At 57.8% G+C, this 57671-nt stretch carries 56 protein-coding genes and 6 pseudogenes (2 of these 62 running past the window's edge); 15 read left to right on the top strand and 47 right to left on the bottom strand.

Translation table 11 applies throughout. From position 1 onward, the window contains the following. From V1289_RS27695 to V1289_RS27680, 4 genes are all read right to left on the bottom strand, one after another. Positions 1–143, bottom strand: partial view of a quinone oxidoreductase family protein gene (locus tag V1289_RS27695; protein WP_334400530.1) — the start only. It extends 856 nt beyond the left edge of the window; the window shows 143 of its 999 coding nt (coding positions 1–143); it begins with the start codon at positions 141–143; its stop codon lies off the left edge, out of view. 14 nt (positions 144–157) lie between these two features. After that, positions 158–1024, bottom strand: coding sequence for an MBL fold metallo-hydrolase (locus tag V1289_RS27690; protein ID WP_334400528.1), 867 nt, complete (start codon positions 1022–1024; stop codon positions 158–160). Between the two features lie 128 nt (positions 1025–1152). Then, positions 1153–2160, bottom strand: a complete 1008-nt coding sequence (locus V1289_RS27685) for an MBL fold metallo-hydrolase (protein ID WP_334400526.1) — start codon at positions 2158–2160, stop codon at positions 1153–1155. 220 nt (positions 2161–2380) lie between these two features. Next, positions 2381–3406: an MBL fold metallo-hydrolase gene (locus tag V1289_RS27680; protein ID WP_334400524.1), complete on the bottom strand. Its 1026-nt coding sequence runs from the start codon at positions 3404–3406 to the stop codon at positions 2381–2383. Between the two features lie 262 nt (positions 3407–3668). Here V1289_RS27680 and V1289_RS27675 point away from each other — a divergent pair, with 262 nt between their 5' ends. Next, positions 3669–4370 (top strand): TetR/AcrR family transcriptional regulator, encoded by a 702-nt coding sequence (locus V1289_RS27675; RefSeq protein ID WP_334407714.1) that lies wholly within the window; start codon positions 3669–3671, stop codon positions 4368–4370. 71 nt (positions 4371–4441) lie between these two features. Further along, positions 4442–4906: a PaaI family thioesterase gene (locus V1289_RS27670; protein ID WP_334400522.1), complete on the top strand. Its 465-nt coding sequence runs from the start codon at positions 4442–4444 to the stop codon at positions 4904–4906. Positions 4907–5287: 381 nt separating this feature from the next. Here the strand turns inward: V1289_RS27670 and V1289_RS27665 are convergent, their stop codons facing one another. From V1289_RS27665 to V1289_RS27610, 12 genes are all read right to left on the bottom strand, one after another. Continuing rightward, positions 5288–5947: a glutathione S-transferase family protein gene (locus V1289_RS27665; RefSeq protein ID WP_334400520.1), complete on the bottom strand. Its 660-nt coding sequence runs from the start codon at positions 5945–5947 to the stop codon at positions 5288–5290. 69 nt (positions 5948–6016) lie between these two features. Beyond that, complete coding sequence (locus V1289_RS27660) at positions 6017–7837, bottom strand: AMP-binding protein (protein WP_334400518.1); 1821 nt, start codon at positions 7835–7837, stop codon at positions 6017–6019. Positions 7838–8303: 466 nt separating this feature from the next. Further along, on the bottom strand, positions 8304–9092 hold the full coding sequence (locus tag V1289_RS27655) for an enoyl-CoA hydratase/isomerase family protein (protein ID WP_334400516.1): 789 nt from the start codon (positions 9090–9092) through the stop codon (positions 8304–8306). Positions 9093–9347: 255 nt separating this feature from the next. Then, complete coding sequence (locus V1289_RS27650) at positions 9348–9794, bottom strand: hypothetical protein (RefSeq protein ID WP_334400514.1); 447 nt, start codon at positions 9792–9794, stop codon at positions 9348–9350. A gap of 103 nt (positions 9795–9897) precedes the next feature. After that, positions 9898–10236 carry a hypothetical protein gene (locus tag V1289_RS27645; RefSeq protein ID WP_334400512.1) on the bottom strand — a complete coding sequence of 113 codons (339 nt, stop codon included), beginning with the start codon at positions 10234–10236 and terminating at the stop codon, positions 9898–9900. A gap of 235 nt (positions 10237–10471) precedes the next feature. Beyond that, complete coding sequence (locus V1289_RS27640) at positions 10472–11710, bottom strand: MFS transporter (RefSeq protein ID WP_334400510.1); 1239 nt, start codon at positions 11708–11710, stop codon at positions 10472–10474. 491 nt (positions 11711–12201) lie between these two features. Continuing rightward, positions 12202–13410, bottom strand: a complete 1209-nt coding sequence (pcaF, locus tag V1289_RS27635; protein ID WP_334400509.1) for a 3-oxoadipyl-CoA thiolase — start codon at positions 13408–13410, stop codon at positions 12202–12204. A 69-nt stretch (positions 13411–13479) separates the two neighbouring features. Beyond that, the gene (locus V1289_RS27630; RefSeq protein ID WP_442896082.1) at positions 13480–13617 is read right to left on the bottom strand and encodes an aldehyde dehydrogenase family protein; all 138 of its coding nucleotides are present in this window, start codon (positions 13615–13617) and stop codon (positions 13480–13482) included. Between the two features lie 186 nt (positions 13618–13803). After that, positions 13804–14694, bottom strand: coding sequence for a haloalkane dehalogenase (locus tag V1289_RS27625; protein WP_334400508.1), 891 nt, complete (start codon positions 14692–14694; stop codon positions 13804–13806). A gap of 117 nt (positions 14695–14811) precedes the next feature. Beyond that, positions 14812–16053 carry a CaiB/BaiF CoA transferase family protein gene (locus V1289_RS27620; protein ID WP_334400506.1) on the bottom strand — a complete coding sequence of 414 codons (1242 nt, stop codon included), beginning with the start codon at positions 16051–16053 and terminating at the stop codon, positions 14812–14814. A 43-nt stretch (positions 16054–16096) separates the two neighbouring features. Then, complete coding sequence (locus V1289_RS27615) at positions 16097–17113, bottom strand: NADPH:quinone oxidoreductase family protein (protein WP_334400504.1); 1017 nt, start codon at positions 17111–17113, stop codon at positions 16097–16099. Between the two features lie 2 nt (positions 17114–17115). Then, complete coding sequence (locus V1289_RS27610) at positions 17116–18315, bottom strand: CaiB/BaiF CoA transferase family protein (protein WP_334400502.1); 1200 nt, start codon at positions 18313–18315, stop codon at positions 17116–17118. A 103-nt stretch (positions 18316–18418) separates the two neighbouring features. Here V1289_RS27610 and V1289_RS27605 point away from each other — a divergent pair, with 103 nt between their 5' ends. Beyond that, entirely contained in the window at positions 18419–19339 is a 921-nt protein-coding gene (locus V1289_RS27605) for a LysR family transcriptional regulator (protein WP_334400500.1), read from the top strand. Positions 19340–19796: 457 nt separating this feature from the next. Here V1289_RS27605 and V1289_RS27600 read toward each other — a convergent pair. From V1289_RS27600 to V1289_RS27570, 7 genes and pseudogenes are all read right to left on the bottom strand, one after another. Beyond that, positions 19797–19939, bottom strand: a pseudogene (locus V1289_RS27600) (NADH-quinone oxidoreductase subunit B); the annotation flags it as partial. Between the two features lie 137 nt (positions 19940–20076). Next, the gene (locus V1289_RS27595) at positions 20077–20394 is read right to left on the bottom strand and encodes a phasin family protein (protein WP_334400498.1); all 318 of its coding nucleotides are present in this window, start codon (positions 20392–20394) and stop codon (positions 20077–20079) included. 247 nt (positions 20395–20641) lie between these two features. Next, entirely contained in the window at positions 20642–21388 is a 747-nt protein-coding gene (locus V1289_RS27590; protein WP_334400497.1) for a cytochrome P450, read from the bottom strand. Positions 21389–22101: 713 nt separating this feature from the next. Beyond that, complete coding sequence (locus V1289_RS27585; protein WP_334408020.1) at positions 22102–22425, bottom strand: hypothetical protein; 324 nt, start codon at positions 22423–22425, stop codon at positions 22102–22104. Positions 22426–22503: 78 nt separating this feature from the next. Next, on the bottom strand, positions 22504–23136 hold the full coding sequence (gene bioD / locus V1289_RS27580; protein WP_334400494.1) for a dethiobiotin synthase: 633 nt from the start codon (positions 23134–23136) through the stop codon (positions 22504–22506). Then, the gene (locus V1289_RS27575) at positions 23133–24293 is read right to left on the bottom strand and encodes an 8-amino-7-oxononanoate synthase (RefSeq protein WP_334400492.1); all 1161 of its coding nucleotides are present in this window, start codon (positions 24291–24293) and stop codon (positions 23133–23135) included. The genes bioD and V1289_RS27575 overlap by 4 nt, the downstream gene beginning before the upstream one ends. A gap of 86 nt (positions 24294–24379) precedes the next feature. Further along, on the bottom strand, positions 24380–24520 hold the full coding sequence (locus V1289_RS27570; RefSeq protein ID WP_334400491.1) for a hypothetical protein: 141 nt from the start codon (positions 24518–24520) through the stop codon (positions 24380–24382). Between the two features lie 93 nt (positions 24521–24613). Between V1289_RS27570 and V1289_RS27565 the strand changes: the two are divergent. The 3 genes and pseudogenes from V1289_RS27565 (at position 24614) to dinB (ending at position 26894) form a co-directional block, all read left to right on the top strand. Continuing rightward, positions 24614–25062: pseudogene (locus V1289_RS27565) on the top strand (hypothetical protein). Positions 25063–25065: 3 nt separating this feature from the next. Then, entirely contained in the window at positions 25066–25791 is a 726-nt protein-coding gene (locus V1289_RS27560) for an SOS response-associated peptidase (protein WP_334400489.1), read from the top strand. Continuing rightward, positions 25788–26894, top strand: a complete 1107-nt coding sequence (gene dinB, locus V1289_RS27555) for a DNA polymerase IV (RefSeq protein ID WP_334400487.1) — start codon at positions 25788–25790, stop codon at positions 26892–26894. The genes V1289_RS27560 and dinB overlap by 4 nt, the downstream gene beginning before the upstream one ends. Positions 26895–26899: 5 nt before the next feature. Here the strand turns inward: dinB and V1289_RS27550 are convergent, their stop codons facing one another. From V1289_RS27550 to ybgC, 3 genes are all read right to left on the bottom strand, one after another. Continuing rightward, the gene (locus V1289_RS27550; RefSeq protein WP_334400486.1) at positions 26900–27103 is read right to left on the bottom strand and encodes a hypothetical protein; all 204 of its coding nucleotides are present in this window, start codon (positions 27101–27103) and stop codon (positions 26900–26902) included. A gap of 72 nt (positions 27104–27175) precedes the next feature. Beyond that, positions 27176–28798: an ATP-binding protein gene (locus V1289_RS27545; RefSeq protein WP_334400485.1), complete on the bottom strand. Its 1623-nt coding sequence runs from the start codon at positions 28796–28798 to the stop codon at positions 27176–27178. 111 nt (positions 28799–28909) lie between these two features. Beyond that, a complete protein-coding gene (gene ybgC / locus V1289_RS27540) occupies positions 28910–29353 on the bottom strand; it encodes a tol-pal system-associated acyl-CoA thioesterase (protein ID WP_334400483.1) in 444 nt (147 codons plus the stop codon). A gap of 1168 nt (positions 29354–30521) precedes the next feature. Between ybgC and V1289_RS27535 the strand changes: the two genes are divergently transcribed. Then, a complete protein-coding gene (locus tag V1289_RS27535; RefSeq protein ID WP_334400481.1) occupies positions 30522–32369 on the top strand; it encodes a recombinase family protein in 1848 nt (615 codons plus the stop codon). On the opposite strand, the gene V1289_RS27530 is transcribed toward V1289_RS27535, so the two are convergent. The 10 genes and pseudogenes from V1289_RS27530 to V1289_RS27485 form a co-directional block, all read right to left on the bottom strand. Next, positions 32267–32707, bottom strand: a complete 441-nt coding sequence (locus V1289_RS27530; RefSeq protein WP_334400479.1) for a hypothetical protein — start codon at positions 32705–32707, stop codon at positions 32267–32269. The two genes, V1289_RS27535 and V1289_RS27530, sit on opposite strands and share 103 nt — an antisense overlap. A 371-nt stretch (positions 32708–33078) precedes the next feature. Beyond that, positions 33079–33213, bottom strand: coding sequence for a helix-turn-helix domain-containing protein (locus tag V1289_RS27525; protein ID WP_334407711.1), 135 nt, complete (start codon positions 33211–33213; stop codon positions 33079–33081). 15 nt (positions 33214–33228) lie between these two features. Continuing rightward, a pseudogene (locus V1289_RS27520) lies at positions 33229–33627 on the bottom strand (recombinase family protein); the annotation flags it as partial. Between the two features lie 368 nt (positions 33628–33995). Beyond that, positions 33996–34454: a RidA family protein gene (locus V1289_RS27515; RefSeq protein WP_334400477.1), complete on the bottom strand. Its 459-nt coding sequence runs from the start codon at positions 34452–34454 to the stop codon at positions 33996–33998. A 69-nt stretch (positions 34455–34523) separates the two neighbouring features. Further along, positions 34524–35615 carry an alanine racemase gene (locus tag V1289_RS27510; RefSeq protein ID WP_334400475.1) on the bottom strand — a complete coding sequence of 364 codons (1092 nt, stop codon included), beginning with the start codon at positions 35613–35615 and terminating at the stop codon, positions 34524–34526. A gap of 53 nt (positions 35616–35668) precedes the next feature. Further along, on the bottom strand, positions 35669–36787 hold the full coding sequence (locus V1289_RS27505) for an amidohydrolase family protein (protein WP_334400473.1): 1119 nt from the start codon (positions 36785–36787) through the stop codon (positions 35669–35671). Between the two features lie 70 nt (positions 36788–36857). Further along, complete coding sequence (locus tag V1289_RS27500; protein WP_334400471.1) at positions 36858–37730, bottom strand: substrate-binding periplasmic protein; 873 nt, start codon at positions 37728–37730, stop codon at positions 36858–36860. Beyond that, entirely contained in the window at positions 37727–38464 is a 738-nt protein-coding gene (locus V1289_RS27495) for an amino acid ABC transporter permease (protein ID WP_334400469.1), read from the bottom strand. Before V1289_RS27495 ends, V1289_RS27500 begins: the two co-directional genes overlap by 4 nt. A 4-nt stretch (positions 38465–38468) precedes the next feature. Continuing rightward, on the bottom strand, positions 38469–39170 hold the full coding sequence (locus tag V1289_RS27490) for an amino acid ABC transporter permease (RefSeq protein WP_334400467.1): 702 nt from the start codon (positions 39168–39170) through the stop codon (positions 38469–38471). A gap of 4 nt (positions 39171–39174) precedes the next feature. Next, a complete protein-coding gene (locus V1289_RS27485) occupies positions 39175–39951 on the bottom strand; it encodes an amino acid ABC transporter ATP-binding protein (RefSeq protein WP_334407708.1) in 777 nt (258 codons plus the stop codon). 329 nt (positions 39952–40280) lie between these two features. On the opposite strand from V1289_RS27485, the gene V1289_RS27480 reads away from it, so the two are divergent. Continuing rightward, entirely contained in the window at positions 40281–41282 is a 1002-nt protein-coding gene (locus tag V1289_RS27480; protein ID WP_334400465.1) for a LysR family transcriptional regulator, read from the top strand. Between the two features lie 476 nt (positions 41283–41758). Here V1289_RS27480 and V1289_RS27475 read toward each other — a convergent pair whose 3' ends face one another. Further along, a complete protein-coding gene (locus V1289_RS27475) occupies positions 41759–42691 on the bottom strand; it encodes a LysR substrate-binding domain-containing protein (RefSeq protein ID WP_334400463.1) in 933 nt (310 codons plus the stop codon). 279 nt (positions 42692–42970) lie between these two features. Here V1289_RS27475 and V1289_RS27470 point away from each other — a divergent pair, with 279 nt between their 5' ends. The 4 genes from V1289_RS27470 to V1289_RS27455 all read left to right on the top strand — a co-directional run bounded on the left by V1289_RS27470 (position 42971) and on the right by V1289_RS27455 (position 46904). Next, positions 42971–44293 (top strand): dihydroorotase, encoded by a 1323-nt coding sequence (locus tag V1289_RS27470; RefSeq protein WP_334400461.1) that lies wholly within the window; start codon positions 42971–42973, stop codon positions 44291–44293. A gap of 101 nt (positions 44294–44394) precedes the next feature. Continuing rightward, the gene (locus V1289_RS27465) at positions 44395–45363 is read left to right on the top strand and encodes an N-carbamoyl-D-amino-acid hydrolase (RefSeq protein ID WP_334400459.1); all 969 of its coding nucleotides are present in this window, start codon (positions 44395–44397) and stop codon (positions 45361–45363) included. An 82-nt stretch (positions 45364–45445) separates the two neighbouring features. Beyond that, positions 45446–46315: a substrate-binding periplasmic protein gene (locus tag V1289_RS27460; RefSeq protein WP_334400457.1), complete on the top strand. Its 870-nt coding sequence runs from the start codon at positions 45446–45448 to the stop codon at positions 46313–46315. 205 nt (positions 46316–46520) lie between these two features. Next, positions 46521–46904, top strand: coding sequence for a hypothetical protein (locus V1289_RS27455; protein WP_442896081.1), 384 nt, complete (start codon positions 46521–46523; stop codon positions 46902–46904). Here V1289_RS27455 and V1289_RS27450 read toward each other — a convergent pair. The 4 genes and pseudogenes from V1289_RS27450 to V1289_RS27435 form a co-directional block, all read right to left on the bottom strand. Further along, the gene (locus tag V1289_RS27450) at positions 46870–47625 is read right to left on the bottom strand and encodes an SDR family NAD(P)-dependent oxidoreductase (protein ID WP_334400453.1); all 756 of its coding nucleotides are present in this window, start codon (positions 47623–47625) and stop codon (positions 46870–46872) included. The two genes, V1289_RS27455 and V1289_RS27450, sit on opposite strands and share 35 nt — an antisense overlap. 521 nt (positions 47626–48146) lie before the next feature. Further along, positions 48147–48591: pseudogene (locus V1289_RS27445) on the bottom strand (hypothetical protein). 607 nt (positions 48592–49198) lie between these two features. Then, positions 49199–49432 (bottom strand): hypothetical protein, encoded by a 234-nt coding sequence (locus V1289_RS27440; RefSeq protein ID WP_334400451.1) that lies wholly within the window; start codon positions 49430–49432, stop codon positions 49199–49201. 204 nt (positions 49433–49636) lie between these two features. Then, positions 49637–49868, bottom strand: a pseudogene (locus tag V1289_RS27435) (helix-turn-helix domain-containing protein). Positions 49869–50196: 328 nt separating this feature from the next. Here V1289_RS27435 and V1289_RS27430 point away from each other — a divergent pair. The 3 genes from V1289_RS27430 (at position 50197) to V1289_RS27420 (ending at position 51849) form a co-directional block, all read left to right on the top strand. After that, complete coding sequence (locus V1289_RS27430) at positions 50197–50775, top strand: hypothetical protein (protein ID WP_334400449.1); 579 nt, start codon at positions 50197–50199, stop codon at positions 50773–50775. 222 nt (positions 50776–50997) lie between these two features. Then, positions 50998–51420, top strand: coding sequence for a hypothetical protein (locus V1289_RS27425; RefSeq protein WP_334400447.1), 423 nt, complete (start codon positions 50998–51000; stop codon positions 51418–51420). A gap of 60 nt (positions 51421–51480) precedes the next feature. Further along, a complete protein-coding gene (locus V1289_RS27420; RefSeq protein ID WP_334400445.1) occupies positions 51481–51849 on the top strand; it encodes a hypothetical protein in 369 nt (122 codons plus the stop codon). 1022 nt (positions 51850–52871) lie between these two features. Here V1289_RS27420 and V1289_RS27415 read toward each other — a convergent pair. From V1289_RS27415 to V1289_RS27395, 6 genes and pseudogenes are all read right to left on the bottom strand, one after another. Beyond that, positions 52872–53237, bottom strand: a complete 366-nt coding sequence (locus V1289_RS27415) for a hypothetical protein (RefSeq protein WP_334400443.1) — start codon at positions 53235–53237, stop codon at positions 52872–52874. Between the two features lie 4 nt (positions 53238–53241). Continuing rightward, entirely contained in the window at positions 53242–54690 is a 1449-nt protein-coding gene (locus V1289_RS27410; RefSeq protein WP_442896200.1) for a YfjI family protein, read from the bottom strand. Between the two features lie 234 nt (positions 54691–54924). Further along, positions 54925–55437, bottom strand: a pseudogene (locus V1289_RS49860) (hypothetical protein); the annotation flags it as partial. Next, positions 55434–55742 carry a hypothetical protein gene (locus V1289_RS27405; RefSeq protein ID WP_334400439.1) on the bottom strand — a complete coding sequence of 103 codons (309 nt, stop codon included), beginning with the start codon at positions 55740–55742 and terminating at the stop codon, positions 55434–55436. The pseudogene V1289_RS49860 and the gene V1289_RS27405, both read right to left, overlap by 4 nt. Beyond that, a complete protein-coding gene (locus V1289_RS27400) occupies positions 55735–55974 on the bottom strand; it encodes a hypothetical protein (protein ID WP_334400437.1) in 240 nt (79 codons plus the stop codon). The genes V1289_RS27405 and V1289_RS27400 overlap by 8 nt, the downstream gene beginning before the upstream one ends. 699 nt (positions 55975–56673) lie before the next feature. Further along, positions 56674–57671: the 3' portion of a hypothetical protein gene (locus V1289_RS27395; RefSeq protein WP_334400435.1), read on the bottom strand. It continues 19 nt past the right edge of the window; the window shows 998 of its 1017 coding nt (coding positions 20–1017); its start codon lies beyond the right edge, outside the window — the gene reads right to left on this strand; its stop codon occupies positions 56674–56676.

The raw sequence follows: 57671 nt of genomic DNA, 5'->3' as shown, positions 1-57671 counted from the left end.
GAGCGAAAGGTGTTATCCAGCGGATTGATCCCGACTGTGCGCATCCGCACGAGTACCTGACCGTCGTTCGCAGCCGGCGCCGGAAGATCAACGAACTTGTTCTCCGCATAACCGCCGTAGGCACCATACTGGATCGCTTTCATGAGTGGGGCTCCTTTCAAGTCGCGCTTTTCGCGGCAATGGCGCTGCCCCAGAGCGATCCCGGGTTGATCCGGTTGGGGTAGAGGGCGAGCATCCGGTCGTAGAGGTCGCGAGCGGTCGCGGTTTCGCGGTCCACGCGATCGAAATCGCGGATATATCGGCGTGTTGCTTCGATGTGGAGAGGGCTGCAATCTGGGTCGAGGGGACCATGGCCAACGACAACCGCCTGCGGATTGATCGCGGCGAGCCGATCGATGGCTGCGAGCCAAGCCTGCCGGCCGGCTCGGTCAGACTCCACAAGGAACGGATGCGTTTCGTTGTAAATCGCGTCACCGGCGATCAGCAGGCCAAGCGACGGGATATGCAGCGCGGTCGTGTCGTCAGTGTCTGTGTGACCGGTGTCGATCACGTAGATCTCGTGTCCCTCCAGATCGAAGTGCTCCGCGTGCAATTCCGCGGCGATCGTCAGACGTTCTGGAATCTGTCCCGGCCAGCGACGGGACCAATTATTCGCGACCACGTCGGGGGCAGCCGCCGTGCGCATCGCCCGCACCACGTTGGGTCGAGCGACGGCGCGCGCCTGCGGAAAGCGCTGCAACAGTGAGGTTAGACCGAAGAAGTGGTCCGGATGGCCGTGCGTCAGATAGATCGTGCGCAGCGTTCGGCCCTTGGCCTCTATCCAGTCGGCCAGCTCTGCTGTTTGCGCCTCGCCGAGAAAGGTGTCGACCAGCAGCGCATCACGCTCACCCCAAATGAGGGTGACGGTGTTCGCAACCCAAGTCAGCGCCTCCTTGCCGGGCGGGACGCCCTGGGTGGCGCTGCTGCGCTGCCGGATGAAGAGTTCCCAGTGAAGCGTCGGGTCTCGCGAATCCGTGGTTTTCATTGGCGCTTCACCCTGCCCAGAACATTCAGAGATAGGCCTCGAACCAACACGTGAATGCGGGATGGCTCGGTGCCTACCGTCACAAGAGGAATTCTTGCCCCGAGGCGCCAAGCGCTCGCTGGCGCCGTTCAACGGGGCGCGGCGTAGAGGTAGCTTGCGGACAAATCGACGAAGCCGGCCTGCTGCAGATCGGGGAAAGCGGCTCTTAGGTTCTCGCTGTAGGTTTTCGCGTTGGCGGAAGCCGCATGGATCTCCTTGGCGCGCTTGACGTAGTCGATCGTGCTGTCGATCGCGGAGCGGCCGACGGGCGTGTCATGCCCGATGATGATCGTGTCGTAGCCTTGAAGCGCCTTGAGCTGTTCGAGAACGATCATCCAGTGATCGAACTGATTTGCACCCGTGAAGGGGTGTTGGTTCGGTGAAAACACCAGATCGAACGCCATCAACACTTTTTGGTCAGGCAGTAGCGCGGCGAGTTGCAATTCCGATTCGCCGTCGACGAACCGTTTAAAGTCATAGGTGACGCCGTCGATCCGTTGCACACCCTCGGTGATTATCTCTGTCGGGATGGTCACCTTCGTCGCGACCTTGTCGCCGTAAGTCCGGCGGAGGCCATCGAGCCTCGCCGGGCCTCTGGCACGGACCTGGTCAGCGATCCCGTCCAGCGCGAACACGCGGGCGTCGGGGAAACGCTCGGTCAGAACCTGAAGACCGCCCCAGTGATCGGTATGCCCATGCGAGAGAATGATCCGATCGATGGGCTTGCCGAGCGTCTGCACATATGACGCAGCTTCCTCGGCATAGGGTAGCAAGAGCTGACCATCGAAGATGACGACCGCCGTTGGTCCCTCGATCATCTGGGTATTGACGTGAAACCCATCGGTAGGGCTGAGGTAGGAATGAATTTTGACGGGTCCGAACTGGCTCACGAGGATGGCCCCCATGCGGTCCGACGCCGCGGCATCCTTGGTCACGGGCGCGCCACTGTTCTGCGCCAGCTCAGGGTTTTTGGCGGCGGCGGCCGAGGTGGGCAAGCCGACGAATGAGACCAGCGCGGCCGCAGCGAGCTGGAGAAACTGAGAACGGGACAGATCGGCTTGCGACAAACGCTGAAACTGTGAGTTGCCTGGCAGCATTTTCTTTTTCTCCCTTGTCCCGGACTTCTTGAAAAAACCAATGAACGCAACGACAGCCTTGGAGCCCGTGAGATGGTCGCTGATACGGTGACGGTCGCCCGCGTATCCAACAGATCGATCCGCGAGCGAAAGAGCGACGTGTTGCTAGTCGTCCCCGACGGCGATTCTCAAGCACTGCTGCCTGGAAGACATCGCGCGCCGGCGAGATGTCTTCCGCTCGCTACCAGATCCACGGGGTAGCTTCCCAGTGGTACGCCGCCTCGCGTCGGACGACATGTCCAATCCCTGGGAACGGAAAGTGATAGCCCATCGCCATGACCCTATCGGTCGCGACGCGGTTTAGAATGGACTTGCGCGACTTGATCGCCTGCGCGGGATCGTAGTCGAAGATGGGCGACCAGTTGGGACGCTGCAAGCTCGTCACCGGGTGATGGGCAATGTCTCCCATATGCATGAGTTGCTCCTTGCCCGAAGCGAACAGGATTGTGGCATGGGACGGCGAATGTCCCGGCGCAGCGATATAATGCACGCCGCTTGTGATTTCCCCGCCCTGCTTCACGAACCGGGATCGGGAGGCTATCTGTGGCAGGTCTCGAGCTGCCTCAATCGTGCCCTTCTTGAACCCATCGGGCATGGGCGAACTGTTGACCTCACTTTCGTAACGGCTGCCGGTCCAGTAGTTCCACTCCGTGTCGACAAAAACGAACTGAGCCTTCGGAAATGCCAAAGCGCCCGATTTCGTCACCAAGCCACCGATATGATCCAGATGACCGTGCGACGTCACGACCAGATCGATACTCTCTGGCGCGATTCCGGCCCGGCCAAGGTTCGCCTCGAGCCCGGGAAAGCTACCGAAGGACGGACCCAGTTTTTCTCCAAAGCCGGAATCAACAAGGATACGCTCCCGTCCCGTGTCCACCACCAGGATGTTGTTGGTGATTTGGATCACCGGCTGCATGAAGTTTGCCTTCAACACCGGAGCGAGTTCAGCTTCAGAGGCGTTCATAGCTAGGATCGGCCTGATCGGGATCTGCCCATAGCCATCCGAGATCACGGTCGCCTGGAAGTCGCCGATCTTGAAGCGATAGAAGCCATCGCCGTTTAGAGGCTCTGCGCCGGCTTGACGGACGCCTTCCGCCAGCGCCGAGGCGGGGGTGAGCAACGGCGTTCCCATTGCAGCAACAGCCAGCCCGGTGCCGGCACGAAATACACTGCGACGCGTCAAGATCGTCGGGGGCTTAATCATGGCTATCTCCAGGTTGAAGGCGCTGCGTACCAACGCGGAAGCGGCAGTGTTCACAAATGATGAAAAACACAATGTCGATCGCAATTGTCTTTGTCAATAAAATTTCGTTGAAAGGTACTATTTTACTATTTCAGTTAAACTCAACACCCTCGCATTGAGTCAATTCATTGAATTCGCGCCAGATAGCGCACCCTCTTCGTGCCTCTGTGCATCTCAGCCTGTTGTCGGAATCTGACCGTAATTGTTGATTGTAAACGTAATCGTGAAGCATTACGTCAATGCCTGTGGCGGCAAACGAATCGAGGAGCAAGCTTTGGGCGTGTCGAGAGAACAGGCTTCGGAAAACCGCCGCGCGATTGTTGCCGCGGCGACGCGGCTATTCAGAGAGCGCGGAGTGGAGGCCGTCGGGCTGAGCGAACTGATGAAGCATGCCGGCTTTACGCAAGGTGGCTTCTACAACCACTTCGAGTCAAAGGCCGCTCTGGTTGCCGAGGTGCTTGCTTCGGCAATGGCTCAGGGGAACGCCGAGTTAGCCAGGAACGCAAGGGTGCCGGTCGATGAGTCAACCACCGCTCTTCGGCGCTACATCAGCTGGTATTTGTCGCAGGGCCATCGCGACGACATCGACCACGGCTGCCCCGTCACCGGATTTGCCGGCGATGCCGCTCGCTTCGGCGCCGAAGCACAGTCGCATTTCGCAGGCGGATTGGACGATCAGATAACGATCCTGGCCGGACTGATCGCCGAAAGTGGATCTTTGGCTGCGGCACGCGAGCGCCGGACGTTACGCGAACGGGCAATCAGCTTGCATTGCGAAATGCTGGGCGCGCTCGTCCTATCACGGTCTGTCGCGCAAGCTGCGCCGGCGCTTTCGAACGAGATTCTGGAGAACGTCAAGCGAGATGTACTCGCATCTCTCGATGAGGGTTCGAGCGATGCCCCCAAACCGCGAAAGAAACACTAGGCAGAACGCGTCCGGTGCGGAGCTCTGAAGACGGTGATGATCGAACACGAACCAGTTGAAGGGCTAACGGCATGGATCCTACCGCAAGCGAAGGCGTTTCCGCTCTCTCTGGTCTTAAGTACTTCAGAGCGCTCATAGAGGGTTCCATTGCGCGCCCGGGGATACTCAAGCTTTTCGATATCAACTTTGAGGCTGCCGAGCCTGGGCTCATCGTGCTAACCGCGACACCGACGGCAGAGTACTACAATCCCTTGGGGTTCGTGCATGGTGGTTACGCGGCCGTCCTGCTTGATAGCTGTATGGCAGCAGCCATCGTAACTTCGCTCGAGCCTGGCCTTTCCCCCATGACGCTCGAATACAAGATAAACTTCACAAGACCGATGTCTGCCGATACGGGGGTCGTCCGCGGAGAGGGCAAGACGCTACATGTCGGTCGGCAGATGGCCATCGGCGAAGGCAGATTGCTCGACGCGAAGGGTAGGCTTCTCGCCCACGGGACGACCACCTGCCATGTCGTGCGGGATGGGGTTACCTGAGGGTCTTTGCGCAGCGCGAACGCCTTGCCAGACCCGAACTAACAGTCAGACTAGTCAGCCGAGCCCCGAATAGCGTCCTCCATCGTTTCAATTAGACAGCATCATCGGGACCGGACTCCTTCGCCGCTCGCGCCAATTCCGCGATCCCACGAAAGGGGTAATGTCGGCAACAATATGCCGATCGCCTGCGACGATTTCGCTGGACTACGACGTGCAAGGCGACGCGCCGTCATTCCGAGAATTTCTCGCCGAACATAGGCAATCCGCTTCGCGACTCGGCCCTGGACGCTTTGACCTGCAGCATATCCCAGTGTTCGGCGAGCGCCGTCATCGAGACGCACGATGTCCGCAGCTCAGCGACGAACTTCCTGTTGATGCCACCTAGTAGTTTACCTCGAGCACCTCGAGGCCCTGTTGGAGCGAGATCTCAATCTCTCTTTCTCGTGCCCGCATAAACCCTTCGCGAGCCTTCAATCGCTTCCAGTAGTCCCCGATGGCTGCTGGAAAATGGCCTGCAAGTCCAAGGTGCGTTGCGAAGCCGAGCGCGTATCCCAATGAGATATCGGCGGCCGTGAAGCGATCGCCGCAGACGTAAGGCTTGCCCTCAAAGAAAGTCGCTGCATTCTTCAACCTCGATGCAAACCAACGGCGGTAATCGTCAGCGACGATGGGATTCCGTTTTTCCGGAGGCTCCAACACGCTATAGCGGAAGAAGATGGTCTGTGGAAATGTAAGGGTTGCCTCACCCATATGCATAAAATTCAGGTACGCTCCATAACTCGGGTCGTCCACCGCAACGGCGAGTGTCTGCGGCGCGTAGCGAGCCGCCACATATTGGCAGATCGCTGAGGACTCCGTCATTCTAATTTCGTCATCGAAAAGCGCCGGAACCGTTCCGAGCGGATTGATCGCGTGATAGCCCTTGTGCATCACCCGCGGAGGGAATGGCAGGACGATCAATTCATACGGAACACGCGCCTCCTCCAACGTCCACAGAGCGCGGAACGAACGCGAACCCATACAGTGGTACAGTATTAACACCTAGGTACTCCTCCAAAGAAGGGATTTATAGCGAAGCGGAACGATTGAAGTTTATTGGACTCTCGCCGGCTAAGCGCCGAGCACTTCATGCGCAAATCCGTAGCGGCCGAGGGTTTCGGAGATAGCTTGGGTCGACGCGGACAGATCGTGATGAATTCGAGATATGCTGACAGTAACCAATAGCCGGCCGCCGTCGCCTTCGCGTACCGCAACATCTGCTTTCTCGCCGTCGAGGGAGGAAAGGGATCCTAACGCTGCCTGCGCTGCACGACGCGTTGCATCGCGCCGTAATGCCGTCTTGTCGATCTTGCCCACGGCGGTCATTGGCATTTCATCGAGGATGTAGACGTGGCGCGGGCGAGCGGGCGGCTCGGGCACGTTCTCGGCGAGTTGAACCATCAGGGACTCAGGCGAGGTGCTCGACCCGCTCACAACAGTCACGTAGACGACAGGCACTTCGCCCGCGTAGGCATCCGGCATTCCGACGGCAGCAGCAATACCGACTCCCGCGCACTTTCCGGCTGCGTCCTCGATAACAGCGGGGTCGATGTTGTGCCCGCTGCGAATGATGACGTCCTTCGCACGGCCTGTGACGACAACCCGACCGTCGGTCCCGCAAAAGCCGATATCGCCAGTGACAAGCCATCCATCTTCAGTGAAAGGTCTCTGCTTGCTGCCGGCAAAGAGATAGCCCGGAAATACGTGAGGCCCCCTAGTCACCAACACACCGGCTTTGCCAGCCGCGACGGCTTTGCCGACGCCGCCATTGCCCAGAAGCTCCCGCACTTCCACTTCGGCCCCTCCAATCACCTCGCCGATGGAATGGGGATCGGGAACGCCGGAATGGTGGCAAGCGGCGATCAGCCCGGCGGTTTCGGTCATGCCGTACAATTGGCGAACCTCGATCGAACAGCGTTCTTTGAGGGACTTCGCGATGGCGGCCGGCAGGTACGCCCCGCCGGTTGCGAAGAACTTCAAGGATGAAATGTCGGCGTTGCCAACCGGTACATCGAGCAGCGACACAAGCGTTGTCGGAATGCCGCAGCCTATGGTTACCTTCAGGCTTTCAACCAGTCTCCAGTAGTTGGCGACCACGCCCGGATTTCGGAAACCGGTCGCAGTCGGCAAGATCACTTCCCCACCCCTTCCGAGTGGCGATAATCCGAGCAGCAAGGAACCGGCGACATGAAAGATCGGCAAACCGTTGAGCACACGCGTAGTGCTATCGAACCGCCAGGAGTCAGCCAGCGCAGCCGCCGAGAAAACCTGGTTCCGATGCAAGTGCTGCGCGACTTTTGGAGAACCCGTCGTACCGCCGGTATGAAAGTATGCTGCAACGTCTTCGGCCGCAGGCAGTAAATCTGTTGACGGCGCTGCGGTTTGACGGTCCCTTAGTGCGATGCGAAGGGAGATCCCGTCACCCGAAGCGGCCCCGGTCGTAACGATGTGTGCGAGCGATGGAACGCGCTTCCGCATATGTTCAGCTTTGCTCCAAAGCTCGGGGGCCTCGGGGCCGATTGTCACCAGCACCTTGGACCCGACCGCGAGCATCATCGCCTCAACTTCATCGGAACGAAGCAGAAAATTGATTGGATTGACGATCCCGACAGTCTCTGCCGCGAAAAACGCAACGAGCGCGTCCGGCACGTTCGGCGAAAGAATACTGACGACGTCGTGCCGCCCGACGCCCAGTTCGCGAAAGAGATGCGCGATCTGATGAAGGCGCGCGATGAACTCTCCGTGCGTCAGCTTGGTTGTCGAAAGCGTGTCGGCGTCTTCAACATAGGTGATCGCCGTTCCAGTCGGATTCGCCGCACTCGCCCGGCTTAGGAGGTCATACGCGGTCGAGGCCGAAGACGTGGATCGAACGCCGGCGATTTCCGAACCCATGACGGCTCTCTCCCTTTTATTTTCCTGTGTGGCTCTTTATTATTCTGTCGTGGTCACCAACAAAGGCGGCAGCAATTCGGGTCCATCCCTTTTTACGTACAATCGCGATCCAATCTTCGCGGGACGATCGGTTGAACGCCTTCGATCCGTCGACAATAAGGGCTTCTCCAAGAGAGTCGCGGCGCAACTCGCAGGGACTTCGCAACCTTAGCGGAAGCTAACTTCGGTGCGTCATGCTTCCAATGTCATAATTGCAACCATTTCGGCCAACCACGGCGTCGGGCAAGTTGGACGGACGCATCCTGCGCAGCGGTTGCCCAAAAGGCGGTAGGAAGGCTGGACGCATAGGCTCGTGATTGGCGACCGCAGTCGCTTGCGCCACCATGTCGATGGATGGGTGACTCGCTCGCCACCGATTCTCGGCGTGTGCCCAATCGGTTTCTGCCGGTGCCGACCAAGTGCGGCGCTATCGTCCCTTGAATTTGAAAGTCGGGCGCGGCAGGTCGGCTTTGAACGCTTCGACGGCGGCAGGCAGCGCTGACTTGACATCTTCGGTTTCGAACAGCGGCAGCGCTAGGTCCAGCAACGCGCCATCGGCCGCCGCCAAGCCTCCTGCAGTCCAGATACGCAGCAAGGACTTGTGAGCGAGATGGGCTCGCGTCGGCCCATCCGCCAACTTGCGTGCGAAAGCGGCCGCCTCTTCAAGCAACGATTCGTCCGCGACCACCCGATTGATGACGCCGCGTTCCAGCATCTGCTGCGCCGGAACTTGCTCCGAAGTGAGGGCCCACTCCATGGCGAAAGCTCTGCCGACACGTTCGGCAACTCGCTGTATGCCACCGAGCATCGTCACGATTCCGAGCGATTGCTCGGGGTGCCCAAAGCGGGCGCTGGCGCCAGCGAATATTATGTCTGATCGAATCGCGAGCTCGAAACCGCCCCCGAAGCAAAGGCCCTGCACAGCTGCGACCGTCAGGACTGGAAGCCGTTCCCATTGATTGACGGTACCGAGACGCTTTTCGAAGGCCGCGCGTAGTTGCTCCGGACTCAGCGTGGGCCAAGGAACAATATCTCCTCCATAGCTGAAGTCCGGTCCATCGGCCGACAGAAGTGCGGCACGCGCTCCGCTGCCGGCGATCAACGATATGGCGTCGCGCAATTCGTCGAAGAACTCCTGTGCTAGCCGGTTTTGCGGCGGATTGCTCAGGACGAGCCTCGCCAAGTTACCCTCTATGGTGATACTGATATGCGACATCGGAGCTCCTTGGCTGAAAACCGTTCTGAACTACATTCGACGCGCGGTTGCCGAGCAACCAGCGTCCGCGACGCGCGCGTGTGGGTCGATCGAGGTTCTTCGACTGCAACCCTTCCCTGGCCGCGATCCAATGCTCATTGACGTGCTCGTTCGTCCTGCGACGGCGGGTTAGCAACGCTAAGGCGGCTCAGCACAATTCAAAAGGTCGCAGATGCCACCATTTGCGACTCGCTAGGCGTCCCGGCCGGCCATGGCCTAATGACTGTCGACTGGATAGAGCCCTTTCGCACTCCGCGACACATTGGGCAGCACAGGGTTGTCGAACCGAGTGCGACGCCGGGCCACTATGAGGATTAGGAGGGCACTTACGATGCCCGTCAACGCGGTGGGAGACATCGCGAGATTCGTGCTTCCGGCTCGTTCGAAGATTACTCCATATACGTTAACCATCAATCCGCCGACGAGCGATCCGATTGCATTGATGGCCGCCAAGCCGACCGCGGCGGAGCCGGGAGAGAGAAACTCCATTGAAAGCGCCCAGAACGGAGCCTTGAACGAGTAGGCGCCGACGAGAACGCAGGTCAGCAAGAAACGCATTGTAATTAAGTCGCCGGATAAACCCGCACCACCGAAGCCAATCGCGATCAACAACAAGGGCTCTGCTGCATGCCATCTTCGTTCACTGCGTCCCCAGACGATCATCAGAACGGACGCCACACCATAAGGGATGGAATTCAGCAAATCCGTTTGAACGTCGTCGAACCCACGCGCCTTGATCAGCTGCGGTTGCCAAGCCCAAAGTACGCTACCGGCAGCGAGAGCCGCGGAGCACGCCAACGCTAGCCCCCCAGAAATAGCCGTTTACGGCCAACTGCCACGGTGAGGCGTCCCCCATGCGGCGAGCTGCTTCCCGTTCGCCTTGAAGCCTCGTTGTGAGCCATGCCCTTTGCTCAAGTGTCAGCCAGGAGGCCTGCTCCGGACGATCCGTCAAAATGAAGAGGCAAGCGATCCCAAGGAGGACAATGGGAAGACCCTCGGCGACGAACAGCCATTGCCAGCCTTGGTATCCGAACAAGCCGTCGAACGACAGCAGCCACGCGGAAAACTGGGAGCCCAGGAATCCCGACACGGGAATCGCGACCATGAACCGCGCAATCGCCGCCCTCACCTTGCCGGCGCCCCTGCTTCGCCGCTTGCGACCCTAGGCAATTCGGTTTCCGTCAGTTCTTTGTAGCCCAAGAAAGTCTCTGCCTCGATCGCCCGCATCGCCATTCTCGATAACGCACCAGTCCTGTATTCGGCTATTGTCGCTACGGATGCGATGCGCAAAGCATTTCCCCGTCAACGATGGAATCGAACATCTTGATGCGAACTAGCCCCTATCGCGCAGCCGATGTGGTCGACATACGTCGCAGGCCCGCGATCAGACAGAGCGCCGATATCGCCAACATTGCTCCGATGACGGCCAGACCACCGAACAGGCTTCCGGTCAGCTCGCTTGCCCAGCCGATGATGACCGGGCTCACAAAGCCGCCGATCGCTCCGGCGCTGCTGATGAAGCCAATGCCGAACGCTTTTGACGTTGATGAGAGATAGGCCGGCGGGATGGTCCAGAACACAGCGACCGCCGCCCAAGCGCCGGCCGAGGCGACCGAGAGCAAAGCCATGGTCGGGCCCACCCCGGTTGGGACCGCACCTATCAAGGCAAGGCCGGCAGCCGCGGCGACCATCGACGCCACGAAATGCCATCGACGCTCTCGCCGCCGGTCGGAACTACGCGCGACGAAGAAGACGCTAACGATCGCGACCAGGGGCGGCACTGCGGCCAGGAAGCCGATCGTTGTCGAGGCTAGGCCGTAATACTTGAGCAGCGTCGGCGTCCAAAGCGAAACAGCCTGAGTGCCGGCCAGTATTGATAGATAGGCCAACGCCAGTAGATAGACTGCTGGATCCCGCAGCGCGTCGGCAAACGAATTGCTCTGACGGGCTGTGGCAGACGGCTGCTCGGACTGCAATCTCATCTTGAGCATATCCTTCTCCGCCGGTGTCAGCCATTTTGCGCTCTCCGGTTTATCGTCGATGTAAAAGAAACAGAAGATGCCGAGCAGAACCGCCGGCATTCCTTCGAACACAAAGATGATCTGCCAGCCGCGCAGACCGAGCATGCCGTTCAAGGACAACAGCCATCCCGATAACGGACTGCCTATAACGCCCGCGATGGAAGCCCCCATAGCGAAGAACGATGTTGCCCTGCCCCGGATTTCTCCCGGAAGCCAGAAGCTGAAGTAGAGGATCACGCCGGGAAAGAAGCCGGCCTCTGCCGCCCCTAGCAGAAAACGCATCACGTAGAACTGGGTTGGCGTGGTCACGAACACCATTCCGACCGAGATCGCCCCCCAGAGGATCATGATACGGGAAAATGTGAGCCGCGCTCCGATGCGGGCCAGCAACAGGTTGCTCGGCACTTCGAATAGGAAATAGCCGACGAAGAAAAGGCCGGCCCCGAGGCCAAAGATTGCCTCGTTGAAAGCCAGGTCGCTCATGAATTGAAGTTTGGCGAAGGCCACGTTGCCGCGGTCGATCTGCGCGACGATGTAGCCGACCACGGCGATAGGCACGATTCGACGAGCGACTTTCCAGGATAGGTTGTCGGCTATATCGGATCCCGAAGTGCTTGAGATGGCTGCTTCGAGGGAAGGCGGGAGCGTTTTCTCCGCAACCCCCATTTGCAAATTTGCACTCATGTTCTTTCCCAATATTTTCTCATTTTTGATAATTTTCGTGGGCCACGTCACGCTGTGGATCTCAGACGCCTACGATCTTTCGTCGTTTTGGCGGCCACACTTCATTGTAGGCGTACGGCCGCTTCGACTTGCTCATTCGCTTCGCCTAATAGATATCAAGGCCGTGGCATTCTTTACGTCCACGATATAATTCTGCCGCGAATGCTGGCTTCGCGGCTGGTTACCGGCGCCGCTTCGCCTGATCCGCGCAGGAGACCATCATGCTAACCCGGGCTCTGATCAGCCGATTTAGCGGCAGCGGCCGGGGGCGTCTTTGTGGCATTGCAAAGGTGGCTTCGCCGCGCTCCTAAGAATGAGGACTAACTTCAGTTCAGCTTCTCGATCGCCATGGCGACGCCCTGGCCGACGCCGACGCACATGGTGGCGAGCGCGAGCTTGCCGCCGCGCTTCTCCATGCCGTGCACCGCCGTCATCACCAGCCGCGCGCCGCTCATGCCCAGCGGATGGCCGAGCGCGATCGCGCCGCCATGCGGGTTGACGAAATCGGCGTCGTCCTGGACGCCCAATTGGCGCAGGCACGCGATGCCCTGCGAGGCGAAGGCTTCGTTGAGCTCGATCAGGTCGAAATCGCTGATCTTCAGGCTCAGCCGCTCCATCAGCTTGCGGGTCGCCGGCACCGGACCGATGCCCATGATGCGCGGCGGCACCGCCGCCGAGGCCAGGCCGAGAATGCGCGCCCGCGGCGTCAGCCCGCACTTCTTCACCGCGGCTTCGGAAGCGAGGATCATTGCAGCCGCGCCGTCATTGACGCCGGAGGCGTTGCCGGCCGTGACCGTGCCGGGATTGCGCACGATCGGCTTGAGTTTTGTCAGGCCTTCCAGCGTGGTTTCGGGACGCGGATGCTCGTCCTTGTCGACCGTAACAGGCCCGGCCTTGCCACCGGGAATCGTGATCGGCGTGATTTCTTCGGCACAATAGCCCGACGCAATCGCCTTACCGGCGCGCTGCTGCGAGCGGATTGCGAACGCATCCTGATCGGCGCGCGACACCTGGAATTCCTCGGCGACGTTCTCGCCGGTCTCGGGCATCGAATCGACGCCATATTGCGCCTTCAGCAGCGGATTGATGAAGCGCCAGCCGATGGTGGTGTCGACAATATCGGTCGAACGCGAAAACGCTTCCGGCGCCTTGCCCATCACGAACGGCGCCCGCGTCATCGATTCGACGCCGCCGGCAATCGCAAGATCGATTTCGCCCGCGCGGATCGCGCGGCCGGCGGCGCCGACCGCATCAAGGCCGGAGGCGCAGAGCCGGTTGAGGGTCAGGCCGGGAACCGATTCCGGCATGCCCGCCAGCAGCAGCGCCATGCGCGCCACGTTGCGGTTGTCCTCGCCGGCCTGGTTGGCGCAGCCGAAATAGACCTCGTCGACCTGGGACCAGTCGAGGTTAGGATGCCGGGCCATCAGGGCCTTGATCGGGGCCGCGGCCAGATCGTCGGTGCGCGCCTTGGCCAGCGCCCCGCCGAAGCGGCCGATCGGGGTCCTCAAGGCGTCACAAATAAATACATCGCGCATCAAATTTCTCACTAGTTGCCACATTTTCAGGGAATGGAGTGGTTCGAGCCATAGGCTCGAACCAGCTTGCTACTTCGCCATATTGATCACTTTGGGCTGCGTGAATTGCTCCAAGCCTTCCTGGCCGAATTCCGCACCCACTCCTGATTGCTTCGAGCCGGCGAATGGTATGTCGACCTGAAGATCGAGATGCTTGTTGATCCACACTGAGGCGGTTTGCCAGTACGCAGCCAGCCGATCCAGCGCCCACGATGATATAGTCGAAGCTGCCCAGTGACGTCATGTCCTTTGGCACTATGTCTCGCCTCCCTCAGTCAGGCCTTGAATCGCGAAAGTGCGGCCGATCATCGTCGCGATTCCTTCGAGGCTGAAATCTGTTCGACAACACGTTCGTCATGCTACCCGCAGTGAGCGCGCGAACTCTGCAATGGCGTGGCCGATGGCATGGGGACTATCTTCCTGAACAAAGTGTAGCCCGTCGACGGCGACCTCCGTCTGGTTGGGCCAGGTCCGGCAAAAATCGCGACGTTCCTCAGTCAAAATGACACCAGGCTCCACATTGATAAAAAGCTTTGGAATTTCGCTTTGAGCTAGCCATTGACCGTAGTCTTCAACAATCCTGGTCACATGCGGCGGGTCGCCGTCGATCGGAATGTTGCGCGGCCATGAAAGCGTCGGGCGGCGCCCCTCACCAGGGACAGCGAAGGGTTCCCGATAGGCGTTCATTTCCTGTTCAGTCAATCGACGCTTGATCGAGTGCGGTAAATTCCATTCAATGAACATGTTGTCCTGCAGAACAACCCTCTCACCTTCTTCGCTGCGGTACATGCGGAACGCATTGCGGCGCGCCTCAGGCCATTTAGACCAGCTAAATGGGGCGACGATCGCCTCCATATAGACGATGCCCGCCACGCGGTCCGGATGCTGGCGAGCCCAGTCGAAGCCGAGGGCCGAACCCCAATCATGCAGCACGAGAATGATTCGGTTCCCAAGCGCTAGTTGATCCCAAAGCGCGAACAGATAGTCCCGCTGCTCTTGGTAATGATAACGTTCCGGTCCAGAGTTCGGAAGCTTGTCCGATTTTCCCATCCCAATCAGATCACAGGCAACAAGACGCCCCAGTCCCTCACAATGAGGCATGACGTTGCGCCATAGGTACGACGACGTGGGATTACCGTGCTGGAAAACAATCGCGTCTCCCGCGCCCTCGTCGATATAAGCCATCGAGAGCCCATCAACCTTCGCGATCTTTAGCTTTCCGTAAGGCTCTGCCGAGATGCGCATCGCGAAATCCCTCTGTTTAACGGAAGCACGTAACGTGTGATGAAAGCTGCAATATCTGTAGCGAAATGGCATTTACTCCCGTCGATGCCGCCTTCGTACCGTGACTTTCCTGAGACACTATTTAGCTGGCGCGTCGGCGGATGCTCTCACTCGCTCGATTTCAACGTCATCCATTTGGAGCAGATCGCGGAGCACTTCATACGTATGCTCCCCGAGTAAAGGAGGAGCCATCCTGTAACGAACAGGGGTTTCTGAAAGCCGTAGAGGGCTGGCGGTGGTCGGCGCCATCACGCCCAGCGGATGGGCGATGTCGCGGCGTAGCCCCCGTACCTTGACTTGTGGATCTTCAAAAACTTGCGAGATGTCGTTGATCGGACCACAAGGTACACCGGCCGCCTCAAGATCCCTCAGCCATTCATCGCGTGATCTGGTCTTCATAATCAAGGTCAAGCGCTCGATGAGTTCGACGCGGTTGCCGATCCGTGCACTATTTGTGGCATAGCGAGGGTCAGCACCGAGTTCGGGCACTCCGAGAACGGTCGCGTAAGCCCGAAATTGGCTATCGTTGCCCACGGCCACAATCAAATGTCCATCCGAAGCGGCAAATGTTTGGTATGGCACAACGTTCTGATGAGCGTTGCCAGCGCGGCGCGGCGCTTTTCCGGAAGTAAAAAAGTTCGAATTCTGGTTGGATAGCATTGCAACATGCGAGTCCAAGAGTGCGATATCAAGGTGCTGACCGAGACCACTGCGGTGGCGTTCGACGAGAGCGCCCAACACGGCCACGGACGCATACATACCCGCGACGATATCGGTCACCGCGATGCCGGCCTTTTGTGGCCCCCCGCCCGGCAGATCATCGCGTTCGCCCGTAATGCTCATCAGGCCGCCCATGCCCTGGATAGCAAAGTCGTAGCCGGGTCTTTGGCTATAAGGACCAAACTGACCAAAACCCGTGACAGAGCAATAGATCAGCCTGGGGTTGATCTTCTTCAGAGACTCGTAGTCGAGGCCATATTTCTTCAGCCCTCCTACCTTGTAGTTCTCGACGAGCACGTCGCTGATCAAGACGAGCTTGCGGACGACATCCGCGCCTTCCTGCGTCGAAAGGTCAATCTCGATGGACCGCTTGTTTCGATTGCAACTTAAATAGTATGCGGCTTCGCTGGTATCGCTGTTGTCAACGCTCTTCAGATACGGCGGCCCCCAGCCGCGGGTATCGTCGCCGACACGGGGACGTTCGACCTTGATGACGTCGGCGCCGAGATCGGCCAGAATTTGCGTGCACCATGGTCCGGCCAATACCCGACTGAGATCCACTACGCGCACACCGAACAACGGGCTCGTTCGCACGGTCATGATTTCGGTCCCGGTGCTGAAGACCCGGCGGATGCATGCGATTTCATGGGGCAACCTTGTCAGACATCGAAAGCGCGACCTTGCCGACCACTTGCCGCGTTTCAAGCGTCCTAAGCGCCTGTTTGAGTTCGCCAAGTGGGAAAACGGCCGATACGGTTGGCCGGATGCGCTTTTCGTTGGCCCAGGTCAGCAAGGTCCGCATCACCTGCTGCAACTCGGCGGCGTGCTGACGGCGTTCATCGCGCGGTGTCCAGCCGATGTAGCGGCCAAAAAAGAAACCGTGCCATGTGAGATTCTTGACGAGAAGGATATTCGGCGCGATCGGTGGCATTTTGCCGCTGGCAACTCCCACACTGAGCAAGCGGCCATTGGCGGCAGTTGCGCGAATGGCCATTTCCGAAAGATCGCCGCCCACGGGATCGACGACGATATCGACGCCGCGCCCCCCGGTGAGTTTCTTAACCTGAGCCGCCAACTCGGCGTCAGGCGCAACAGCATGTCGGGCACCGCGCGCGATCGCTTCGTCCCGCTTGGTTGCGGTGCTGGCACAAGCGATCACATTGGCTCCCATCAGGGATGCGAGTTCGACCGCAGCTAATCCGACACCGGCGCCGGCCCCGAGTACCAGGATGTCTTCACCGGGCTTAAGACCGCAACGCCATTGCAGGCCGCAATAGGCCGTACCGTAGGAGATCGGCACCGGCAGGGCTTCTAACGACAAAAGGCCCTTGGGCAGCGGATAGACGGTGCATTCATCCAGGGTAAGGAGCTCGCCAAAGCAACCCCAATCCGCGACGGCGACGACGGCATCTCCGACCTTCAACCGGGTCACCCGGGATCCACAGGCTGTCACGGTGCCGACCGCTTCCGTACCGGGCGTGAACGGAAGCGCCGGCTTGGTTTGATAGTGCCCCTTGATCATCAAGCCGGTCGCGTGGCTGACGCTGGCGTAATCGATTTGGATCGTGACCTCGGTGGCATTCGGGGCGACCGGCTCCACGCAGTCTTCGACCCTGACGTCTTCAACCGAGCCGTAGGCTTTGCATCTAAGGGCGCGCATGATCAGACTTTCTCCAACACGATCTCGGCCTGGCGAACGACTCCAGCCTCGAGAAGCGAGTCAACTTCGCTTTTCGGCACACCGGCGGCTTGCAAAATCTCGACAGAATGCTGGCCGATATCCGGCGCTGCAATCGCTGCGCGCGGGTTAGCGACGCCCGGCATCCCGACGAACTGGACTTCGCCGACTCCCGGCTGATGTAGGGTTTTGAAGAGCCCTAGATGCTTGGCCTGCGGATGGGTGATCAGCGACGCGTAGTCGCGCACCTCCGCGTGAAGCACATCCTCAGCTTTGAGACGTTCGGCCCAAAGGGCGGTCGTCGCTTTCGCCATAAGACCGGTTAGTTCAGCATGAAGCACGTCGCGATTCTTCAACCTGTCGGCATTGGTCTTGAAACGCGCATCTTCAAGCCATTGCGGTAAACTCAGGGCGCGACAGAGCCTCGCGAACTGGTCATTGTTCAGAGCGAGCACGGACAGCGCGCCGTCGACGGTTGCAAAGACGCCATTGGGCGCGCTGACCGCCCCCGTCGGACGCTCGCCCGCAATTGAATGAGTCGCGATGTCATTGGATTGCAATGCCGCGCAAGCCTCGAACAAGCTGATCTTGACGTGGGATCCAACCCCGTTTTTGAGGCGAGCGTAGAGAGCGGCTGCGGTCAATTGCGCCGCATACAAACCTGTCGATATGTCCGCCAGCAACAGCCCGACGCGCCGAGGATTGCGATCTGTATCCTGGTTCGAAAACATGAGGCCGCTATCGGCCTGGATCACCGAGTCCGAAGCGGGAGCATCGGCGTAAGGACCATCCTGACCATATCCGCTGATCGAGACGTAAACCAATCCCGGGCGCTGGGCAGCCAAAGTCTCGAAGCCGATGCCCAATCGCTCCGCTACGCCCGGGCGGAAATTCTGGATCAAAACATCAGTCTGGATTGCGAGTTTGCGGAGGATACGTCGTCCCGCTTCCTTGCGGGCGTCGAGACAAATTCCTTTCTTCCCCGCATTGTAGCTTACTGACGTTGCGCTCTGCCTGCCTCGAACGACACCGATGTTCCGCCCCCAATCGCCCTCGGGCGGATCGATCTTAATGACTTCGGCGCCCTGCTGCCAAAGCATCTCGGCGCAATAGGGGCCGGCTATACCCTGGCTCACATCCAGTACGCGCAGCCCGGAAAAGGGCAGGCTGAATTTGGCTCCCATTTGACACCTCCCGCGTTTTCACCCGCGTTTTCACTTCTCTTAGGAAGCTAGGAAAGCATTGGTGCCTTGACAATCTATCTGCATATACCTCTATTGGTGAATCATGATTGACAATAAATTCGATCTCAATTTGCTCCGACTCTTCGTTACAATCGTCGAAGCCCCAAATCTGAGCGTAGCCGCGGAGCGGTCCCTCACGACTAGATCGAACATCTCCCATCGACTTAAGGTGCTTGAAACCGCAATGAAGGCCCAACTGCTTCGCCGCACGACGCGGCGGATGGAACTGACCGAAGCCGGAAGGACACTTTATCAACATTGTATGCGCATGCTGGAGCAACTCGACAGCGCACGCGCTTCGATCGACAATCTCGGTAACAGGATCGCAGGCGACGTAAGGCTTCGATTGCCGACTGGGCTAGGAAATATTTATTTGGCGCCCGTTCTCTTGGACTTTGCACGAGCCTATCCTGAAGTATCCCTTCGCGTAATGTTGAACGACCATATCTCCGATCTTATTTCTGCAGAGGTTGATGTCGCGCTAAAGATCACGTCCACGCCACCCGATGACTACGTCGCGCACAGACTCTGTGATATCCAATGGTGCCTTTGTACAACGCCGTCCTATTTAAAAGACCGTCCCGTCGAAGATTGGAAGGACTTGCAGTCTTCCGCTCTGATCAGTCCTGCGGCGCTGGGCCGCAGTTTCGACCTTAAGCTCATACGCAATAAAATCGTAACCGCGGTGCGCGTTACACCTCGCCTGCAATCCGGCGATTTTACATTTTTGGTCAGCACTGTGGTTGACGGTTTGGGGATCGCACTATTGCCGCGATATGCAGTATGGCGATTGCTTCGTGACGGACGCCTCATCGAAGTCCTGCCTGAGTACGACCCGCAAGGAGTGGGCAACGTTGCTTATCTTTTGACTATTCCCAACAGATTTACGACGCCCGCAACGAGAACCTTGATGCAGTTCATAATGCAGCATGTGAAGAGTAATCAGAGCAATTGGACGCGTTAATGTTGCGGAAAGACTAGCCGAGTGGGTCCATGGTCTGGGCATCCACGGGCCGCAGCCGAATCATGGCTGGAGGCATCGGTTTAAAAGTGTCGCCCGCGACGTGCCCCGGTTGGATCGCTTTGATCTCCATCGCGCGCGCTGCGTGGCACTCCGAACAGTGCACCAACGCGTCGAAGCAGGTGTTGATCTTGTAGGACCGTCTCGAACTACCACCGCACATCGGCCACTCCAGAGCAGGCATGCTGTGATAACGCGCGAGATCGAGTTGTGCGAATGCCAATTAGTCACGATCATCATCGATATCGTTCATGAGAGAGATCTCCATCCGAAGGAACGGCCTGATCGGATCGGCGGAACATTTCCGGGTCATCAGTAGTGATTTTACGTGCTCCTATTCTTCAGCACGAGCATTCAGGACTGGGTTACAGTGAATGCGATGCTCACCCCTCAGTCGCGAGCGCGGGATGGACACTTGAATCAGTTCGATTGCGCAGCAGGCCAAGCCAAACTGCAGCCACATCATCGACCCGGTGCGCGGCCAGGTGATCAGGTCGTTAACGGCGGTGACGATAACCGCTTGTCCGAAAGTTGATCGCTGATTGCGTCAAACGATCGGTCGTGTTTCCCGGGATCGTACGCCCCGGAGACTACGTGTTTGCCGAGCGGGCGGGGTGATCGATGCCATTGCGGCCTCGGCTTTGGTTCCGTCGCCCAAGGAGTTTCCCCGCAACGGTTGATCAACATGCAATTGTCTGATCTTGTCCAGGGGCACCAGCGGTCATTGCAGGGGTCGCCTTGGTCGCATCCGAGATCAAGCCGAGCCAGGCGACTGCGAATGCTTGCTGCTCGCACGCAACGGTTTCCAGACGTTTTGTCATCCACTCGCTGCAGATGGCTGTCGCTTCGGACGGACTCTTCGCGGTCAGAAGCCTGGTTCCAAATTCTGCTTCGATCTGACGTATCTTCCGCAGCGTTTCAAGCCACGACCGGTGCATGTCTCTCATCCGCTCAAATAAGTTGCTGTTGAAGGCTATGAAGTCTGCCGGCTTGTTCATGTTGCTTCCTCTAAGGTCAAACCTCTCCATGGAACGAAACAGAGGGAAGGACCGTCCGATGGTTGATAGTGGACGAACCATTAAAGCGGCCGGCATGACTATGATAATGCTTTTATGTCAGCAGCCTTATGAAGGCGTTTCATCAAGAAGACTCGGCTACTGAAATGCCGGATGTCAGCGAGGCCGGTGATGCTATGCGCTCTAGTCTTGCGTGAATGAGACGACGCTTGTTCGTTCGTTTCTCCGGCTATTGAAGGCGTTGGTTGCATTCGACAATAGCACCCCGAAGTTCGTAGCTTCCGACCAGCGGATTCGACGTTATCGTAGGCGTTTGCGCGAGGTGAATCCCGGGAACCCGAAAAAGGTGGTTAAGGAAAATTACGCTCTCAAGCAATGCGACTGCTGCACCGGGACAGCGATGCGGACCATCACCAAAACTCATCAAACTTCGCGGAAACCTGCGACCCAAAATCCGTCGGTTCGGATCGAGCCTGTGAGGACAGAGTCCCGCTGCCGCCCGGTCGGCGTTGACAGCGCGAATATCAATCGCTAGCAGCGTCCCGGCCGATATATGTTCCGGTCGTCCGTCGTTATCAAGAATCAGGTTTTGTTCGGCGCGGCGATAGAGCAGGCCAACGACAGGTTCAAGTCTGAGTATCTCCTCCAGGATTGTTATCCGGTCGATCTCGTCACCGCTCAGAAACCGCATCCGCAGATCCATGCGGTCAAAGAGATGCCAAGCAGCCACACCAATCAGTTCGCGGGTGGTTGCGACGCCTGCCGCCCCGTAGGTGATGCACTCGGTTAGGATCTCGCGGTTGCTGCAGCCTTGGGCGATCAAATGCGAAATGATGTCTTCGCGCCTCGCGACCCGGCGCGATCTTATCGCTGGCATCACGTCGCATAGAAAGAATCGCAGTATACGATAAGAGCCAAAGACAAGCCTTACGAAGGTCGCCACTTTGCCGACGTTCCACTGCTCCTTGTCGGCCAAGAAACTATTCAACCGTTTTGCCAGGCCTCGCCTACGGCTGTCAGACAGCCCAACTATTTCCGCGGTCACGGCAACGGACAACTCGATGCTTAAATCATCAAGGTAAGCCTGACAGTCCGGGGCGTGCGCAAGAGAGCGCAAGGAGTCGCACATGGGCTTCTGCTCTTCGGGAAAATTGCATCTGCAATTGTCAATATTGTCTTTGCCGCGGCGCCCGAGTTCTGCAGAGCCGAAAGCTCCCGACTGAAGACACCTGTAGCAAGTCGCGAGTTTGGCAACCGCGTGCCGGGAATAAAGCCGGTGGCGCTTATCGATGGGTCATTTTTTGATCCTGGCGGGCGCCTTAGCTAATTGCGTATGTCGGCCAATCAGGCCCGATCAATTGCAACCCAGCGGTCGCAAAAGGTCGCTACCCGTTGGCAAGCTGGCGGCGGCGCGAACGGTGAGCTCAGTGGACCGGTATGAGGCCAGAAACGTCGCCATCGTTGGCGCCACCGAGGTCAGGCGCAAGAATTGCTCGGTTGTGAGTCTCATCGTTTCCATCCCATTTTTTGGTGTGTCGCCTTCCTCCATGGGCCATACGTCAATATCAACGAATGGGACGAGAGGAGCGCTCCTATCTCTCTTGCGGCCAATGATTAGAGCGCGTGGCATCAATATGATAATGCTTAAATGTCAGAACCATTATGAAGGGGCTTCATCATGGGAATCGACTAGTGCGGATCTTCGAGATTTCTACAATGAAGGGACGTCACCAACCCTGTGCTTGACTGGTTGCCTCGATCGCCCCCGGCGCAGGATCTGGTTTTCTCTTGTTCCCTCGCGCCGACCGTGTTGCCTCGCTGCAAGTCGAACCGGAGTTTCCGCACATTGGCGCTCGCTTTAGCGGCGTCGCCCGCCTTGACGCCGCTAGCAATGCGAACCTGATTGCCATCGGCGATGCCGTCGGGCGGCGCGACGATGATGCGATCGTCCGGAGAGATGCCCGACGCCAGTTGGATATCGCGGCCGAGATTGCGGGAGATAAGCGCCATCACTACGCACAACCTTTGTCATCTCGTCTTGAAGCGCGTGCTGCGTGAACGGATGCCAGATCGGCGACCTCTTCTTTTGCATCATGGCTCGAAATCATCAGGTCGAAATGAGGCTTTGAACGCGGTCTGCAGCGCGTCTGCCGTGAGGGGAGAAAGCCAGGGCAATCGCCCTAACCAACGCACCCGCCCGATCTCGCAAATTGCGCTCTCATTCTCAGCATTTTTTTCGCCAATGAATGCGATCCCAACAATGCGAATCTGACGCTTTCGCAGAGCCTCTATCGACAGCAGCGAGTGATTGATGGTACCCAGTGCCGTGCTCCCGCAAAGCACGACGGGAAGCCGCCATCGCTCGAAGATGTCGATGTAAAGCGTGCCGTAATTCAGCGGCACCATCAGCCCCCCGGCCCCCTCGATGACGAGCGGGCGCTCCCCGGTGTCCGGCACGTCGAGTGAATCCGCGTCGATACGAACTCCGTCAATTTCGGCGGAATGATAGGGCGAAGCGGGCGTTCGAAGGCGGTAATGCTCCGGTACGATGCGATCAGGTAAGAGACTTCCTAGCCGCGCGACGACTTGTGTATCGGTCTCTCCTTCGAGGCCAGCCTGAATCGGTTTCCAATAGTTCGCGCCGAGGAGATCGGCGAGCCCCGCGGAAAAAACCGTCTTTCCGATCCCGGTATCTGTGCCTGTCACCACGATCCGCTGCCTCATCGCGAATCGCCCCACGTCTCTTCGACTAACGCATCAAGCATCTCGCATACATCATCTTCCCTGACGTTAAGCGTCAGGGAAATTCGCAACCGTGCCGTTCCCGCCGGCACGGTTGGCGGCCGTATCCCACGGATGTCAAAGCCGCGAGCCTGCAGGGCCGACGCGAGCCGCATTGCACGCGCATTATCGCCGACAATATAAGGAACGATCTGTGAATTCGAAGAACTCGAGCGGCCGCGCACGACGATCTCCCGATGTGTGAACGCGACCAAGTTGGTCAGACGTTGCTGCCGGTCAGGTTCCTCCTGCAGGATCAATAGCGCCTCCCGCACTGCGACGGCTGTCAAAGGTGACGGCGCGGTGGCGAAAATAAACGGACGGCAGCGATTGACCATGAAGTCGCGCAGCACGCGTGTCGTGGCGACGAGCGCGCCGGCGGCACCCAGCGCTTTGCCGCAAGTATGAACGACCACCAGATTTTCGCGCCCCTCGAAGGGAGCGGTGAGTCCTCGTCCCTGCTCCCCGTAGACGCCTGTGGCATGAGCCTCATCCACCATCAGGAATGCATCATGCCGATCCGCGATCGCAACGAGCTCTTCGAGCTGCGCGAAATCGCCATCCATGCTGTAAAGACTTTCGACCACGATCCAGACACGGCCCTTTCCGCCTTCCTCTCGCCAGTCGCGAATCGTGTTTTCGACCGACTGGGAGTCGTTATGTGCGCTTTCGCGAAATTCAGCTCGGCCGGCCTGTGCGCCTTCACGAATGCTTGCGTGCACGAGAGAATCGAGAACGAGTAGATCGCCGCGTTGCGGCAGCGTTGTCAGGACGGCAAAATTTGCGACATATCCACTGCCGAAAAAAAGCGCCGTCTCTGCTCCGAAGAACCTCGCGGCTTCTCCTTCGAGGTGTTCGTGCTCCTCGCAGTTTCCGCGCAGGAGCCGCGATCCGCCCGCTCCGATCGGTGTGCCGGCCTCTAGCGCCGCCGCGACAGCCTGTTTCATACGCGGCGCGCTTGCCAGCGCGAGATAATCATTCGAGACAAAATCGATACCTGCCCGCGGCTGGAGGCCCCGCAGCCGCTCGTCGTCTTTCAGGGCATCCAAGGCTCTGACATAGCGGCAACCGGCAACCATATCCGCATGGGTCGGATTCATTGTTCACTTTCAGGCAAGCCATCAGTCGCGCAAAAGTCTTTGATGACCGCAAAATGCAAAAGTTCTCAGCAGAGGCCTCGTCGCTTTCAACTGGGTAGGATGCGGTTTTCTTCATCGACCAGCACGACACGCGGTGTGAATGCTCTCGCTTCGACCTCCTCACATGAGAATTTCTGCGCGGTCAATTCGCTGGCGCAATGACCGGCGTCGTCACCATCCGCAAACATGCCAATTCTCCCCTGTTGGCCGGCTCTTCCAGCCGAAAACGCTTTCAATGACTCGTCGCTCGCAGGGGGAACGCACGTTCACTTCGTGCCCGGATGGCCCCGAAGTATCACCCTACGCCGCTGTCGGGCGGCGACCGCAAGGCTCTGGCGAAAGAGCTCGGCAAGGCGCCGCGATGGCCAACATCCTGGCTACCCAATCGGCGGAGACGCGGGCCAAGGGGGAGGCCCTCATCCAGCAAGCAGATAAGCTGCTTTGCGAAAGCTGGAACGAACGCATGTGGTCAGACGGTGAGCCGATCGATCCGTCCCCAACCATCGACCAGGCCGTGAATGGAGGCTTCCCTTGGCTGGAGATCCGGTGCGCGCGCTGCAAGACGCCGAGCGACGTCGACCTTGCGGCGATGAAGCACCCGCCGACCACCTTCGTGCACGATCTCGCCAGCCGACTGCGCTGCCGCAAATGCGCCAAGGCAGGCCGGCGTCCATCCGCGACTCTGCTACAATTGGCCTGGCAGCCGCGCCACCCTCGAACCGAAGCCTGACCGATGTGCAATCTCTATTCGATCACGACCAACCAGGCCGCCATCATCGCGCTGTTTCGTGTCGTGAACCGATACGTTGGCAATCTGGCACCGATGCCGGGGGTGTTTCCGGACTACAAAGCACCAATTGTGCGCAACGGGACCGAGGGCCGCGAGCTCGCCACGGCGCGGTGGGGGATGCCATCGTCGTCAAAGGCGCAGATGGACGCCACCAAGAAACGGGCTGAAAAGCTGCAGGCCAAGGGCAAGTCGGTCGACTTCAAGGAATTGCTCCGAATGGAGCCCGACGGCGGCACGACAAACATCCGCAACGTCAAGAGCAAACACTGGACGAGATGGCTGGGACCCGAAAACCGCTGCGTGGTGCCGTTCAACTCCTTCAGCGAGTTCAACAAGGCCGAGGGCGGCGACATCTGGTTTGCGCTCGACGAGAGCCGCCCCCTCGCCTGCTTCGCCGGCATCAGGACCAATTGGACGTCGGTGAGGAAGGTCAAGGAGGGCGAGACTACCAACGACATCTTCGCGTTCCTCACGACGGAGGCGAACGCCGAGGTCCACGTCATCCATCCAACGGCGATGCCGGTGATCCTGACGACCCCGGACGAAGTCGAGACTTGGATGAGCGCTCCTCCCAATGAGGCCTTGAAGCTGCAGCGGCCGCTTCCCGACGGATCGCTCCGGATCGTCGCCCGCGGCGTCAAGGAAGATACGGCCGGGCTAGCGACGTGACCATCGAGGACGATGACGACCAGGCAGCTTCCCCGGGCCGCCAACGCAAGATCATCCACATCGACATGGACGCCTTCTATGCATCCGTCGAGCAGCGGGACAATCCGGATCTCCGCGGTAAGCCGGTCGCCGTCGGCGGATCCCGGGAGCGCGGCGTCGTGGCGGCGGCCAGCTACGAAGCGCGCAAGTTCGGCGTCAGGTCGGCCATGCCATCAGTGACCGCGAAGCGGCAATGCCCAGACCTGATCTTCGTGAAGCCGCGTTTCGAAGTGTACAAGACGATCTCCCAGCAAATCCGCGAGATCTTCGCCGAGCACACGCCGATCATCGAGCCGCTGTCACTGGACGAGGCCTACCTCGACGTGACCGAAAATCTGCAGAGCATTCCGCTGGCGCGGGACGTTGCGTTGGCGATCCGTGCCAAGATCAAGCAGGAGACCGGGCTCAACGCCTCCGCCGGCATCTCCTACAACAAGTTTCTGGCAAAGCTCGCCTCCGACCACCGGAAGCCGAACGGCCAATATGTCATCACGCCGGAGATGGGCCCGGCGTTCGTAGAAAGCCTTCCGGTCGGCAAGTTTCATGGAATCGGGCCGGCGACCAGCGCCAAGATGAACTCCCTCGGTCTCCACACCGGCCTCGACATGCGTAACCAGTCGCTCGAATTTATGCAGACCAATTTCGGCAAGGCTGGAAGCTATTACTACTGGATCTCGCGGGGCGTCGACAATCGTGAGGTCCGCGCCGACCGGATCCGAAAATCCGTCGGCGCCGAAAACACGTTCTCCATCGACCTCACCGACTTCGACGCCATGGTCGTCGAACTCGAGCCGCTCATCGACAAGGTCTGGCGATACTGCGAAGGTGCCGGCAACCGGGGACGCACGGTTACGCTTAAAATGAAGTTCAACGACTTCGAGATCATCACGCGCAGTAGATCTGTGCCCGTCGCGGTTTCGAGCCGCAGCGACCTAGAACGCCTATCGGTCGCTTTACTGCAGAATGAGATGCCGGTCCCCAAACCGGTCCGGCTTCTGGGCGTCTCGCTGTCGGCGCTGCAGCATGCAGACGACGCGGAACCGCAGCTGGCGTTGCCGATGTAATCGCGTCACGTCACTTCCTTCTCAAGTAGATCGATGAGCTGGATCTGTCCCGATAGGGTCTTCGATCGGGCGGTTTCCAGGTCGAACCACTCAGCGCGATCAACTTCCGGAAAGGGTTGGAGACGGCCACTCTTAGGCGGCCACTCGATCTCGAAGGTATCTGGACGGCGATGACGTGTCGAATCAGTTTCTCCGCAGAACGCGATCACGCGCTTTCCGCTGCGTTGGCGGAGGAAATGCAAGCTCACTCATGTTAAAGCCTGGCCTCGATGGCTTGGAATTCAGGCGCGATCTGCGTCGATATCAAACGTTGCAACAAGTATTTCGCGCACTTCCGAATAACAACCCGGTGAAAGCTGCTCCTCTAGCAAAACCATGATTTCACGCAAAATCTCGTCACGGGCTTCTTGTTGAACGCGTTCCCGGTCCAGATCCATTACCGCGGTTCCGACGCGAGCCAGCGCTTCGCGCTTGATATCAACCAGCTCGGCGCCTATCGCCTGAAATTCCGCAAGCGTCGGCAAATCTGCGCCCTGTGAGCCCTTGGCGATCTGCTTTTGATACTTAGTTATATCGGTTGATAATTTGATCGCGGCATCTGCATCTTGAAAATCGCTCTTCTTCAAACGACGGATATTCTTTTTCGCCTTTTCTAGGTTTTCGCGTTGCGCTTCGACCGAATTCTGGCCGGTTGTCGATACCGAGTATGCTTCTTTACCGAGGGAAGTAACGACCGCGGCTAATTCGCCACGCACCTTTTTCCAGGCTGCGTCCTCCTCGAAACCATCGCGTCTTGCGTTTGGGACGAGCGCGCCTGCGTTCATATAAATTTCGCCTAAGTAATAGTCTTGAAAGCGCACGTAGGACTTTGCGTGCTCTCGGAAAATTTCACGAACGATCTCAGTCCCATCTATTTGGATATTTCTCACTCGCACACGAAGTCCGCTGACGCGTGGATCTGTATAAGCGCCCGATTCCGATTTCTTACCTATCCACGCCCACCATTGTCCACTTGTCGACGCTTCGATGTGGCAGTCGGCCAGATTCACTTTACCAGATTCGAAATCGTACTCGCTTACGTACCGTTTGTAGACGCGTTCTGGTTTACCTTCTCCATCCTTGATCGTGATCGCAACTTCTTCGACAGGAATTTGATGCTTTTCCGCTGCATCCTTTATCTTCTGAACGAATGGAAATTCAGAGGAGAATGGAACGGGCGCGACCTGACTAATGAAGTCGGACATCTCCGAACTCGAGATGCATTCGTCCGGAGCGTCCGTAAATCCATCGAGCTTCACTTGAAAATAATGACGCTTAATCTCGTTGGAGGGCGACTTATAGGCATGAACGCTTTCTTTTAGCAGGATCTGCGCCGACTTTGAGCTCCCTTTACCAGGAGCCATTGCGGCGCGCATGGCTTTCGCATTAAAGACCACGGTCGTTTCTTCGTTTTCACCGCGTGTTTTCGTTGTGAAGGTCACGGTGTCACTGAAGACAATGCCTGCCAATCGTCCAATTCCTCGGAAGCCGGCATTTTTTCTGTAGCTTTTTCCCGAGGCCCCAACTCTCGTTAGCACCTCAGCCGCGCTCTTTGAGGATAGCCCAGCACCGTTGTCGCGAATCGTAAGGCTGTTCTTGTCGGCGGCAAGTTCGATCTCGACCAACCCTTCCCCGGGCTTGAGAATGTGCAGTTCATTGATGGCGCGCTGTATCGAGTCAAAGCTGTTCTGGATAACCACCCTGTCATGAAGCTCACGAGCCAAGCAGACGACCTTAGTATGATTGAAGTCGGCCATGATCTCCTTTGTGAATACCTCCCTAATGTTTTTGGATCCAGGCACATCGGCGCGCACGCTCTCTAGATGTGCTGCCACGTCGGGATTGACGGCATCGCGACTATCCAACAATGCCCGCCTCAACGCGGCGATCGACAGATGGATATGCGCCTCCGATCCGCGGCGCGACGCACCTCTTCGTTGGTCGCCGGACGGCCAGGGCTTGAATGGGGAGCAGATTCATTTATGCCCTTCCATAGCAAGCCGCAGCGCCTTCGGTATACGTTGCGCTTTTCCGCCTGAGATAAACGCCACACGTACACGCGCCGTGACCAAGAGATCCTCTGCGCGCCTGCATTCCTGCAGTAAGGTAATTGACGCGCCTCTCACCTCTTGCGTTAGAGTAACGACGTCAAGCACGTCGTCCAAGACCGCCGGCTTTAGAAAATCGATTGTCATCGACCGGACGACAAAGGTAAAGCCGGGCGCATCGTTCTGCGCTTCTTGGAGCAGCGCGTGCTGACTGGTCCCGAGCAGGCGCAAGTAATTCGTCCTGCCGCGTTCCATAAAGCGCAAAAAATTCGCGTGATACACAATTTGGCCGGAATCCGTATCTTCGAAATAGACGCGGACCTGCATCTGATGGCGTCCATCGCGAATTTCGCCGTCAAGAGAGGCTGTCACAGTGCGATTCCCCTTGTTGCGGTTTTCGAGAACTAGTTCTCTTGCACGGACGCGCTTCTCCGAGCAATCGTCAAAATCCTGGGCACGGCAGCTCCGTCTCGTTCGCACTGTGCGTATCGGGCGGCAGAGCACCGAAGGGGTGCTCGCCCGCAGTGCTGGTACGTTGTTGGGAATCTACAGCGGCTCTCGGCGCTGCCATCGTGTCGACGGAATTGAAGTATCGCTCCGGTGGAGGCCACCTTGCGGGGAGCGGTAGATGTGAAGACATAGGCGCATGACGATGCACCAGCGTTTTTGCTGAAAATCGCCCCCGATTTCGATATCTGGAAGGTAGAGCAAGTCCAGTAGCGGTCAGCCGCTTTGGCGTCGTCTCCCGCAGGGCGCAGGTGACGGCTCCGATGGTTGCCAGGAGTTGGCAGAGGATTCGTGTCGCAGGCGCGCGCAAGCAGTTAGATCCATCCGGTCGCGGAGTCGCACGCCAGTGGGTCGGTGCGAGTCCGACGTGTCTTGCCTCCGGTTCAATAACGTTCGTCGTGTGATGACGCGAAGACGGCGTCGTCAAGCTATGAACGGGATCAATCGGATATCTCGCACCCTCAGACACAAGTATTCTACTCCGCTTTGCTTAGCCAATTCCCTCCGGCCTACGATTATCTTTGCAGCAACACGCTAGCGCCCGACATTCGAAGAATCTTATTTTCATTCACGACAGCAACAGTCAACATGAATAGACTCGCCATTGCCGATTGAGACTTCCATGAGCGCTGCAGGAGTAAAAGTCATCCGTTACCCTGTCGTGACTCTTACCAGGTCATGGCGCTTGCCGACTGAGGCTGCTGGACGGCGATCCGCATCGGGCGAAAGCCGAATGCAGGGGCTTCGATCGAGTCTCCGAGCGGAGGATGCGAACGCCGCACGTGATCCCTGTCGGCTATCCATAGCGCACGCTGAAAATTTAAGGTAGCTTGTGAAGGCTTTGCTGTAATGCGTACCCGAATCCGATCGCCTCGGGGCCAAAAGGCGATCATCTGACCGCTTGATCCTTCTCACCTTCAAAGCTGGGACAATCCCAACAATGAGGAAATTTGGCTTGAGCTGGCGCGTGCCATTGGACGGCAGCTTGCGCGGGATGAACAAGGCGTTTCGGGGCAGTCGATAGGGGAATGGGATGGCGACACCATCACCAAAAAATAGGGCCGCGATATACGCCCGCTACTCGAGCGACATGCAAAAAGTGACCTCGATTGACGGTCAGCCATTACTCTGCCGGAAGGTCGCCGCACGCAATAGCCTCGATGTCGTTGGTGAATTTGTCGACGCTGCAAAGTCTGGCCTTACCGAAGACACGCGAGATGGCTATCAGCGTTTGCTCGAAGGGGTGCGAAAGCAAGACTTCGACGTGATCATCGTCGAGCATTTCGACCGCTTGTCGCGCGACCCCGCCACTATCCAGCGGCTCAAGCAGGTGTTTGAGTTCAACCGCGTTGAGCTGATGGATCAGAAAGGCGTTTATGCGACGGCGACTGACATCAGCATCGCAAGTCTCTACAATACGATTTACAAGCCACAGCTCGCCGACAAGGTTCGGCGCGGGCACGATAACGCTGTCACCAACGGAAGAATTCCCGGCTCATACGCCTATGGTTATCGGCCGAAGCCGGGCGCGCCTGGCGCGCGGATGATCGATGAGAGCGAAGCAAGGATCGTGCGCCGTATCTTCACCGAGTACACATCGGGCCGTTCAACGCGAGATATCGCCGCCGATCTCACCCGCGAAGGCGTGCCCTCGCCTGGGGCCACCCGTCATAAGAACAAGGCTGGTCGTACCGCCTGGAATCATCAGTGCATCACTGGCGGTCGCCATGGTCGCGGCATTATCGGCAACGAACTGTATATCGGCGAAATACATTGGAATGTTCGCTCAACAATTCTCAATCCGGAAACGCAGAAGAAGCAGAAGCGCCGCAATCCGGAAGAACGCCACATCATCGTCAAAAACGCCGAGCTGCGGATCGTTCCCCAAGCGCTCTGGGATAGAGCGCAGAAGGTTCGCAGTGAGCGCGCTATTCACATGTTCGGGCCGACCGGCAAGCCGCGGCGCCGACCCGTGGTCCCGCGCAACAACGAGCATCCGCTTGCAGGAGTCCTTCGGTGCGGCGTTTGCAATGGCCATATGCGAATCGCTCAATCCTCCCGGAATGGCGGACCACGCGCCGCATGCGCCAACGCGCATCAGCGAAGCACCTGCGAGCATACCCGCAGCTTTGACATGGACGTTCTACTGAAGGATGTTGCGGAGAAAATGGAAGCAAGATTGCTTTCTCCGAAAGCCATTGAAGAGGCGATGCGTGCCTGGAAGGAGGAGCGGAAGAGCGATCAGCGAAAGAACAGCGAACGCTCTAACCTGGAGCGTCGGCGCCATATGCTGAATACAGAGATCGAACGCTTGTCATATGCAATCGCGAACAGCCGTCGCAAGCCGGATGAGTTGGTCAAGCGGATAGATGAATGTGACGCGGAGCGGGAAACTGTCGAGGAGCGCCTGCGGTTGTTCGGGAACGGTGGCGAAAACGTGATCCCGTTCGATCATCCGAGGTTTGGTGACCGGTACCGTTTGGAGGCAAAGAGACTGGTCACCGCGCTCAAGACAAATCCGAAGGCGATCGAGACTCGTGTCGCTTTCCGTAACTTGGTCGACTGCATTATAGTGCATCCGGTGCGCAAGCGGATGCCCTACGAATACACCCCGTACATGAACGCCGCAGCCCTTTTCAGCATGCAGCTTTTCCCAGAAAACTGTCCCAAAACAGGGAAGACCAGCACGTTTGTCTGTTACGACAACGTCCAGTCAGAGAACCCTTGCTTTGCGTTGTCGCTACATGTTTGGACCAATTCTGTCAGGTCCAAGGGGCGTTATACTGGCGCGTTCTCGCTAGATCGGAACGCAAATTCGCGCATGCCCGCATTTGTCGTGTTGGAGAAATCGACTACGCGCTCTCGTTCTCCAGCGATTTGAACGACGCGGATGCTTCCGTCAAACTTGTAGGCGCTCGTCACGCTCAGCGATTGAAGCATAAACAAGCGGTCCCAACCCGGATGCGTTGCCGTAAGATGTGCATTAGCATCAGAGCCCGTGGTCACCCCTTTTGAAACAATCAAACTTTGAATTTCATGGATATAGCGGCTCAGATACTCTTTCAAAATATTGTCCAGATTCACGTCAATCTTTGAAGGTAGCGATTGGACTGCCACATAAAGTTCGCCATACCTGCTCGCCAAATCAGCTTTTCCATCCAACGCGAGCCATGTGAGCTCATTTTCCATCGCGGCGCGCTTGGCTGAGTCATCAAGCACGTAGTTGTCTCCAGCGTAAGACGGCAGGTAGGGCAGTCAATCTATCTCGCGAGCGATACGTATTGCGTTGAGCGTATCGTGGAAAGCATTCAATTGAACGATGTTGGTCACGAAAGGATTTCAGCGGCGGGACAAGAACTGGGCTTAATGCTGTCCGAGAAAGGTAAGAAGAATTGTGCTATTTTAACAATGAAACCGCCGGCAAATACAAAACAGTTGCGCCTCGATGCAACAGCCGCGGTGAATGACAACTTCACTCCAACCTCTAACCCCTACCACTATCGGAGCGCTGAGCGCGTGACTTTAGTCGAATTTCATCAATTGGCTCTCCCCTTCGCTGTGGTCGCCCAGACGGGAACGGATTGCTTCGATCAATTACTCAGGCGGCTAATGGTGCTGTGGCTGACGTTATATGACCGCGCGATGTCCGTTAGCACCTCCCCCGCCTCGCGGCGAGATATAGCCTCCCGCCGCTGGTGCACCGTCAGTTTAGGCTTGCGACCCATAACCACCCCCCTCGCCTTCGCACGTTCGCGCCCCTCCCCGGTTCGCGTCCGGATTAGCTCCCGCTCGAACTCGGCAAGACCACCCAAGACCGTCAGCATTAGTCGTCCGTGGGCTGTTGTAGTGTCAGCTCAGGTGTCGCGAAGTGACTTGAAGCCAGCGCTTCTTTCGGCGATCGTTCCCAAGAGGTTGAGTAGATCGCGCGTCGAACGCGCCAAACGATCGAGCCGGGTGACGACCAGCACATCACCCTTTGCCAGAATCGCCATCAGGCGGGCCAGTTGCTTACGATCAGACCGAGCGCCGCTGACCTTCTCCTGGAAAATTTTCTCGCAGTTCGCCAGCTTGAGCTCTGCCAGCTGGGCCCCAAGTGACTGGCCATCTGTGCTTACCCGCGCGTATCCGTAAACCGCCATCTCGAACTCCATTTCGCACGTGATTTATGCACAGAATAAAGCCGCCAACAGATTTGTGCATAAATTATGATTTTTGCACGGGATGATCGATGTCCGTTGTTGGGGGCAGAACGGACTCAGCGCGGAAATCACTGAACCGACGCGATTGCCGAGTAGGCCCGGGGAATTTCACCCCGCCTCTCACAGATCCGGACTTGACATTCTCACGTCATCCGGCTCGTGCCACCGCGCGAAGGCTGCCGCCTTCCATTTAAAGTCGGGTTCCTCCCGTTGCCGGTTGACCCGATCACAATGGCGATGGCCTGCTCCCTTCACCGGGAGGTCCATGCTGAATCTTTCGTGCTTGAGAAAATTGCGTGCGCGCGTCTTCAATCGACGAGCAGGATCGCTTCGACTTCGACCGACATACCGTTCGGCAGGGAGCCCATGCCGACGGCAGATCGGGCGTGGCGGCCGGCCTCGCCGAGCGCATCCACGAACAAATCGGAGCAGCCGTTGATGACCTTCGGATGCGCCGCGAAATCAGGCTCTGCGTTGACCATGCCGAGCAGCTTCACGACCGCCGAAATGCGGCTGAGCTCCCCGACCGCCATTTTGGCGGCGCCGAGCAGATTGAGCCCCGCCAGTCTCGCGTGCTCATGGGCCTGCTCGGCCGTAAGGTCTCGGCCGACGCGGCCGATGTGGAACGTGCCGTCGGCCTTCTTGGGACCTTGTCCGGACAGGAATAGAAGATTGCCGGCCCAGCGAAACGGAACGTAGTTGGCCGAGGGAACGATCGTCCGCGGCAGGACGAGCCCCATAGAAGCGAGTTTCTCTTCCGGCGTCATTGCACTCATCTCCATTGCGGCACGTCGTTCAGGCCGTGTCGGCTTTTCCATAGGTCGAGGTGGAATTGCCTATCTGGCGCTTCCCATCTGGGGGCGGCGTTCCCAGCGCCCGTCAATCGTCTTCACCAGGGCGCTGTCGTAGAGATAGGCCGTGGTGCAGGCGTGCTGCGGGATCAGGAGAACCCGGTCGCCCACCGACAGATTGTTGCCCTCCACAACGGTGTGCTCCTCGTTCATGAGCAGGATGCGGCCATTCCAGCGGAAGCGATCGGCCAGCGGCTTGTCCGGGGTGATGGCTTTACAGCCGGCATCCAGCGTAAGGGTACCGGAACGGGCCGAGACGACACTCGCCAGTACGAAGGCAGCGGGCCGCCAGCCGAGATGCGCCAGCTCGACATCATGCTGCGCGCTGGAATAGGTCCAGCTGCCGGGGGACACACAGGCAGCCACGTCCACCGGCCAGATGTCGAAGGTGTAGCTGCCGCCCGCGACGACATCGGTCTCGATCCCTTCGGTTCGCAGCACATCTCCGAGCCTACGCACCTTCGCGGACAGTTCCCGCACCTGGGCTCCGCGCTCGGCATAGGTGCCCTTCACGTGGCCGTCGTAAACGTGCCAGCCAGCTAGGTGCCCGCACTCGTGGACGGCGCGCGCCAGGGGCAGGGCGACTTCCGACATCGGCATCCCGGTGCGGCCAAGCCCGGGATCGAGATCGACGCGCAGACTTATGTTGTTATCCGCGCCGGTCAGTAGGGTTTCCCAGATTTCGAGAGCGGCGAAGGAATCGACGAGGCCGACAAATGTGGTGCTCCGGTGTTCGCGGGCAAACAACACGAAGCGCGCGATATTGGCGCTGCTGGCGGTCGGATAGGCCCAGGTGACATGCGGCGCACCCGCGCCGACAGCCATCTCGACCTCCGCGACCGTCGCCGCCTTGAAGGCGCGGACACCCTGCGACAGCAGCAATTCGACTACCCACGGCGCACGGTGCGTCTTGAGGTGCGGCATCAGCCGGTCAATGCCGCCGCAGGCTTCCGCCGTCTTCCGCAGATTGTGCCGGACACGCTCCTCGAAGATGACAAAGGATGGCGTTCCGGTGTTGTCGGGCGGCAATTCGGGCCCTGCGCCCGTCGTTACGGGCTCGATGAGATCGTGCTCCACGTGTGATTTCCTCTGTAGGCCGAGCCGCTCGCGGCGGGCGTCGGAAGGTGTTGTCAGGCGGCGACCGCGCGCTTGCGGATATCGATAGCGAGCATCGATTGCAGGTTCCCGCCAAGGACCGCGTCCTTCTCGCTTGAGCTCAGGAAGCTGCAGTGATGGCGGACGTAATCCAGGCTCTGGGTGTACGTGCAAAAGCGTTCGACATTCGGCATGTCGGAGCCCCAGACCAGCTTGGACGCACCGAACAGATCGCGCATGCCGCGCACCAGTTCCTGCGCCTGCGGGTAGGGATATTCCCACGCGCCGCCCCAGGTGATGGGGAACATGATCTCGATCAGCAGATTGTCGTGCCGCATGGCGGCGAGTACCTCGTCTGGGAAATCCCACGCGCCCGATTTGCCGAAGAAGCTGACGGGGGGGCCCATGACCAGCACCCAGCGAATGTTGGTGTAGCGGTCCATCAGGCCGTGCAGACGCACGAGATTGCTAATGTAGCTCGCCGCGTCGTAATCGGGGATCGCGGTGATCTCGAAGAACACTGGCAGGCCGGCGGTGTCGATCTTCGACCAGAATGCGTCATAACGAGCATCGTCGAACGCGACGTCGAACCCGTAGCGGGCAAACGCGTCGAGCGCAAAGTACACGCCTTTCAATCCCAGATCGCGATGGGCGCGGTCGAACTCCGCAAGTCCCGCATCGGCGAAAGCGCGCGGCTCATCGACATTCAGCAGGGCCGTGAATTTGTCAGGATACTGGTTCTGGGCGAACGCGTTGTAATCGTTCATCGCGCCATAGCCCCACCCGGTTTGCAGGATGCAGTGGTCGACGCCCGCATAGCTCATCTGGGCCAGCATCAGTTCCGGCGGCGCCACGATCTGCTGCATCCCGACCGGCATATATTGGGAATGATAGTCTTCGCCGTCGATCGTGAAATCGAGACGGCCATAATTGCCTACCCTGAAGTCGACGTCCTTGAGCCCCGCCCACGAATTGTCGCCTTCCCGGAACAGCACGGCCCCCGAGACCTCCTTTCCGTCGCGCGCCCTGAAAACCCGGGCCGAGGTCCGAGTCTGAACCTTCTGGATATACTTGCGGTGGATCTCGCTCGACGGGTGACCGCAGGCTTCAGCCCAGTGCTGGAAGACATGCGCGTGGCAATCGATAATCATCATTTCCTCATGCAGTGCAGGTGAGCGGGCGCGGCTCCCCTTGGCGAGGGCCCGCGGTCTTGATCCGAGGGGCTCAGGCGAGCTCCGCCAGATACTTGTCATAGAGCCGCTTTACTTCGCCGCTGCCGATGACGTAGGAGGCCCAGGAATCCAGGAAGTTCTTCCACGCGGCATCGCCGTGGCGGATGAGCCAGGTGTTGGGACGCTTGTCGAAGGGATGTTCCTGGTCGACAATATGAGCCCAGGCGCCATTACGTTTTACGAGCGCTATGGCGTCGCTGTCGCCCACGACGTAGGCCGTGGCGCGCTTCGTGCGCACCGGCTCCGCAGCCATGACCTGCTGGCCGGCGATGGCCATGAACTTGGACTTGGGGAACATCAACGGCAGACGCTGTTCCTCGCTGGAGCCTGCGCTCACGGAAAAGGTCACGTCCGGGCTGTTGAGATCCTCGACCGTCTTGAACTTCTCGGCATCGTCCTTGTGCACGATGGCGTGGCTGCCCTTCGCCCAAAGAGGTCCGACGAAGTTGCAGGCGAGGCCGCGGGGGATCGTGTAGACGGCGGACGATCCGAACAGGTCGAAGTCGCCCTTTCGCAGGCCCACGGTGGCGTTGGCAAAGGTGACCTCCTGCCAGTCCACCGTCATTTCGAGGTCACGAGCGAGCATGTCGACGAGTTCCTTGTAGATGCCTCGCAGCTCGCCGCTCTTTGCGTCCTTGAAGAACCACAGGGGGGTCTGCGCGAACCCGACCTTCAGGGGATGGCCCTTCTTGATCTTCGCGAGCACCGAGTCCGGAGGGATTCCGCTTTCGAGCAACTGCGCCTTCGTTTCCTGCGGGGGCGCGGCGACAAGGGCCACACCCGCGCCCACGATGGCTGCTCCGGTGAGCAATGACCTTCTGCTGAGGTCAGAGGCTTCCTGGCTGTCCTTCATGTCCTTGGTCATCGCCCATTCTCCTGTCGTGTCTCGAGGTGAGGTCGTGAAAGCTTCTTGGCTGCTTTAGTTAGCGATAGATGAGGCCGATCTTTGTGTTGAGCGTGTCTGATATCTTTGTTTGCCGCCATCGATATTGTGAATGTTATGAAGAAATATACTAAAGCCACAGATGTAAGTATTTCTATCGGCTCAAACCATTGATTTACAATTCGCAGCGCTTCGTACATCAGATCCGGGATGGCGATTACTGATACGAGCGTTGATGATTTGATGATGACTGCGATCTGGTTGATCAGGGACGGGGCCATCACCAGCCCGACCTGGGGTAGCATGATGCGCCCCATGATCTGGCGGGGGCGAAGGCCCACCGCGAGGCCGGCTTCGATCTGGCCTTTCGGCAGCCCCTCGATGCCGGACCGGAAGGTCTCGGCGAAATAGCCGCTCGATTGAAGCGCCAGGGCAATGATGCCGGCGCCGGTGACGGTGCCGGGAAAGCCGAAAATGTCCGGCCAGACATAGTTGACCCAGAGCAGCTGAACGAGGACCGGCGTGGCTCTGCAGAATTCGATGTAGGCGATCGCGAAATACCTGAAGTATGGCACGTAGAGGCGGACGACGCACGCCATCAGGCCAAGGACAATCGCCAGGAGAAACGCCCACAAGCAGACATAGCCCGTGACCCACAGCCCCCGAAGCAGGCTGTCGACATTGGCGAGAACGAAGCGGTTGAAATTGTCGATCATGGCGTCACGCCCACCCGCGACGGCGCCAGCCGTCGGTGAGGCGCTGAATGGCCTGGGATGCAGCGATGATGATAACGCAGTAGAGCAAGGCGGCGCCGGTATAGAGGGGCAAAGGCCGCATCTGCTCGACGTTCACCATCGACACGCGGTACATGATGTCTTCGACCGCGATGAGCGAGACGATGGATGTCGCCTTGAACAGCGACACGTATTGGTTCAGCGCATCCGGCAACATCCGACGCACGGCCTGCGGCGCCACCACGCGCCAGGTGATGTGCCACCGCGAGAGACCGAGCGACATCGCCGCTTCGATGTGCCCTTTGGGGACCGACAGCAGCCCTGCCCGCACGGTCTCCGACATGAAGCCGCTATAGGCCACACCGAGCGCAAGGACGGCGGCCATATACGGGCTGAAATCGAACCGGGTCCTGAGCAGACCCGTGATCAGGATCGGCAGGATGTAATAGACCCAGACCAGCAGGATATATTCGGGGGTGTTGCGAAAGAACTCGGCGTAGCCGGCCGCGCTCAAGCGCACGATCCGGCGTTTACTGAGCCGCGCCGAGCCGATTATGAAGGCAAGGGCCGTCGCCAGAACCGCGCTGGTCAGGAAAATCGAGATGTTCTGGCCGAAGCCGGCAATAAGCGTGTGCCGGTATTCCCAGAACAAGGCAGGATCAAGAGATTCCCTCAACCGCTCGAACATAGGATCAGTTCAGCACGGTGGAGACGAAGCGGCGGCAGCGCTCGCTCTTGGCGTTGCCGAAGATCTGTTCGGGAGGGCCGTCCTCTTCGATGCACCCTTCGTGCAGAAACAGAACGCGGTCCGAGACGTCACGGGCGAACCGCATCTCGTGCGTGACGACGACCATCGTCGTGCCTTCGGACGCGATTGCGCGCATCACTTCAAGCACCTCGACCGTCAGTTCCGGATCGAGGGCCGAAGTGGCTTCGTCGAACAGCATGACCTTGGGCTGCATGGCAAGCGCACGTGCGATTGCAACACGCTGCTGCTGGCCTCCGGACAGGCGGGCGGGATAAGCGTCTGCCTTGTCGAGCAGGTTCACCTTCGCAAGAAATGCGCGGCCCAGTTCGACCGCCTCATCCCGCTGCAGGCCCCGCACCCGCATGGGCGCCTCGATCACATTGGCCAGGGCCGTCATATGTGGCCACAGATTGAACTGCTGGAAAACCATTCCGAGCTTTGCCCGCATGCGGGCGATGTTGCCGGCTGTATCCGTCTGACGCCGGCCATCCGCGGTAAGGACGCTGCCGATCGGCTCGCCGTCTATCTGGATGTCGCCCGACGTCGGCTTTTCCAGGTGGTTCAGGCAGCGCAAGAAAGTGCTCTTCCCCGATCCGCTCGCGCCGAGAAGCGTCGTCACCGTGCCCTGCTCGACATCGAGTGAAATGTCTTTCAGGACCTGCAAATGTCCGAACGACTTGCAGAGGTTTCGAACCCTTATCATCGGAGCTGAGGCTGGCATGTCTCTCCTGCTGGGGCTGATAATCAAGCCCGTGTAGCATTAGAGATTTTGATTTTGTTGGCAATGGCTTCGAGCGCCGGCTCGCGCCGGCTCGACCCCAAAAAACACCGATCATATGTTGGTGGTTCAGATTCTGCTCGCCTTGCGAGCATCCACTAATACTCTATAACCCCATATTTTCTTGGCATAAGTTCGCATGATCCTGCGTGATATAGCGTTGACCGCCTCATTTATATGCAATTTTAGGATAGCCAATATTTGTATCAAGTATTGATTCCTCTTATGATGTTGCGCCATCAGGGATGGCGATGCAGCCATGACCGGGCCACATGAAACCGTTTTCTGGATACGACTTACGGACGCTCGAAATCTTCACGCAGGTTTGCGAACTCCGCAGCATGACGCTAGCGGCCCAGAGGCTCGGTATGACGCAGCCCGCCGTCTCCCAGGCTATCCGGCATCTGGAGGATGTATTGGGCGTCCCTCTGGTCGATAGGCGATCCCGCCCCCTGATGCTGACAGCCGCCGGCGAATGGCTGTCGCGCACTGCAGGTCAGGTTCTGCAGGATGCCAAGCAGATCGCGCTGACCATCCGCCAGTTCGGAGAGGGCCGCGCTCTGCGGCTCAGGATCGGCCTCGTCGATTCCCTGTCGGACCCGTTCGTGCCGGCGATGATGAAACGGCTGACGCCGACGGTTCATTATCTGTCGATATCGTCCGGGCTCGCGCGCACGCTGCGCGCCGGCCTCATCGACCGCAGCCTTGACCTTATCATCACGAATGACCCGTTGGATGACGCCGGCGAGATCCGCAAAATCCCAATTCTGACGGAGCCTTATCTGCTGGTCGTGCCGGCATCGCTCAACGCCAAGGACATCAGCCTCGCCCATCTCGCGTCGACGATGCCGCTTATTCGTTGGAACGCTCGGTCCCAAACGGGCGCGGACATCGAACGGCAACTGGGGCGTCTCAGGATCGACCTCAGCCGACACTTCGAATTCGATTCCGCTCGCACCATTCTCGGAATGGTGGCAGCGGAGCTTGGCTGGGCGATCATGACGCCCCTGTCGATTTTCGAGATGAACCCCGTTCTGAATAAAGTGAAGCTCCTGCCGTTTCCGGGTCCGTCATTTTCGCGAACTATCGCAGTCGCCGTTCCGCCAGGCGAAAACGAAACTCTTGCCGAACAAATTGGGCGGGTGTCCGTGAAATTACTGCAGGATCTTTATGTCCCGGAGATATTGAACGCCCTTCCGTGGTTGGTGTTCGAAAAGGCCAAGGAGGGGAAATCAATTCGTATCGGGAGCAGAAACGATCTAGCGGCGCATTGATGACCCTCGCCGAAACTCTTTGATTTCAGAGGCAGAACGGAACGATGCGTAAGACTGGCTGTTGGCGCCGGGGTCGGCCGAGCTTCAGCGGCAGACGCTGCACCAGGAGAACGCGTAACGCAACAACGCTGCTCGCGTTGATCGACGCGGCGAACGACGACGACGACGATGATGATGTGTTCGACGATGTCGCAACGCGGTTCGGCCGCTTCGGGCTTGGCCCTCGCGGTCGGTGACACGATGTGCATCTAACTTCCGCTTCTGGCGCGAATCTATTTCCGGAGCGAACGAGAGCTCCTGACCCCTAAGCGGACGGGAGGGTCGAATAACGATCGTCAGCGCCGCAACAATTCCTGACTTTGCTCAGCATAACGAACCTATCGAAACCCGACAGAATATCAGCACTATCTCTATCTGGCTCTGTCCTATGGAAGGTGAGGCTTGTAATTAACAGGTCAGGACCACCAACCAGCAGTTTATGTTCGGACCATTCTTTGTTGAAGGTCAGCGGTCGGACCTCCATTCGCAAGCACGGATTTCACTTCTTTCATAAATTCTTGAGCTAGCCGTGACAGAGGCCGGCTTGTCGTCCAGATCACCGAGGCTGCCACTGGAGTCGAAGGTTCAAAGGGACGCACCTCTAAGGCGGATCTGTTGCTGGCGAGGGCCGACAAGGGATCGACTACGGCTACTCCGATCCCACTCTCGGCAAGAACACATGCTGTGCTGCCATGGCGGACTTCGACTGCGGAGTCGTAACGGAAACCTTCAAGTTCAAAACTATTTCTAACGAGGGCGCCTAGCCGGGAATTCTGTTCAAGACCGACGAGACTATGCGCCTGCAGGTCCCCCGGTCTTATGACTGACTTACAGGTTAACGGATGACCAGGCTGAAATACGCACACCATGTCCTGGATCGACAGAACCTCACTGCTCAACGAAGGCATTATCGGGAGTCCTAGAACGAAGCCTAAATCCACGACATTCTTTTCCACGCTGTCGATAACATGCTCGAACTGTCTGACCTCAAAACTGACCCGAACTTTTGTGCGCTTGCGGAGAAAGCGCCTTAGTGTCGGCGGGATCAGGGAATAGCCCAACGGCGGAGTCGACAGAATATTCAACACCCCTGCGCGTGTTTGCTGCAGGTCCCGTATACGAACATCAAGGGATGAGTGCAGAGCAAATATTGCTTCTGATTCCGCAGAAATTATATTGGCTTCCTGGGTTGGATAAAGGCGCGAATTCACACGTTCAAACAATGCGAAACCAACCTGGGCTTCCATGTTTTTGATGGCGTTACTTACGGTAGGCTGAGAGAGGCCGAGCTCTTTTGCGGCGCTAATCGTCGTTTTGCACTTGATCACTGACCGGAGGATCTCCAGCTGGCGAAATGACATATTTCTCATATGAATACTCTTAGCTCAATCATTATAACCCGCTCTCTTGTACGCGACCGGCGGTGCTGCAAAGATTGCCCATAGATCAAAGTCTGGAGACGAATCGGATGCTTACGTTCGTAACATTCCCCGAAGGCCATAGAATTATCTACCTTGTTGTTTGAGCCTCTCCTCGGAACATAGGGGATAGCCGCGATGCTGGTTTGTAGCGCTCGGTCTATCAACTGCGCTTGTGGCAGCCGGCCGATCTGCCGATGCTAAGCGTAACACGCAGAGTTGGCGACAATTATGAAGCCACATTATGACCTCCTTCTCACCGACGGGATGTGCGTTTTTCCCTGGGGCGAAATCGCGACGGATGTCGGCGTGCGCGACGGGCGGATCGTGGCCATCGGCTCTCTAAAAAATGGAAGCTCGGACCGGACTATTGCAGCGCGTGGGCTTCACGTCCTGCCTGGGCTGATCGACTCCCATGTTCATCTGCGTGATCCGGGCGATGACGCTATTGAGACGGTTAGTTCGGGCACACGTGCTGCAGTGCTGGGCGGAATATGCACTGTGTTCGATATGCCAAATACTAGTCCGGCTGTTGACACCGCGGAGATGGTAGCCTGGAAACAGGAGTACGTTTCAAGGGAAAGCTGGTGCGATATCGGTTTCTACGTGGCGGGTACAAAATCAAACGCCGCAAACCTTGCCGCACTTGAAACAAAGAATGGGATTTGTGGCATCAAGGTGTTCACGGGCGGGATCGCTTCCAATTTCGTTGTCGACGATGACGAAAGTTTGGAGGCCATTTTTAGGGCCGGCCGCCGCGTTGTCTCGTTTCACAGCGAGGATGAAGAAAGACTGAGGTCGAGAAGGAGTCAGTTCCGAGTCGGCGACCCATACGCTAAGCATATGGAATGGCATGACGAGGAATGCGCGATGATCGCAACCCGACGGCTGATCGCGTTGGCGCGAATTACCGGGCGCCGAATCCATATCTTGCATGTTTCGACCGCTGAAGAATTGGATTACCTCAAAGATCACAAGAACCGCGTCAGCGTCGAGGTATTGGCCAATCATCTCACCCAGATCGCCCCAGATTGCTATGAGCGCAAGCGCGGCTATGCAGTTATGAATCCGCCGATCAGAGACCGACGTCATTATAATGCGTGCTGGCAAGCGATCCGTGATGGAGTGGTTGATACGATTGGTTCGGATCATTCGCCCCATAGTCGCGGAGCAAAGGAAAGGCCCTGGCCGGAATGCTCCGCCGGACTCACCGGTGTCCAGACCCTAGTGCCGTTGATGCTGGATCATGTGAATGCTGGTCGCCTGCCCCTCACTCGTCTCGTCGACCTCATGAGCGCTGGTCCCGCGCGAATTTACGGAGTTAGCGGAAAGGGGCGGCTTGCTGTTGGTTACGACGCTGATTTCACGTTGGTCGACCTTCAGCGTCGGCGGACTATCGAGGACGGCTGGATCGTATCGCCATGCGGATGGACTCCCTTCGACGGAGTTGAGGTGAAGGGATGGCCGATCGCTACCATTATTCGCGGCGACACCGTGATGTTCGACGACGAAATCATCGGTGCTCCGCGAGGCCGCCTCGCGCGGTTCCGATGACGATTTCAGCACTGCGACATCTTTGTGCATCGCCGACTGGCACCGACCCACAGCACGTAACGGAAAAATGCAATGCGACAAACATCTCACAGGAAATTGTTATGAACCGTATCCTTCGTATCGCGGGTGCACAGATGGGCCCGACCCAACGCGCGGACACCCGCGAAAACACCCTTGCTCGCATGATCAGCCTGTTTGAACAGGCCGCAAGCAAGAAAGTTGATCTGGTTGTCTTCCCAGAACTGGCGTTTACCACATTTTTCCCCCGCTGGCTGCTATCGGGGCCCGAGCTGGACAGCTATTTCGAGATGGATATGCCCAACCCGTCCGTTCAGCCTCTGTTCGATTGCGCACGCCGGCTGCAAACTGGATTTTATGTCGGATACGCGGAGCTTACCCCAGACGGCAGGCGCTTCAACACGGCGATCATCGTCGGCAAGAGTGGTGAGATCCTCTCAAAGTATCGAAAGGTGCATCTTCCCGGATACGTGGAGCCGAAGCGGGAAAACAAATTTCAGCAACTCGAGAAGCGCTATTTTGAGTATGGCGATTTCGGTTTCGCGTGCTTTGAATCACCTCAGTTCAAAAATGCAGTTCTCGGTATGCTTATCTGCAACGATCGCCGCTGGGCAGAAGCCTGGCGCGTGCTTGGGCTGCAAAACGTGGAGCTCGTATGCATCGGCTACAATTCGGCGGCCTACGATCCCAGCGGCGGCGATGGAGAAGATGCCACACTGCGCAGTTTCCACTCCAAACTTGTCGTTCAAGCGAACGCTTATATGAACGCAACCTGGGCGATTTCGATCGCAAAAGCCGGCGTTGAAGATGGTGCCGGTCTTATCGGCGGCTCCTGCATTGTCGACCCGAATGGACAGATCGTTGCGGAAGCGCTCACACTTAAAGACGAGATCATCGTGGCCGATTGCGATCTCTCCCTGTGCCGGCACGGAAAGGACAAGATGTTCAATTTCTCAGCTCACCGTCGGCCGCAGTGGTACGGACTCATCACAGAGCAGAGCGGAACGCTATCTCCTTCTCACCTGCCAGGAGGTAACGAGAATATCGCCTGATCTAATGATTCAGGCAAGGAAGATGGGTTTAATCGCCGCCTAAGGTAAAAGTTCTCTAAACCAGAAACCGTAAGGGTGTCGAATGGCAGATGATCTAAAGAAAGACGAAATTCAGAGCCTTGGGCGGCGGTCGCTTCTCGCAGGTGCCGCATTGGCAGGAGCAGCGGGTGTGACGCTGGCCGTAAGTAGCACTCAGTCGCGCGCCCAGATGCTGGACAGCGGAGTCCCTGATACCTCAGTATTGGCCAAAGTTCGAAAAGGGGGTTCGTTGTCGGTCGGCTATGCGCAGACGCCGCTATGGTTCTTCAAGGACGCAAAAACTGGCGATCTGCGGGGTATCTACAAGGAACTCGTCGATATGCTTGCCCGCGATCTCGAAATGACCGTGGAATGGAAGGAAGTAACCTTCGCCAATGCCACCGTGGGCCTGCGTAAAGGGGACTTCGATCTCTTCGGTTCCTCTGCTGTCTTCACCGTTCCGCGGGCGCTTGCCTGCAATTACATTGGTCCGCTTTGGGCAAAAGGCAGCTACGTGATCGTCCACAAAGACGACGCAGAGCGGTTCAAGCAGGCTTCCGATTGTAACGACGCGAGTGTTACCTTCTCCGTGAATGCGGGCTCAAGCGAGGAGCAGAGGCTTCCACTCCTGTTTCCCAAGGCAAAATTCATGGCGATAACCGGTCAGCAAGTGATGGCAGCCGAACCGGTTCGGACAAAGCGGGCAACAGCTTATGTCTTGCCGGACAGCGATGCGCTCGCTCTCGTCAAGCGCAACAGCGGCTGGGCGCACATTGTCGATATCGATCATCCCTTCGACAGGCGCCCAAACACCTGGCTGATCCGCCATGGCGACATTCCTTGGAAAAATTTCCTCGATATGTGGAGTTCCTATGTCGTCGCAAGCGGAGAAGTACAGCGCCTTTATGATCGCTACCTCGCCGAACTTGGGTAAGCATCAAAATAGCGCGTTTTGCTATAGAAATCGCTGAACGCATCAATGGTGGGTAGATTGCGTCGTCAATCATCTACCATTGACGTTTTCGAACTTGGGAAGCGGCGATCCATGGGCCGACGACCTTGCACGGCGATTACGGAAGGAAAATCTGAAGGCCCATTCCACGGATACAGAACACGGGTGCCGCCGCGCAGACATCGTCGTGACGGCGACCCCGTCGCGCTCCGCTCTTTTCGAAAGCAATCGGATTCGCCCAGGCAGGCACATCGCCAGCATGGGGGCGGATGCTAAGGGCAAAAAGGAACTTCCTACGGATCTTCTCATCCGTTCGTCTCTGTTTTGCGATCTTCCAGAGCAATCCGTGACGATTGGAGAGTTTCAGCACATCCCAAAGGATCAAGCTATTCCGATCGTGCCGATCGGAATAGCTCTTCGGGGATCGAGAAGCGAGGCGACTCTGAAGTTCCTCAAGCGTCACGACCGAAGGAATGGGATCAAATGTCAGCGCCGGATTCTCTGGGACGAAATCTCTTATATCAGTTGCTTCCGTCTCACCACATCACGTCGCCACCGTTGGGCGATATAGTTTGTCCGATCATAAAGGTCGACTCGTCCGAAGCAAGATAGACATAAGCCCATGCGACCTCCTCGGGCGTGCCAACGCGCTTTATTGGCAATGAATCGATTTTTTGTTGTGCCCAATCAGAGTCACCAGAGCGCCACATTGCAGTATCCGTAGGCCCCGGGCATACGACATTTACCCGGACGCCTAGAGGCGCAACCTCCCGAGCAACCGCTACAGACAAGGCCACTACGGCGGCCTTGGATGCGGAATAGAGGCTAGCGCCCGCTGCCGGCTTGTGCGCGAGTTGCGATGAGGTATTTATTATCGATCCAGAGCCTTGGGCCGTCATGATCGGAATGGCGAATTCCATTCCGTGGCTCGTACCGATGAGATTTACCCCAAGAATTTGATCCCACCCAACAGAAACTTGTTTCTGAAAAGGCGTCTTGGCGAGAGAAATTCCTGCGTTGTTGACAAGCACGTCAAGGCGTCCGAACGTTGCGTGCGCGCTATTTATAACCCTCTCCACGTCTTCTCGAGATCGCACATCCACCGAGGCGCTGATGACTCGACGTCCCATTTCAGCGATCTCGGCGCAGAGGGTGTCGAGATCGCTTTGCTTGTCATGATCTGCAACGAAGACGTCTGCGCCCTCGCGTGCAAACAGGAGCGCGATTGCTCGTCCGATACCGACACCCGCACCGATAATAACTGTTTTCTTTCCACTTAGGCGCAGCATCATATCACCTTCTTTCTTACGTGACAGTGTTTGAAGGCAAGCCTCATGTTCCTACTTGCCCAGTCGCTCTGTGGCGCTAAAAATGGTCGCGCCTCGCTTACGTGCTGATGACGACTATATCAACAGGGGCGCTAATTATGTTTCTGCAATTTCAATAGGATCAATCAATAGATGGAAAGAATCTTGGTTATAGCCTTGCCCTGAGGTGGACAGATCGGTTCTCAGGAAGTGAACAGGGCTGCCGGACTTTCGGAGGACAAACGAAGCCCCAAGGTAGTTCAAACGGCCCGTCGCTCAGGATTACATCGAGCTATGTTGGGTTTTACGTGACGGGCCGATCAGGCGGCGCTTTGTGATCGGTCGGAATGATTCTCGAGGCCGTCCTTGAAATCTGACATCGTTGACAACTTTCGGCGATTGGTTTTCCCCCATCAATCATCGCAAGATTTTGGCAGCCGCCCCCGCGCGTCCCAGGTCTAGCCCGCGCGTATGCGACCTGCCCCTCGGACGGATCGATCCCGGTGTTACGGCGTCAGAAATCTATATGCGACTCAGAGCCACCATGCTCGCGAAAATCAGCAGTGCCGGGAGGGATTTTCGGATCCTTGGCCTCGTCGAATGGCGCGCAGCCGATAGACCGGGCTGAGGTTTAGGCCGTCTCTGGAACCGCACGACTTTGCCGTCTGTCGTTGGTGTGCGAGCGTTTGGTTCCGGCGCCGCGCCCACGCCTCCCATCTCGCTGTAATAAGCGCTGTAAACCTCGCGAACGGCCAGGGCCGTGGACTCGGCCTCGCTCATCGTCTCGAGTCGGGTTCGATAGTTAGTCAGAAAGCTCTGCGCGTTTGACGGAAGGTCATCGAAACCACCGAGCTTGGCCATCATGAGCCAAGTGGCAAAATCCGCCTCGGCCTTCGTGCGAGCTTTCTTGGCGATACTGGTACGCCGGCGTTCATGGCGATCGTTGGACAGTTCGCTTGGGTGTCTCGGTTGACGTCAGGTGTCCCGCTTGGCGCCTGGCTTGGCGCGCGAGGATTTGCCCTTGCCGCCGAAGCCGCCAAGCGGGCGCGCTGGACCAAATTAAAGGGGCTTGCCGGCCGGCATCGTTTGATCCGACCAATCTGCTGGCGCCGCTGGTTGAGATCGGCGATCCGCTCAATCTGGAGGTCGTCGCCGATCTCCAAACCTTTCGATGATGGTTTTGTGAGCGAGCTTCGAAAGCATCCGGCTAAGGCCGCACGCGAGACGCGTGCTTTGAGCGCAACTCGCGCTAAACGGCCGTCAATTGCCCAAAACACGCCGTCCACACATCATCGCAAGCGGGCATCACGTGGCCGTGGTCCGTTTCGGCGGCGTCAGTGCGCAGGCTGTTCCGCCCCACCCATCGATCCGCACCGCGGCACCCTTCTCGATCTGCGTGGCATCCGTCGACACCCAGCCTGGACCAAGGTCTGGCTATCCTGGATGCCACATTCATGCAGGCGTCGACCATCATGTCTCGCAGACGCGCGTACTGACGGGAAGGCGAGAGAGCCGGGAGCACGCCGTGCCATCCGATGGTCTTGTAGAGCGTTTTGGTCTAGCATGAAGAAACCCACGGAGTATTCGGCGAGACGACTTGCGACATAAATTTTCCAATAACGGGATCGCGGATGATTACTATTCCATCTTGCGCGCGGACAGCCTCGGAAAGCCGTCGCTCAAGTTCTGTGCCGGCGCGACCGATATCGAGCATAAGATCGGCATCGGCCTGTGTCTGGCGTTGAAATTCCGACTGTTGCTTCGATTGCGTTTCGGCCTCGCCGCCTCTCAAGGACCCGTCCGATATCATCACATGGATTCCCCCGTTTCCGGCAAAGTAGCAGAAAACCTGCAGTTGCGCCTCTCCATACCCGCGACGGGCTGTGGCCGCGATTTGTCCAGGCCCCAACCCATAGGGCGATTCGACTCGGTCGGATAACGTCCGGCTGTCAGATCTCGAGACGCTGTTGCCAACCGCGCAACCGTAGTGACGGCCTCAACCAGTGCGTTTCTTCCTCTGAGGCTGGTGTATCAGATCACATGGGCTAACCGATAAAGCGCGTGCAAGATGTCCCAAGACCGTCACGCTTGCCGATACGGCCGCTCGTTTCAATAGAACCTAAATAGCGAGCGCTCAGACCTGCTCGGTCGGCCAACTCCTCTTGCGTCAGCTTCTGGGCATGGCGCTCTCGACGCAAATTTGTCGCCAAAACCTCTTTCAAATCCATGAGGTAAGGGCACAGCCGCAGGAACGATCTTTCTAGGAACGATCGTTCCGATTCGACTTGCGGTAGCGAGAATCAGTCTGCTAGCTTAGTCGAACGCCCGTTTTGGGCCCGCTTTTACCCTCAACTGACGCCAGCTCTCGTTCGGCGCCAGCCCGAGCCGCTCCGTTTTCCGTACCAGCTTTGCAGCGACAAGATGTTGCTCCGCGAGAAATTGAAAAATTGTCCATCCAATTTTTAGGCCGGCGGAATGTAGGACCGAGCGACGTCCGTAAGCGATTCTCCTGCCTCCCGCCAGGCAATCGCTTCCCTAATCAGCCGGAGCCGATGCATGTCGTTTGGTGAATCGCAGATTGAATTGCATCCGTCTCCGACATGGCGGGAAACACGCCCGTTTGTGCAAGAGTTTTTTAATTTTTGGCTGGATGGCGAGGACAGTTTTTGGGCGAAGACTATGTGGATTGGATTAGAGAATGCCGGCCTTTTCTCCAATTCCGGAACTGGCTTCCTGTGGACCCGATCTAACGTGGCCGCCCTCAGCTTAATCTATGCTGAGTCAGTGTGTCGCCTAGGGTTAGACTTCCCTTCTTGGATTCAGGATCGCAGCGAGCTGATCGATATCTTCAAATCGTACAACGATTGTGAAGCACGACTCATCGAAGTGAGGAACGCCATCCTAATTTATTTTGGCGGCGCACACGGCGGGGGACAAACAAAGCTGTTTGAATTTACGCTGTCAAATATTGTAATTGGGTCCAACATATGCAGCGATCTGGGTGAAATTAGAAAATACGTAAAAGTTTGCGTCAAGCGACTCCCGAACTACACAGCATATAGAGAGGATCGATTATTTGAGCTTTGGAGTGGTGGTGCGATTTTACATCCGGACTATCTGGAGTGCCTTCCCTGACGGGGGTGTGCGGAGATATACCGGCCAAAAAATCAGCCTAGACTTTTTTGGGCGAGCCAATCGCGGCGGTGCACTTTTCAAGTGAGGGCCATTGAGTCGTGCGATCTAGAACCGGGCAACGCCTAAAGACCGAACTTCCGGAATACTATGTCGTGCTCTGCGCGCGGCGATACGCCGGTCGGGAAGCTTATGGCAGCCGTGTCGGACGACGAGCGACGGTGGGTGAAAATGCGCCTCTCATATATTCTGGAATCTGGTTCGATCGAGTATCAGCGAGAGTACGAGCGAAGAGTTCGTCCCTACCCCGACGACTTCCGCAAGGCGCTTATCGAGAAAGACGGATCAATCATTTCGCGCTCTATAAGCCGAGCTGAATCCGAGATCGTGAGATACGCTTGCGCGATCCCAGCGTTTAATTCGATCGACAATCTGTCAGCTTTTGAGATGCAAGGCTTGGCCGATATGTACGAAGGCTGGGCGCAAAGCGACCGCACGGACTGCGTCAACGTCGCCAGGCTACATGGGTGGTCAGACGGCTTACGAAGTTTGGTCGAAGTTATAGGAATCGATTACGTCCCTCCAGAGGCACCGCCAGGTGCCCCGGTTTCCCTTGTGAAATTCTTGGCCCTCAAAATGGGGCGGTGAGATTTCTTGCTCTCGCGATGTTGGCTTGGCTGACTACTTACGCGCCGAAGGAGATATCCGGTGAAGGAACAGCTATCGTTACCAGGTTTTCCCGACGAACCGGGATTTTTTGATTCGCTGGAAACATGGGAGCAGTTTTTGGCCGAAGTGGAAGCGATACCGCACTCGGTTCAGAAGCCGCAAACAGTCCTGCACGCCGAGCACATGATCGCGCTCAAAAAGGAAGAACTCGCCCCGATGCCGAGCAACTTGCCGGTCATAGTGGCATTCATCGACGGGCCGTGTCCGTTCGGCGACAATTTATCGGAATGGCAGGAGTTTCTGACCGAAATGGAGCAATTGCCCGACTCCGTCCAAAAGCGACAAGCCGTCAACGACGCCAAGCAAATGATTGCGATGAAGCTGTGGGAGTATGGCAGGCGTCGGTGACGTCAGGGGCGCAGTTCAAATCCTGGAGCATATGAATAGCCCCTCGTAACCACCCGACGGACGCTTGGCGACCACCTCTTGGTATAGCGGCCCGTTCTTGCAGTTGCCGTTCCTTTCTACTTTCGGTGCGCCACTGCCGTCCGCGCCACCGTGCATACGACACCTCCGCCGGCCAGTAACCGGGGCCAATTTGCGTGGACCTCATGACCGGGTCTTGGCTCCACAGCGGGCGGGCCGTGACACGGGGGCCGTTCTAGCAGGACCCATGGGCTTTTCCGTCACTTTTGATCTGCTTACGAACGGGCGGAGGTATGGTTGGCCTCCATTTGAGGGTGTCCCACTGTCTCACCCAGCATTTCACACATTTGTCGGGTGAGTCACCCGATCTCCGGACCGTTAAAGCCCGGCCGATCTAATCTTTGAGGGAGATCGCGACCGGCGACCTCTCGTAGGCGCTGGCGGCGCCGCTCGGCAAGGACGCTGCTGGGTTGTAGGGATTCGCCATCGGCGCAGCCAGGAAGCTTTGGCGCGCGAATGCGGAATTAACTGCACCTACCTGTCGGGCGTGGGGCGGTCTGAACGAAATTGTCTCTATCGACAATATTGCCCGCATCGCGAAGGGCCTTCGCGTGCCACCATCCAAGCTGTTAGAGGATAGCTAATCCGGCTTCCTACCGGCCGAAGGTATAGTTTACCGTCGTTTTGCGGGTGTCCCACTATCTCATTTTATGTTTCACACATTTAGCGGGTGACTCACTCGATCTCCCGACCCCTAAACCCGAATTCCGATTGACCGATGACATTCGACAATTTCAGCGCGATGCGATCGCCCTACTGGCGATGCCCAACTGGTTATGCCCGGTGGCGCCGTATATGCCTTGCATGCGGTGCTGGCCGGAAATTGTCGGAGAGGAAGTAATTTTACAAAATCGCAGACGCCAAACTGACAAAACTGACAAAAGGGCGGTGTCCGCAGCGAACCGGCTATTTTTCGATTTTTCCTGTCGACCACGCCAAATGTCTCATTGTAGTCGCATCTTTCGATCCGCCTCTATTTGCCGCCATGCCAGAGCCTCGGCTTCGTCACGGGACAAGCCTTGGTCAAACTCTAGGATGGCGGCGCGCTCGTCGAAGGCTGCTTGCCAATCTTCGTCATCCCAGGGTGACCAGTTGTCGAAAGTGCGGAAACCTTGGAAAGGGTCAGTCGGCGAGCTGACAAAACTGACAGAACTTGCCGCTCCTCTATCGGCGGAGACGACCGTTGAAAGGCCGTCGGACTGACCTGACGAAACTGACAAAACAACTGATTGGCCGGTTTTGTCAGTTTTGTCGGTACGGTCTGGGGGACCTTTTTCGCCTTCTCGGAGCTGGTTCAGCCATTTTCCCATCGAATCAGCCCTCCGCCTTCAGGGCCGGATTCCAGATGTAAGAGACTGCTGGTCGCCGTCCCAACATGTGAACCACAGGTGGAACCTCACGGCAGTGGTTGGTGCTGAGAAGCATGTCGATGGCTGACTCCACCGCGTCTTGGTCGCCTAAAGATGCCCATCCTTTGCGCCGAATATCGCGCGCAGTGAACGGCTCAGGCAATTGTTGCCGACGTTCGACGATCAGCCGCGCGCCATCTGCGGCCATAGTCTCGCCGGCCGAATAAAGGCGGTTCGCATGACTGAGGAGATAGTCAGCCCAGCCTAGCGCGCGTCGCAGTGCCAACTCGTTCACCTCGAAACGTCCGCCGTCGATCAACTCGAACAACAACGCCAGCGCCGCCACCGTCTTCGGCAGATTAAGCAGATGACTTTCGCGCGTGGACGACAGCGATCCAGAGCCTGCCTTTGTCTGGCTCTCTGTCATCCATTGCTCAAAGAGCGCTTGGCTCTCCGGCGTAAAGCGTAGGACCGCCGGCTTGTGCGTGTTACCCATCGAAAGGTCGTACAGGTTGCGGAACACATTTTCATAGGCCGTGCGCGCCTTCGCGTCCGGCTTTCGGTCGACCCACCTCCATGATGACCCGCGATCATCCGGCCAAACTGTCATTTGCAGACGCTGGATCAGACCGTCATTGCTGGTACCGGACAAGGCGCCGCGCACGATCGGTGCAATGCGTGAAGGCTGGATGCCGCCGATGATGCTGACGGTACACTGTTCGATATGAATAGTGCCACGCCCTATACGGTCATAGGTAAAGCGACCATCGCCATTGTAGGCTTCAAGGTAAAAGGCTCGCTCACTTTGGTGCTCTTCGCTTTCCAGCCGCACCAAAAACCCGGCCAACTCGTCGCGGATCAGCAGGAGGCCGCGGGGATTTTCGTTCAAAAGTTCGCCGAGCTTTTCCACGGTGGTGTCGTTCACAACGATTCGTGGGCAAGGCGGCTCTTCTTCGTCGCCGGTCAGGCCAGCCAAAATCCTCCGAGCGCCTTCACGATCGCCATCCTCCAACGCCGCTTGCGCCTTCCTCTTCGCACCTTTGACATCGAGGCTAAACAATTCGTCATCAATCTCGGCGGTCTTGATCTTCTCTTCCCATTTTTTGCGCAGGTCGTCCTCAATGGAATAAATTGGGGCCAGCGCGGCATTCATTGCCGGTGACTTCATTGCACTCGGCCTGCCAATGATCGCTCCCCAAAGGTTGGGGACAACCTCCCAATCATCGTTCTGCTTTGGACAAATACGAACGCGGTTTCCAATTGCTGCGGCAAGACCACATAGCGCGGCGACGGCGGCGAAGTCGGGTGGCGCTTGTTGTCGATCGGCTACATCCAAAACGTAGTCGCGGATCGCCGGCGGTAACAATTCAGGTATGAACTGTTCAACCGGCGGCAGCGTCGAGATGATCGGCATGATGGGAGGCCAGCGTGGGTCCTCCTCAGCAGGAAGGACCGGCTTGGCTCGTACCAACAGCTGGGAGAGATCGCTGTCTGACACGCCCGCCGGGAGTGGGTCCGCGAGATCCCATTTTGAGGAAAAAGTCTGCGGAATGACTACACTATGGATTGAGGCGGCACCTACACCAAGCAAGATATCGGCGACGTCTTTCCCGTAGGCCGCGCCGCGATCGTCAGCGTCCGGCCAAATAACGACGCGGCAGCCTGCCAAGGGTGTCCAATCGGTTTTCCTTGCGGCCTGGGCCCCGCCCGACGACGTGACGACCACGTAGTTTGGAAATCGTTTACTAGCAGCATCAACGGTCTTCTCACCTTCTACGACCAATACTGGCGACAACGGATTAGCGGCAAGATGGTTGAGACCATATAGCGGGCGAGGGTCCCGAAAGCCTTGGCAACGCCATTCGCTGCGGCCGTCCGGTCCAGAGCAAAACGTGAAGGGCTTGTACTGCTTGGCTGCCAGCGCGCCATTCGCGGGTCGATCGAACCGAACTACGAAGCCCAGCAATCGGCCCTCTGCGTCGCTATAGCGCCATCTGCGGGAAAATTCATAACCGCCTGGTGTGAGGCGCTTGAGGAAATCCGAAGATAAGCTCGGGGCGTCGGCAGGCACCGGCAAGATAGGTTGCCAAGCGTACGGTATCGGCGGGGCTGCGGGATGATCAGTCGATATTTGCGCAAAGGGATTTTCGGGGAGGATCATTTCGGACCCACCGAAATGCCGAGCGTAGCGGCGACCATGCGAGCGGCTTCAGATTGGCGTAGGCCAAACAAGTACGCCGCCAAGGAGATTACGCCGGCACCACGGTCGCCAGAAGCGAAGTCCGCCCATTTTCCGTTCGACAAGTTTATGGAGAACGAGCCGGGGGTACGATCGGCTCGCGTCGGATTGCGAACGATGTATTCTTTCCCCCGCCGCTTTCCGCCGGCGAGCCATCGCAGCAGGATGGTCGGCAGCACGGCAAGCGCCGCCTTGTCGATGGTGGCGAAGTCGATGTGCTTACTCATCGGTGCCGTCCGCAATGTCGGACGTGGATTTGCGCGGCTTACCGAGCTTAGCCTTCGCGTAACGGTCAAGTTCCTCGCGGTCGTAGAGCGGGATGCGTCCTGCGGAGTGAAACGCGGGACCGCCACCTACAACAGCCTTCTTTGCCAGCGTACTGGCTGCGGTCGGCAAGCCCCAGTCTTCGCTCAGGTACTTCGCAGCAAGACGTCGGCGTAGAAATTTTGGAGAACTCATGTCAATTTCCATGAATGTTGAGGACATTGACAGCAATGACCGGTAACCTCGGCGACAAAAAATGCATCGGAATCACATCTTTTCCGCGTGAAATTATCGTGGTAGTTCATAAGCTTATGAGAGGCTTGCGGGCATTCGCAATCTCGAAGCGGGTTTAATTGGCGGTGGTCACGCTCACCGGCAGAGTGGCGCACCATGGCCCGTCCGGTCCCGGTAGTGGCTGACGTATTTCAGGCGCAGCACGGTCATGGATCGCTTCACCGAGGTTGCCGCGCTGGTCGGCACGATTAATCTGCCGATCGCCCCCGCCGGGACGAAAATCTTCCAAAATGCTCAAATGGCGAACTGACAAAACCGACGAAACCCCCTCGCCCCCTTTTTGTCGGTTCTGTCTCCGGGCATTTTTTTGGGTCGCGTCAGTCAGAGGGCCGTCAAACGACCTGATCGCGAATCTTGTGATCGGCTTGGCGATCATAAATTCCAGGTGCTTGATCGGCGCCTAGCTAGTCAGGTCGCCTGGCGACTGCCGGCGGCGCCGGCGATGAAGACAGTGCTGGCGACCACGGTGGCGGCGACGACGTTGCGCGGCGCGGCGGACACCGCCGTCGCACGAATTGGTGGGGCTCCCTAGCACGCGCATATCTATCGCGGATCTGTCCAAACGGCACGTGGCCGGTTTGCAGGAGCGACGACGGCGAGCTATTTCGGCCCGGTACGCGGCGGTGTCCGCCTACGCTTCTTTAGATTGCCGACTTGACGATTCGAGATCGCTCCCTCCGTCCCGACAGCAGCGAGTGCAGCTTCACAAAAGCGGACAAACGGGCTTTTTAGGTGACGGCCATTACAGCCATCGTACTGGCGGCCGCTTTTCAAACCCAACTCTAGCCATATCCGTTCAATCTTTAGCGCAAACGCAAAATGTATCGATGGAGGCGCACCCATGCGCTTCTTGGGTCGGAATTTATCGAGTAGATCGGGAAAAAGGCGCAAGAGTTCGATGCCTCGTAGCCGCAGCCTCCTCTCAAGGTTTTGTTCCACATTGGTGCGTATAAGAGGCGGGATCGATTCCCACAGCATTATGACTGGCAGCGAGTGCTTTGACGAGCCATCAGCATGAAGCGCGACAAGCGCGTCTGCTGCGCTTTTTTGGGGCGATAGCTTAGGTAGGCAAGCCGCAATACAATTCACCAATTCGATGAATGTTTCGGTGTCGAATTTGCCATCCTTTGTTACTTCAGCGGTCCGAACGCTTATCATCGATTTGGCAGCTGTAGGCAGCTCCGAGATTGCAGCGTTTAGTTTTTTGAATATTTCAATCAATTCGTCTAAGCGACCGGTCTCATGCTCCTTAGCGTTCTGCCGTTGCGCGAATCGAGATTCCGCGAGTCGATGATCTGCCGCGGCGTCTAGCGCCTTCAATGCGGCATCATTCGCCTTGCGGGAGGGTATCTTCTTTTTGGCCAAAATCTCGAACATGATCTTTGCAGATTCGCGACTCGTCGATCCGGGCTGCGCTTTTAGCTTCATGCGATCCACATACGCAAAAATCGGGAACGTGATTTCTCGCATCGGTGTTTCTGATTTGGTCGCCCGATCATTAGAATTGACTGTCATTGCGGCTTTCGTTGCTTCGGACCTGAAGTCCGTTCTGTCGTATTTCAGCGGCTGTACTTTCCGCAGCAGCGGCCGGCTAGACT

Origin of the sequence: Bradyrhizobium sp. AZCC 2289 (assembly GCF_036924615.1) — a bacterium.
Lineage (GTDB): Bacteria > Pseudomonadota > Alphaproteobacteria > Rhizobiales > Xanthobacteraceae > Bradyrhizobium.
The sequence above is the reverse complement of the archived record's forward strand: the minus strand, read 5'-3'. Positions and strand labels throughout refer to the sequence as shown.

Excerpts from the sequence above, each read along its gene's own strand:
- V1289_RS27460 (WP_334400457.1), top strand. The coding sequence starts at position 45,446 with ATGGCAGATGATCTAAAGAAAGACGAAATTCAGAGCCTTGGGCGGCGG.
- V1289_RS27595 (WP_334400498.1), bottom strand. The coding sequence starts at position 20,394 with ATGAACAAGCCGGCAGACTTCATAGCCTTCAACAGCAACTTATTTGAG.
- V1289_RS27400 (WP_334400437.1), bottom strand. The coding sequence starts at position 55,974 with ATGAGTTCTCCAAAATTTCTACGCCGACGTCTTGCTGCGAAGTACCTG.
- V1289_RS27485 (WP_334407708.1), bottom strand. The coding sequence starts at position 39,951 with ATGCCAGCCTCAGCTCCGATGATAAGGGTTCGAAACCTCTGCAAGTCG.
- V1289_RS27480 (WP_334400465.1), top strand. The coding sequence starts at position 40,281 with ATGAAACCGTTTTCTGGATACGACTTACGGACGCTCGAAATCTTCACG.
- V1289_RS27680 (WP_334400524.1), bottom strand. The coding sequence starts at position 3,406 with ATGATTAAGCCCCCGACGATCTTGACGCGTCGCAGTGTATTTCGTGCC.
- pcaF (WP_334400509.1), bottom strand. The coding sequence starts at position 13,410 with ATGCGCGATGTATTTATTTGTGACGCCTTGAGGACCCCGATCGGCCGC.
- V1289_RS27465 (WP_334400459.1), top strand. The coding sequence starts at position 44,395 with ATGAACCGTATCCTTCGTATCGCGGGTGCACAGATGGGCCCGACCCAA.
- V1289_RS27415 (WP_334400443.1), bottom strand. The coding sequence starts at position 53,237 with ATGGGAAAATGGCTGAACCAGCTCCGAGAAGGCGAAAAAGGTCCCCCA.
- V1289_RS27475 (WP_334400463.1), bottom strand. The coding sequence starts at position 42,691 with ATGAGAAATATGTCATTTCGCCAGCTGGAGATCCTCCGGTCAGTGATC.
- V1289_RS27570 (WP_334400491.1), bottom strand. The coding sequence starts at position 24,520 with ATGTTTGCGGATGGTGACGACGCCGGTCATTGCGCCAGCGAATTGACC.
- V1289_RS27525 (WP_334407711.1), bottom strand. The coding sequence starts at position 33,213 with ATGGGTCGCAAGCCTAAACTGACGGTGCACCAGCGGCGGGAGGCTATA.
- V1289_RS27685 (WP_334400526.1), bottom strand. The coding sequence starts at position 2,160 with ATGCTGCCAGGCAACTCACAGTTTCAGCGTTTGTCGCAAGCCGATCTG.
- V1289_RS27470 (WP_334400461.1), top strand. The coding sequence starts at position 42,971 with ATGAAGCCACATTATGACCTCCTTCTCACCGACGGGATGTGCGTTTTT.
- V1289_RS27625 (WP_334400508.1), bottom strand. The coding sequence starts at position 14,694 with ATGCGCATCTCGGCAGAGCCTTACGGAAAGCTAAAGATCGCGAAGGTT.
- V1289_RS27645 (WP_334400512.1), bottom strand. The coding sequence starts at position 10,236 with ATGGTCGCGATTCCCGTGTCGGGATTCCTGGGCTCCCAGTTTTCCGCG.
- V1289_RS27650 (WP_334400514.1), bottom strand. The coding sequence starts at position 9,794 with ATGATCGTCTGGGGACGCAGTGAACGAAGATGGCATGCAGCAGAGCCC.
- V1289_RS27515 (WP_334400477.1), bottom strand. The coding sequence starts at position 34,454 with ATGACGCCGGAAGAGAAACTCGCTTCTATGGGGCTCGTCCTGCCGCGG.
- V1289_RS27660 (WP_334400518.1), bottom strand. The coding sequence starts at position 7,837 with ATGGGTTCGGAAATCGCCGGCGTTCGATCCACGTCTTCGGCCTCGACC.
- V1289_RS27405 (WP_334400439.1), bottom strand. The coding sequence starts at position 55,742 with ATGAGTAAGCACATCGACTTCGCCACCATCGACAAGGCGGCGCTTGCC.
- bioD (WP_334400494.1), bottom strand. The coding sequence starts at position 23,136 with ATGAGGCAGCGGATCGTGGTGACAGGCACAGATACCGGGATCGGAAAG.
- V1289_RS27410 (WP_442896200.1), bottom strand. The coding sequence starts at position 54,690 with ATGCCGATCATCTCGACGCTGCCGCCGGTTGAACAGTTCATACCTGAA.
- V1289_RS27430 (WP_334400449.1), top strand. The coding sequence starts at position 50,197 with ATGTCGTTTGGTGAATCGCAGATTGAATTGCATCCGTCTCCGACATGG.
- V1289_RS27610 (WP_334400502.1), bottom strand. The coding sequence starts at position 18,315 with ATGGGAGCCAAATTCAGCCTGCCCTTTTCCGGGCTGCGCGTACTGGAT.
- V1289_RS27605 (WP_334400500.1), top strand. The coding sequence starts at position 18,419 with ATGATTGACAATAAATTCGATCTCAATTTGCTCCGACTCTTCGTTACA.
- V1289_RS27450 (WP_334400453.1), bottom strand. The coding sequence starts at position 47,625 with ATGATGCTGCGCCTAAGTGGAAAGAAAACAGTTATTATCGGTGCGGGT.
- V1289_RS27620 (WP_334400506.1), bottom strand. The coding sequence starts at position 16,053 with ATGACCGTGCGAACGAGCCCGTTGTTCGGTGTGCGCGTAGTGGATCTC.
- V1289_RS27500 (WP_334400471.1), bottom strand. The coding sequence starts at position 37,730 with ATGACCAAGGACATGAAGGACAGCCAGGAAGCCTCTGACCTCAGCAGA.
- V1289_RS27490 (WP_334400467.1), bottom strand. The coding sequence starts at position 39,170 with ATGTTCGAGCGGTTGAGGGAATCTCTTGATCCTGCCTTGTTCTGGGAA.
- V1289_RS27690 (WP_334400528.1), bottom strand. The coding sequence starts at position 1,024 with ATGAAAACCACGGATTCGCGAGACCCGACGCTTCACTGGGAACTCTTC.
- V1289_RS27575 (WP_334400492.1), bottom strand. The coding sequence starts at position 24,293 with ATGAATCCGACCCATGCGGATATGGTTGCCGGTTGCCGCTATGTCAGA.
- V1289_RS27670 (WP_334400522.1), top strand. The coding sequence starts at position 4,442 with ATGGATCCTACCGCAAGCGAAGGCGTTTCCGCTCTCTCTGGTCTTAAG.
- V1289_RS27560 (WP_334400489.1), top strand. The coding sequence starts at position 25,066 with ATGTGCAATCTCTATTCGATCACGACCAACCAGGCCGCCATCATCGCG.
- V1289_RS27505 (WP_334400473.1), bottom strand. The coding sequence starts at position 36,787 with ATGATGATTATCGATTGCCACGCGCATGTCTTCCAGCACTGGGCTGAA.
- V1289_RS27615 (WP_334400504.1), bottom strand. The coding sequence starts at position 17,113 with ATGCGCGCCCTTAGATGCAAAGCCTACGGCTCGGTTGAAGACGTCAGG.
- V1289_RS27535 (WP_334400481.1), top strand. The coding sequence starts at position 30,522 with ATGGCGACACCATCACCAAAAAATAGGGCCGCGATATACGCCCGCTAC.
- V1289_RS27495 (WP_334400469.1), bottom strand. The coding sequence starts at position 38,464 with ATGATCGACAATTTCAACCGCTTCGTTCTCGCCAATGTCGACAGCCTG.
- V1289_RS27655 (WP_334400516.1), bottom strand. The coding sequence starts at position 9,092 with ATGTCGCATATCAGTATCACCATAGAGGGTAACTTGGCGAGGCTCGTC.